The following is a 41,198-nucleotide window of genomic DNA, read 5'->3' as shown; positions in this document are numbered from 1 at the left end:
TTTAATTGACCAAATGTTTTTGAAAAAATTTTTAAATATTTTTCTCAACATCGCTAAATACCCCTCGCAACGCACCTCTTTATCCTTAGGTTTATTACTACATAAGCATTTAAGCCCCCCTCAATCAATCTTACTCCTACTCTCTCTTATCGAGGCTGCAAAAATACATATGCATAAACTTATTCTCCAAATATTTTATACCCTTTTTTTACCTATTCTATATAATCGACTGATATACAAATTGAAAAATTTTGGAATATGTTTTAGACTAAAATAATTTGGACTATACATCTATTTCACATACATGGTAGTGACTACTTTTTAAGCTTCTCTATTGTAATTTCAGTCCTATGTTATTAAAACTAAGACTGAGTATAGTTTGCCAATGATTCTTTCAATTCGCTTTTGATAATATCTACAAAAGATTTTGGTTGTAGTACTTTTACCCTTCTACCATATGATAAAATTTCTTGCCAAAAATCGTAAGTAGGAACTAGAAATACACTGATGACGGTTTCTGTATCCGTTTCCTTTTCCACTTTTTGAGAATGATGTATAGGTAGTTTTTTAATATAACTACCTTGTTGCTTATCAAAAGAAAGAATTATTTTCTCGGGAGGCATTCCATTAGGCAACACAATACCGAAGGAATCTTTATAAAGATTTTCTATGTCTATAATTTCAGGAACAAATGAGGAGGAGGATACTTCTAAATCACTTATCCTATCTAAGCCATATGCCGTAATTTCTTTGGAAGTTTTACCATCGTTATAGGCTTGTCCTAAGACATACCAACGATATCTAAATTCTTTAAGAGCGTAAGGTTTTATTTTTTTCAGTTTGGGAATTTCATCATTATTCCATAAGCTATAATGTTTAAAACTGATGATTTTGTGCTTGTTAATTGCATTTAGTAAATCTTCAAGATTTTCGGTAATACCTCTAGGTGTACGATTTTCGAAGAGCAAAATATCCGCATTCTTTTTTGAGGAGCGGTACGCATTTAACAATAACAACGATTCAAAATATTCTTCTGGTTCTTCATCAGAAATAATATAGACTTTTTTATTTTTATCATAGATAATATTTATTCCTGACAATTTTTCAATTAGTTTTTTATCTCTGAGGAAAGTACGATTGGTAAAACTTAGTTCTAAATCTTCATTAACAAAGCGCTCGGATAAGTATTCAAAAATTTCTTGGTAAGAAGCTCCTCTATTTTTTCGTCTTTTCAAAAATTCTTCTATATGCTTTAGTCTAAATATTTGCTCAATTACCATAGTTGTTTTTTACAAAAATATACTTTTACTACGACAAAATACGGCATAGTGATATTTTAATGGTGTGACGGTCATCAATTGTCTTAACGAATATTTACCTTTGCTAAAAATTATATTATGAAAAACGAAATAAAGTTTCAGCCATTTGTTGGCAAGTCTTATCATAAAAACCCGTTTAAAATTTTAGTTTTAGGAGAAAGCCACTATTTTGGCGATGAAGATTTAAAAGCGTTTAATGAAGGGAATACTTCTAAAATCGGTGGTGTAACCCAAGAGGTGGTGCAGCGATTTATAGCCTATAAAAACGGTAGTGGCTCGTTTGAAACTTGGATGAATACTTTTACTAGATTTTCTAACCTGTTATCTGGGAAGAAGCTTGATGATTTGGAGACTGTGGAAGTATGGCAAAATTTAGCGTTTTATAATTTCGTGCAGTTCCCTATGGGCGGTCCTCGTGAAGCCCCAACCACAGAAGAGTTTATAAAAAGTGAGCCTGCTTTTAAAGAGGTATTAAAGAAACTACAACCTCATCTGATTATATTCTGGGGACACCGCTTATGGAATAATTTTCCTAAAAAGGCTTACTATAAAAAAGGTAATCTCCACTTATTATCTTATGAGTACGATTATCCCATTTTTGTAGTGCCACACCCAAGTAGCCAACCTAAAAATACTAATGAAAAGTATGAGGAACTAAAGGCGTATATGAAAATGTTATAAATTATTTTTCTCAACTTCTTGGATAATATCTTCAATATTTTTACCATTGAAACTCCAATGTTGATATAAATCTAATGCTCTTTCTGCTAAGCTATTAGAATAATCGGAATGATTGATAATTTGATACTCTTCTTTTAATTGTTTAGAGTCTGAGAAGTTAATATAGTTAGAACCTTTTTCCCACTGAATAGAGCCTTTTAGGCAATCTTTACGCCAACCCTTAGTGGCATCTCGGTAGATTTGGTATTGCCTGTTTTGGTAAAACTCCACAAAGAAGGTAAATAAAATATCTTGGTTAGGCTCTCTATCTAAAGGACCTATTTTTAAATAAACATTAGACTCTTTTATTCTACATTCTATATATAGTTTGTCGCCCTGTTTTTTGTAATCAATCTTTGTAATACTATTATCGTCATTGTTAAATATAGTGTTTTTAAAATGCTCCAAAAATGACTGTTTAAAGTCTTTTTGAATTAAATAAGGGATTACTTTTTCTTCAAGAAGATTTAGCTTACTCCTAATCTGTGGTTTTATTTCTCCACCTAAGCGCTAGTTCATTGATTATATTGAAAATCTTCTGCTGGATTAGTTTTGTAACCTCCGCATCTCTGCTATTGGTTTTATCTGGTTTTGCGTGCTCTGCAATATCTATAAGATTACTGAGTATAATATCCACCGTTTCGGGCTTCGTATACAGCACAACATCTCGTGAAACTAATTTAATGAGTTCATTGAGTTCCTCCAACTCCACCGTTCTATCGTCCCATATTTCCCAAAGTTTATTGATAAAAGTGTTAAATCTTTGGGATTTTTCCTCAAAAACTTTTACATTTCTTTCTTTATGTTCTTCGGCTTGGGTTTGCCCAATAAGTAAAAAATATGTTATTAAAGCGGTTATTACACCACCAAATAACACCCCTATCGTTTGGGTGGGCAGCTCTTCTAACTTTACAAGTTTGGTAACAATTAAAAGTACAAAAAATACTATAACATTGATAATTATGGCGGAAGTGATGTTGTTTTTGGAGCTCATAGTTTAAAGTATTAAGTCTTTCCTACAAGAAATACCCTCCTTTATAGGAAAGACTATAAATTTAAAGATTTTCTTTTAAGATTCTTATCTAGGATATTTTTTATTCATAAAATTCATCAGCTAAACTTTTATATTTTAAATAATCATTTGAAACTCTCTTTTCATAAATCCATTTTAAAACATATGTATAGCACATATCAACCAATGTAATACAAACAAAAAATATGAATATAAATAAACTGTAATCTTTGATATGTTGCCAAAGAGAAAATGTATTAGAACCTGATTTAAAAGGATTTTCAAAATAGGGAATTAAATCCATCAGTATCGTGATAATAGAGCTAAACATTCCTATTCCAAACAACAGAGATAAAGAAAATATTAATCCAGCAAACCATCCAGCCGATGTTTTTTTATCAATCTTTTTCTTCAATATCATATGTTTATTTTCACTTATTTCAACACTCCACCTTTCAATAAGCCCTCCTATCAAATCCGATTTCCCTATTAGATTCTGATATCTTTCAAACTTATCAAAAAGTTTTTCCAATGAACTAAAAAACCTCTGTTTTTCCTTTTTATTTTTTTTACTCTTCAAAAACCAATCTATTACTTTTTGGAAAAAACCTGAGTTGTGTCCTTTTTGCACAATACTATATGCTATTTTTCTTGTATTAAAAGATCTGCGTGCAAGTTGTGCTCCCTTACCTGCACCAGCGGCAGTGTAAGCAATAGCGAATTCAGCTGCTGTATTTGCTAATTCTTTTGCTGCTAACTCTAAGAGTCTTTCTCCTTCTTTTCTATTATTCTGTATTGCATATTCTAACCTAGCATCCAAAAAGAAAACATAATTATGAATCATAAGATGAGCCTGTTGAAGTATTTTATTCTTCTCCTGTTCATTGACAGCAAGACTCACAGAATCTTTTATATTTTTAAACAATAGGTCAAAAGAACTATCCACAAGTGTAGGTGAACTCACATAACGAATTACCTGAAGTTGAGCATTTAATGCTGCCGACAAAGACCCTGATGCTTCTCTCTGTAAATCATAAAGAAAACTTTCCATTTCCTCTATCGTTTCTATTTCTTTAGGAAGCATAGAGTTAGAAGGCTGTACCTCCTGCCCTTCATCTTGTTTTGAAAGTAAATTATTATTCATATATGTTATATATTTTTAAATTTACAAATATTTTTAGCTAATTTTTCCTTATCCTTTTCTGGTAATTTAAACAATTCTTTATTATTTTTATAATAATTTTTTGCTTCTTTAAGAAAAGTTTTTATCTCAGATTTATTGTTCTTCATAAATAAGTTAAGTTCCTTTCCAATTTCACTTAACTTAATAACTCCATCATTTTTGTTAGCAATTATAGTTAGATTTTTATTACTTCACCTCCACAATTTCAAAGTTAACAGAAATACTGAGTCCACTGAGTGCTGTACCAGCACCATATTTGGCATTAAATGCTTCTATTACCTCTTTTTGATTGGGTTTTCTAGATGCATTACGAATGACGATTTCCACACTCATTCCCTTTGCAATTTTGTTAACATCACGCTTTGCGATAACATTCCATAAATGTGTTGACATAATTATTTTATTTTAAAAGTTGGTTTATTTATTTTTTTACAATTTCACAATTTCCAAAAACTCTTTAGGTATAGTTCCGTTTAGAGTGTTTTTACCATACTTTGCATTCAGTGCATTTCTGATATCTTCCTGCATCGGGATTTGGCTATTGTTTTGGAAGAGCAACTCTATCCACATACCCGAGGCTACGGTTCCATACTTTTTCTTTACTGTAACACGCCATAATACTGCCATAATCTTATTTTTTTATTGGTTTTGCTGAAAACAAAAAGGACACAGCACTTGCTTTTGTCCATATTATTCGGTTGGGTTCTGGTAAACCTGAGATGAAAATAGGAAAAAACAGCCTGCGTCCCTATAAAAGGGAGCAATCACGCCTTCGCCCATTATACTTCATCTTTTGTTTAAATGTACCAGATTTAACCGAATGAAATAATGGTAAGCACCTTATGCTCTATATATCGTTTTAATTATTATCTTTTCATAATTATCTTATGTTTTCACAACAAAGATAATATTTATTTTAAAACAGACCTATATACGCAGGCTAAAATCCTATATATCTGCAATATTACTACTTTATATCGTCAAAATATGTCGTTTTGTTTTTTATTTTAAGTACAAATCCTTTTTTAATCGTTCAAAAAAAGCCCGATGACCACCTCACCGAGCTCAAAAGAGTTTATCCTATTTATAAATTTAAAATTTTACTTTCTTGCAAAAAGCAACAACACTTTAGTATATACATAATAAGCTAGCACCAAGCCTATAGTATCTGCTAAAAGGTCTAGCCACTCAGCAGAACGCCCAAGTGCCATAACTTGCTGAAAAATTTCGGTAAGAATAGCGTAAGCAACAAGGATAAAATAGTAGGCATACACACTAGCTTTGGGATATGCCCAACGAAATAAAAAGCCTAACACAAAAAACATACTAAAATGAACTACTTTATCTATCCCTTGAAATAGGAACCAATAGTCCTTGTGTTCTCCCACAGGTTTGAGAAGAACATAAGTAAGTAATGCCCAATAAATGGGCATTACTATTTTTACAATATGATGGTATTTTTTAACCAATGACTTCTAGGTATTGTTCAGAAGACAATAACTCAGACTGATCTACGCCTTCTGAAATTTCTAGTTTTATAATCCAACCTTTTCCGTAAGGGTCTGTGTTTACCAATATAATATAACCTAAATGCTTTTTTCTATCAATTTGAGCATAGGAAAAAAACGTGCCATCTGAACCTGAATGTTCTGAAATTTCTTGAGTTTTATCTTGATAATTACTCCAACCTATAGAATAGTCTTTTTTGGAAGTGTGTAAGTATTGATAAGTTTCAGGAGTTAAAATATTTCTTTCCCCAGAAAGTCCCTTTATATTTAATTGTATAAACTTGGAATAATTGTGAATATTCATACTTAAATCTCCCGCAGGTTCTGCTAAACTCAAATCATAATCGACATTTGGTAAAACTTCAACTTGGTTTCCACCTTCTAACCAATGCCCTAAAGGTTGATTTTTAGCATTTCTACTAGGCCAACCCAACCGAAAATCTATCTCTAATTTTGTTTTTAACACTTCTTCTATCAGTTGTTCCCAAGACTTTCCAGAAACTTTTTCAAGCATCATTGCCGCAATACTATACCCTGCGTTTGAGTAATTGTAAGTATTTTTGTTTTCTATCGGAGAGAGCCTTAAAACATATTCTCCAAATTTGGTTCTTTTCTGTTGTTTAGTTCCTTTAAATTTAGGAAGTTTACTATACTCCTCTCCACTAGTAAAAGGCTGAACATTAGCTCTATGGCATAATAAATCTTCTAAAGTTATACTGTGATACTTGACATTTGAACTCTTTTTAAACTTTGGAAATAAATCAAAAAACTTGGTTTTCCATTTTATTTTACCTTGTTCTACCAAATATGCAGAAATAAACCCCGTAATAGCTTTAGTATTAGAACCTAGATGAAATAAATCTTCAAAGGAAGCATTGGGTTTTCCTTTCTTTTCAGTAACTCTGTGATGCCCCCTTACTTTTTGCACCAATATAGTATCTTTCGTTACAACAGCGAACGCCATTTCGGGAATATCGTATTTTGTCATAATACTATCCGCCTGTCCTTCTAAATTTTGAGCTAAAAAACTTTCAAAAAATAAAATCAGGGCAATAAATATAATTCTCCACATACTATTGATACTTTGAACAAATATAGAAAACCTTTAATTAAAAAGAAAAACCATAGCCCTAAGACTACGGTTTTATCTTCCTCAACTTTAATTATTACACTCTATATTTATCTATGCTTCGCAACTAGAACAAGTTACAAAGTTTACCATCAATTCTTTGGATACGGACGAACTTCTCTGATAGTAAAGAGTTTTAATGCCTTTCTTCCACGCCTCTATCATCAAGAAGTTAACATCTTTTACTGGCATTGTGGACGGAATTTGCAAGTTCAAAGATTGAGCTTGGTCTATATACTGCTGTCTTTGAGCCGCTTGACTGATAATTTCCATAGGAGAAATTTCTTTGAAAGTCTTGAAAACAGCTTTTTCCTCTTCCGTAAGCCCATCTAAATGTTGTACAGAACCATGATTAAGCATAATGTTTCTCCATGTTTCCTCGTTTTCTAGACCTTTCTCTTCCAGCAGTTTTTTAAGGTATTTATTTTTTCTCATAAAATTACCTTTAGCCAAACCTGCTTTATAATAATTTGATGCAAAAGGCTCTATCCCTGGAGAAGTTTGTCCTAAAATAGCCGAACTAGAAGTCGTAGGTGCGATTGCCATCAGCGTGGTATTTCTCATACCGTAACCTTTAAGCAATTCTGGTTCGCCATAAATATTAGCCAATTCTTTAGAAGCTGCTTCCGCTTGCTCTCTGATGTGTTTGAACGCTCTAGCATTGAATTGAGTTGCTTCAAAACTCTCAAAAGGAATCATATTTTTCTGCAAATATGAATGATATCCTAAAACACCTAGCCCCAAAGCCCTGTGTTTCATTGCAAAATTTCTAGCTCCTTGTAGATAATAGTTACCTTCCGTTTTTTCTATAAATTCAGACAATACTGCATCTAAGAAATAAATTGCCAACTTAACCGCATTAGTATCCTTCCACTCATCATAAAGTTCCAAATTCATAGAAGAAAGACAACATATAAATGATTCATCTTGTGTAGATGGCAACATAATTTCTGAACAAAGGTTACTCGCATTAACCAACAACCCCTTATCTTTATAAACTTGAGGTTTATTTCTGTTGACATTATCGGTAAAGAAAATATACGGCAAACCTTTCTGTTGCCTACTTTCTAAAACTTTAGCCCAAATCTTCCTCTTATCAATGTCTCCATCTATCATATCTTGCATCCAATAATCTGGTACGCAAACTCCCGTAAATAGGTTTTGAATAGGACTGCCAATGTCTTTTATCGTTAAAAACTCCTCTATATCTCCGTGGTCTATATCCAAATAAGCTGCAAAAGCCCCTCTTCTTACACCTCCTTGAGAAACCACATCCATAGCCGTATCAAACAACTTCATAAAAGAAACCGCCCCAGATGACTTACCGTTATCCGTAACCGCCGTCCCTCTATGACGAAGCTCCCCAAAATAACCAGAAGTACCACCACCTATTTTGGTTTGCATAATAACTTCTCCCATTTTGTGGGTAATCCCCTCAATACTATCTGGAATATGAACATTGAAACAAGAAATTGGAAGACCTCTCTGTGTCCCCATATTTGCCCATACAGGAGACGAAAAGCTAATCCAACCTTTTACAATCATTTCCTCAAAGGCTGGTTGCAACTCTGGCTTATAAAGTCTTTTAGCTGCGGCTGTGGTAATCCTTTTAATAGCTCCATGCACCGTTTCTCCTTTCAGAAGATAACCTCTATTGAGCATTTGTTCAGACTCCTCATTCAGCCACCATATATCTTGTAATTCTTCCATTTTGTTTTTCTTGTTTATATTTTATTTTGTTTTAGATTATAAAAACTTTTCTAAAACAAGTCATTAGCGGTAATACTCTTATCGTGTTTTGTATAGTCCACAGGTCTTTTGGCAAAGAAATCGTCTAACGAATTAGCAAAAACCTCTTCCTCAAACCATACCATTGGCTTATACTCTTCCTCTGTAATATTAAACATAGAAGCCATACCAATTCTTTTCAAACTATCGTCTATACGATATTTCATAAAACTTAAAAGTTGTTTTTTTGATAAATGGTCTAAATCTCCCATCTCAAAAATCCAATCTAATATTTCTGACTCTAGTTCCACCGAAGTTCTAACAATATTATAAATAGCCTCTATATCTTCCTCTTGAAGAAGCTCAGGCTGTTCTTCTCTTATTTTGTTGATGATATAAATCCCCGCATTGGCATGAATTTGCTCATCTACAGAAGTCCACGCAATAATGTTGGACACATTTTTCATATACCCCTTAAACCTCGTAAAGGAGAGAATAATGGCGAATTGAGAGAACAATGATACATTTTCTATTAAAATACTGAATAACAACAAAGAAGATACATATTCTTTAGGCGTTGAAGAATTTGAGTTCCTCAACACATCGGTCAGAAAATCTATCCTTTTTCTAATAGCAGGATTTTCGATTACATTAAGAAACTCATTATTATATCCTAAAACTTCAAGCAGCCTTGAATACGCTTCAGAATGTCTAAATTCACACTCCGCAAAGGTTGCTCCTAATCCGTTAAACTCAGGCTTAGGGAGATGATTATAAAGATTACCCCAAAAGGTCTTTACAGACACCTCAATCTGAGCAATTGCTAACAAAGCATTCTTAACTGCATTTTTCTCATGAGGCTCTAGCTGCGAATGAAAGTCTTGTATATCCGCCGTAAAATCTACCTCTGAATGTACCCAAAAAGACTTATTAATCGCCTCTATATACTGCATTACTTCTGGATACTCAAAAGGTTTGTAGTTTATTCTTTTCTCAAAAATCCCCATAATAATTGTTTATTCAGTTTTTTTAACTCTTAGTTATTTCTAACAAAGAATAGAATTATATAACAATCTAAAAATCAATATATTGATTACACAAAGACTTAACAAAGTCCTTTCTACAAAAATAGAAAATGAAAGCCTAAAAATGAAACGAAATATGGATAGATTATTTAATCTTTTGGATTCTAATCATATAAGTTTTCCACAATCCCTTATACTCCTATAGATGAGGATAAAATGAGTAATAAGACTGTCAAAATTAAACATCTTAAACAAAACCTTTATTAACAAAATAATTAAAACTAAACGCTCTCTAATCATCTAAACCTAAAACCAAAATACTTATCTGATTATCCCTTCCTTTTAGTAGCTCCCAAACTGCTTTACTCATTGTGTTTCCTGTGGTATATACATCATCTATAAGCAAGATATGTTTACCTTCTACTTTCTCATCTACAGAAAACATATTTTGTATTTTCTCCCTATCCAACTTTTGTTTTAGAGCCTGAGGCTTAGAATAGAAGTTTCTCTTAAGAAGATGGTGAGAATAAAATATCCCCTGTAGCTGAGATAGCGTCTTTGTAAACAAATGCAACTGATTGTAACCTCTTTCTCTTTGCTTTTTAGAATGAAGCGGTATGCTGGTTAATATATCTATCCCTTGATAAGACAAATCTATATTTTCAGAAACCCAATGGGCTAACACCTTACCCACTCGCTCCATAGAATGATATTTTAAGGAATGTATAATATCTTGAGAAAGCTCTTTTTTCTCATATTTCATCAAACTAAAAGCCTTATTTACTGGAAATTTAAGAATAACTTTTTGATAAAAACTCCCTTTCCCTCCAAAATCATTGTACGTAAAATTGATATGAGATTTACAAGCCCAGCACACGATTTCCTCAGAAGGAATAATAAGATTACACTTTAGGCATCTATTTGGTAGAAAAAAATCTAAAAACATAGTTCCTAGCTTAATACCACAAATATAATACTTACCTAAATATACTCAACAAAAAAAATCTCATAGCAATGCTATGAGATTTCACTCAGAGGTTCCGAGCGGATTCGAACCGCTGTACAAGGTTTTGCAGACCTCTGCCTAGCCGCTCGGCCACGGAACCATTTTTTATGGTGTGCAAATATAGGTATTTTTTTATATAACCAAGAAATTTATCTAAAAATTTTTTCTATTTTTTTCTTTATTAAAGACACAATATTTATGAATAATATTAAAAAACAAAAAGTAACCCAAACTGCATCTCTTAGCCCTTCTCTCTTATAAAGCCTGATTTGTTTTTCTGCAATATTGGAAAGTTTAGCGCTTTGGTTAAGGTAATTATTAGCTTCGATATAAAGGTCTTCATTTTTATTTCCCACTATATGTTGTGTAAAATAAACCATTTTTTTTCCAGAAAACGCAACCAACCAAAATTCATCTGTATCCTTCATTCCCAAATGGCACACACGATAATGCTCAGAACGAATATCTTCTAAATGCGCAATATTATACCCCTTATCCAAAACTTCCAAACTATAGAAATCTAGTGTTTGTGGATGTTTATTAACCAACTGAATAGCAATACTTCCTCCAACAGGATTAGGATAAATTTTATTAAAAATCCAGTATCCAAAAAAAAGTACTCCTACAACAGTAATTATTTTTCGATATATCTTTAACCTATTTATCCTCACCAAAGAAATCAACAACAGTATAAAAAGAACAAACGACAGTGTTTCCATCAACCAAACATTTAATAAAAATCTTTAACGGACAAATATATGAATTCTTAATTATTCCAATAAATTCCACTCGCGATAGAAAGTTTCTAAAAAGTTTAGCATAAACTGATGTCTTTTTTCTGCAATCCTTTTGCCTTCAGCAGTTTGCATTAAATCTTTTAGAAGTAATAATTTTTCATAAAAATGGTTAATTGTAGTTCCTTCCGATTTTTTATATTTCTCCTTATCAAAGATTTTTTCAGGTAATAACTCAGGGTTGTACATTAGGTTATTTTTATACCCTCCAAAATTGAACGCTCTTGCCACACCTATCGCTCCGATAGCATCTAGCCTATCTGCATCTTGCACAATTTTAAACTCTATAGGTAATTCTTTCGGCTGATTTTCTTTATTTTTAAAGGAAAGATGTTTGATAATAAATAAAACTTCATCAATGATTTCTTCCGAAACACCTTCCTTAGTTAAAAAATCTCTTGATATTTGCAGCGCTAAAGTTTCGTCTCCATTGTAGAATTTAGGGTCAGCTATATCATGCAACAAAGCCGCAAGATTTACTACCTCTTCATTCGCCTCTTTTTCGGTACTTAAAATTTTTTGGGAAAGTTTCCAAACTCTTTCTATATGAAACCAATCGTGTCCAGCCTCTGCTCCTTCTAATTTATTTTTTACAAATTCCTTTGCATTGTCAATAAGTGTACTCATTATATTATTATAAATTTATTCGTAGCTGATTTACTCATAAAGAAAACAAAAAGTTCCTCATTTTAAATAGAGGAACTTCTTTCTTTCATTTTACTTTTTACTCGTATTACCCCACGAGAAGGTTTATTGTATTAAACAACACCTTGTGCTAACATAGCTTCTGCTACTTTAACAAACCCAGCGATGTTTGCTCCTTTCACATAGTTTACATAACCATTTTCCTCTTTTCCGTAATCTCTACATACTTTATGTATACCTATCATAATTTCTTTTAATCTAGCGTCTACTTCTTCAGAAGTCCAATTAAGACGGATAGAGTTTTGAGTCATCTCTAATCCAGAAGTAGCCACACCACCAGCGTTAGACGCTTTACCTGGAGAGAAAAGAACTTTATTATCTATAAAGTGATTAATCGCATCTAATGTAGAAGGCATATTAGCTGCTTCAGTAACACAAATACAACCATTTTCTACTAATTTTTTAGCATCTTCCAAATCTAACTCGTTCTGAGTAGCAGAAGGAATAGCCACATCGCATTTCACCTCCCAAGGACGCTTACCTGCGTGGAACTCCGCCTCTGGATATTTTTTAACATAATCCTCTGCACGGTTGTTTCCGCTCGCTCTAAGTTCTAGTAAGAAATCTATTTTTTCACCAGTGATACCGTCTTTATCATAAACATATCCATCTGGACCAGAAATAGTAACCGCCTTACCTCCTAGTTGGTCAATTTTCTTAATTACTCCCCAAGCCACATTTCCAAATCCTGAAACCGTAAATGTTTTACCTTTAACTTCCTCACCTATCGTTCTTAGCATTTGCTCTGCAAAGTAAACCACTCCATACCCTGTAGCCTCTGGACGAATTAAAGAACCACCATAAGCTAATCCTTTACCAGTAAGTACTCCTGTAAATTCGTTTCTTATCTTTTTATATTGACCGAAAAGGTAACCTATCTCACGAGCTCCCACACCTATATCTCCCGCAGGAACATCGGTTTGAGGCCCAATATGTTTACAAAGCTCTGTCATAAATGCTTGGCAGAATCTCATAATTTCCATATCCGACTTCCCTTGCGGGTCAAAATCAGAACCTCCTTTACCTCCACCCATAGGAAGTGTGGTTAAAGAGTTTTTGAACACTTGTTCAAACGCTAAAAATTTAAGTACTGAAAGATTTACCGTTGGGTGAAATCTAATTCCTCCTTTATAAGGTCCGATAGCAGAATTCATTTGAATCCTAAACCCTCTATTTACCTGTATTTCTCCTTTGTCATCTACCCAAGGAACTCTAAAGATAATTGTCCTTTCTGGCTCTACCATTCTTTCCAGAAGTTTTTTACCTCTATATTCTTCTTTGGTAGCGATGAATGGGATTACAGTAACAGCCACCTCTTTCACAGCTTGTAAAAATTCTGGCTCATTAGGATTTTTAGCCTCTACATTTGCTATAAATTCTTGAATTTTTTGTTCTACATTATATTGTTCCATAGCGTTTAATTGATGCCAACAAAGATAACTTTTTTTTGATATTACACAAATCCGATTTTTATTTTTATTAAAACCTACATAAACCAAAGACATTAGCATCAAAATATCAATTAAAATCAATTTTAATTAAAAAAACGACACGATTATGCCCAAAATATCAATTTTAAAAAAGTAATTTTTCAACTAAATGACAGAATATTTCCTCCCAGAATTTGCTCTTATCAACCCCAATAATTCTAATTCTAACAAAACTGGAAACACTTTAGAAATGGGTTGATTTAATTTTTCTGACAAGTCATCTAAAGAAATATCATTACCTCCTTTAATAGCATCATAAATAGGTTTTTGAACAGGAGTTAAAGCAACATCAACTAAAGGAAAAAACTCCAAAACTTTAGAAGTATTATCCAAATCTAGGTCTTTTAGCAAACCTTTAATAGAAGATATGATTTTAGCTTTATTTTGAAAAATAAGATGATTGCAGCCTTGGCTATACTTATCAGTAAGACGCCCCGCAAGAGCATACACTTCTCTATTATACTGATTAGCAAAACTCGCCGTGCTAATAGAGCCTCCTGCATAAGCAGACTCTACCACAATCGTATTAGCCGAAAGCCCTGCCACAATACGATTTCTTTGCAAAAAATGTTCTCTATCTGGCTTTTCATCAGAGCAGAATTCAGAAAACAAAGCTCCCCCATCTCTTAATATTTCTTCGGCAAGAATTTTATGTTTAGAAGGATAAACAATGTGTAAACCGTGTGCTAAAACCGCTGAAGTTTTTATATTGTTTTTTAAAGCCTCTTGATGAGCTATTCCGTCTGTACCTAAAGCTAAACCACTAATGACTTGAATATTTTTATCTTTAAACTGAACAATTAAATCCTCCAAAAACGACTTACCGTAAGCAGTAGCATTTCTCGTCCCAACGATACTAATATTATTAGCGGTATCGTCATAATCTCCTTTTTGAAAAAGAATAGCAGGAGCATCATAACATTCACCTAAAAGACGAGGAAGCTGATTAAGATGTCGTAAGTGGATTTTTATCTCATTTTTAATGCAGAACTCAATTTCCTTTTCGGCAAGTTTTAAAAGATTCTTATCTCCAATACTTGAGGCTATTTGTTTACCTATCCCCGATATTTTTCTTAGTTCCGATTGAGACAAACTCCAAACCTCCTTAGCAGAACCAACTTCGCCCACTAAATTTGCAAATGTAACATCTCCCACCAATGGACTTCGCCGTAAAGCAATAGAATATAAAATTTCTTCTGCATTTACCATAACTATCGCCTTGCCATTTCCATCTTGTAAGCCATTAAATTGGCAATATTAGCCGCTTTGTATTTGGCTGTTTCTGCCATAGAACCTTCGTAGAGTTCATCAATAGTTTCTGTCCAAAGTTTTAACCAATGTTCAAAGTGATGTTTTTCCATAGGAACCAAATCATTGATGGGAAAGTGGGCACCCATTGGATTTCCTTTATAGGATACTTTGCTAAACAATAGTGTCTCCCAAAAGGCATACATTTTTGGCAAATGCTCGTTCCAGTTTACTTTTGCAACCTCGTTAAAGAAAAAGCCTATGGTAGCGTCTTTCTCAACCTTATCATAAAAACGATTGACCAATACTTCTATATCCTGACGATTTTCTAGTGTTTTCATAAAAGATAATCTATTTTACCCTATCTGGATTTTGTTTTATAAAACTCTCCCACCCTGAATAATTTTTACTCGTTGCCAATTTGCCTGAATTAAAATGATGACAAACCGCCACTGCTAGTCCATCAGACGCATCTAAATATTTGGTAGGAAACTCCTTAAGTTTAAGTAAATTTTGCAACATTCCTGCCACTTGTTCTTTGCTTGCGTTACCATTGCCTGTAATCGCCATTTTTATTTTTTTGGGAGAATACTCAGTAATAGGAATATCTCTATATAGACTTGCCGCCATAGCCACCCCTTGTGCCCGCCCCAACTTCAGCATACTCTGCACATTTTTCCCGTAGAAAGGAGCTTCTAGTGCCACTTCGTCTGGATGAAACTCGTCTATAAGCGATAGAGTTCTCTCAAAAATATACTTCAATTTAGTTTCGTGGTTAGGGTATTTTTTTAAAATCAACTCGTTAATGGAAACCAATTCCATCTTCTGATTTAACACAGAAATAATACCAAAACCCATTACACTAGTACCAGGGTCTATACCCAGTATAATCTTCTCCACTTTCACAGGGTAAAAATACAGATTAAAATCTATGGTTCAAAATCCAATGGTAAAAGCTCCGAAAGATTACTTCTTGCCCACCCTTCCTCAAATACAAGTTCACTAGGATTGGAATAATTACCATCTGAATAAACTTCAAAGCTAAGCCCTCTACAATCTAATATGTTATTTTTGGATACAGGCATTTCTGTTTTTTGTATTTGTTTTTTGTGCACTGTATAGAAATACTTTTTATAATTAACTCCAAGTAAATCCTTAAACTCCAAAAAAACTCTATTTTCACTATTTTTCCTAAATTTATCTGATAATATATTTCTTTCTATTATAGCAGAGTAGAACATAGGTTCTTCTTCCTTCCTTCTTGCAATATCTTCTATATGAGGAGGGTATTTATTAAATACAATGACTGAATCTTTGGAAATCTTTTTCCTAAAATCATCAATATAAGTGCGATAAACTTTCAGTTCTTCCAACGATGGATATTTTTCATTACGCTTCCTTATAATCCAATCCACAGAAAAACCCTCTTCAGATAATCTGTCTTGATAAAGAGCTCTGAAAAAATGTAAGGAACTACCATAGTAAGCATTAAGCCTTTCTGTTTGCCACTTTAATTGCTTATGAGAAGAGCCTTTCATAGGACTAAAAAAAGAAGTTCCAAGATACTTCAGACTATTATCGGAAAGGTTCAGTTCAAATTCCAACAAGTTATAATTTACAACATATCCCAATTTTTCGTTACTAATAATAAGAGGTGCTTTTGCACGAGCCTTAAGGATATGCTCCTCTCTATCGTATGCCAATTGTATATCCTTCGGGTTTTTAACATAAACCATCGCCCTATCATACCCCAAGAGAGTATTAAGAAACTTTTCGATATAACGCTTGTACGCCTTATCTGTGTATGCCAATAGTTTGACCTCCGGAATTTCCGTTTCTTTTTCTAATTTAATTTCTAATGCTTGGCTATATAATCCTTCAATCGGTATTATTTTTGAGGAAAACCCTTTTTTTTCAACGATAAGGTTTCCTGTCTTCGCCTTCACATCTGACAAGTAAAATTTCCCATCTTGATTAGATTGCGTTTTATATTGAGTTCCATCTATATAAATCACAGCCCCTGACAATGGGGTTTCTCGAAAATCCTTAATGTAACCTTTTATACTTTGAGCGTTTATTAAAGTAATTCTCAATAAAACTAACAGCAAAATTACTCTCATAGAAATAAACTTTAGATTATGGTTAATTTTATTTAATACTCTCAACATTCATCACTCGATTATCATTCTTAATGTACTTGAAAATAAAACTACTTTTAACATTATCTATTACATCTAACTTTGATATTTTTTTAAGTATAAATTCTTCGTAATGATGCAGGTCTTTCAACAAAAGTTTTACAATGGCATCATAATCTCCCGAAACAAAAGCCACTTCTGTAACTTCTTCAAAAGATAAAATCTCTGTCTTAAACTTTTCAAATATTTCTTCCTGATGTTTTATGAGTTTAATCTGTAGATAGGTAGTAAAACCATACCCCAACTTTTCGGCATCTACTATAGCAGTGTATCCTTTGATGTAGCCACTAGCCTCCATCTTTCTTATCCTATCATGCACAGGTGTTACCGACAAACTTACTTTAGCCGCTATTTCTTTCACACTTTGGCTACTATCTTTAACCAATTCCCTAAGGATACTAAAATCAACTTGATCTAACTTCATTATTTTTTTCGGTTTTATTCAGCAAATATACAAAGTAAAAGAAAAATAAACTAAAAAATATAATAAAAACAAATTTAATATCTTTTATTGAACAATAATTAGGTTTTTTATTTCGATATAATATAATTTTGCAGTGTAAATAATCAGTTACAATAATGTTATACAACACTATCAATAAAAACCATCACCTATTTCTTTTTATCATGACCATGATGAAGAGAAAACAAACGGCATTATTTGTGTGAGAAGTTTTTAGTTGATAATATTTCAGTTCCGACGGAAGGCTTTAAACACAATGTTTAAGGCCTTTTATTTTAAAGTTTTAAAAAAAAATAAAAATTATACAACTTATGAAAAGGAAACTACTAAATGCAGGAGCATTAGGTCTGTTTTTAGTGCTTGGAAATAATATACAAGCACAAGTAAAGGTAAAAGATAGCACAAAAACGAGAGCTATCGAAGAAGTGGTAATAGTAGCCTATGGTAAACAAAAAGCCAAAGCTATAGTAGGCTCTGTGTCTAGTGTAGGGAAAGATGTATTGTCCACTCAACAAACGTCTAATATTGCCACAGCGATACAAGGGAGTGTACCTGGAGTTAATATCATCGGCTCTTCTACACCTGGTTCCACACCTACTATACGAGTGAGAGGTATTGGTTCTATCAATGCAAGTTCAGACCCACTAATCATTGTAGATGGTGCTCAATATTCGGGGAGTTTATCTAACATATCTCAAGAGGAAATAGAGAGCATCAATGTACTGAAAGATGGTTCTGCAACCTCATTATATGGTTCCAGAGGTGCTAATGGTGTTATATTAGTAACTACAAAAAAAGGGAGAAAAGGAGCTCCTAGAGTTACAGTGCAATCTTCTTTAGGATACGCAGCTCCAGTTAATCAGCTTTACCCATTGATAGACAATAATAGATACCTAAATTACACTTGGGAAGCGTTAAGAAATTCTAAAGTAGCAAACGGAGTATCTGCAGATTTAGCAGGAGCTCAAGCCTCTGCTGAAGTTATCCCATTATTAAAATACAACCCATACAATGTAAAAACTCCTATAGATGCTAACGGACAGCTAGTACCAGGTGCTCAACTTTTATGGAACACCAATTGGGCTGATTATCTACTCAATCGTTCTGCAGAAAGAAGTGAAACTAGTGCTACCGTTTCTGGGGGAACAGACCAAAGCAACTATTTCCTTAGTGTAAACTACCTAAAACAAGAGGGTTCTGTTAAGACTACTGATTTTGAAAGGTTCTCAACTAGGTTGAACCTAGAAACCAAGATAAAACCGTGGTTAACAGCGGGGCTAAATACTGCCTATGTATCTCATAGAAGAAATATTCCAGATCAATCAGGGACAGGTTATGGTTCTCCTATGAATAGTATATACACCTTATCTTCGGTTTATCCAGTATACCGAAGAGATGCTAATGGTAACCTTGTATATGATAACAAAGGTAATCTTAGCTATGACTATGGTGGAGGAAGCCCACGTGTGCTTAACTCTCAAAGACCTTTTAGTAGAAATGTAAACCCTCTTGGGTATCTTTACGATAACACCTACCTTTACAGAGTAAACACCCTTACTCTAAACGGTTTTGTAAAAATAGATTTCTCCAAAGACTTATCGTTCCGTTCTAATTACTCTTTAGAACAGAACAACAACAACAACCACAATTACAGAAATAATAGATTTGGGGACTATGCCGCACAAGGAGGAGCTGTAATGGCTAGTAGAACTATTGCAAGTACTAAAAACTTCGTGAATTCCCTTAACTACAACAAGCAATTAGGAAACCACAATCTAACAGCTGACGCTATTGTAGAAACTTTTGACAGAACATACGACTATATGAGTGCTATGGGAGTAGGGTTATTCTCTGGAATAGAAACACTTAGTGGAACTACCAGTCCTAATTCGGTTTCTGGTCACCCACTTCAACAGAGATTGGTTGGGTTACTTGGAAGAGCGAACTACAATTACAAAGAAAAATATTTCGTAGAAGGGTCTTTCCGTAGAGATGGTTCTAGCGTATTTAGTAAAGAAACCAGATGGGGTAACTTCTTCTCGGTAGGTGGTGCTTATGTCGTAAGTGAAGAAAACTTCCTTAAAGGAAACAAAACCATTAGTTTCTTAAAGCTAAAATCATCTTACGGAGAGCTAGGTAATAATGATTTTACAGATTCACAAGGGGCACTAGACTATTTCCCATATCTAAACTCCTATCTTAACGGCTACTCCATAGGCTCTAATATAGGCGTAGTATTATCTTCACCTAAAGATGCCTTGATTACATGGGAAAAAACAGCATCTTTTAATGCAGGAGTAGAATTAGGATTATTCCAAAATAGAGTTAACCTTAATGTAGATTATTATGACAAGCGTTCTGTAGATTTAGTTGGTCCTCTCGTAACGGCAGGTTCTACTGGTGCAACCTCTATAACTACTAACATAGGTAAGTTAAAAAACTATGGTTGGGAATTTAGTATCAACACAAAAAATGTACGGACGGCTAACTTCAGATGGGATACTGGATTAAACTTCTCTTTTGACAGAAATAAAGTCCTTGCGTTAAGTGACGATAATAGACCTCAAACCGTAGGCACCAAAAGATGGGAAGTCGGTAGATCTCTCTACGATTTCTACATACAAGAATATGCTGGGGTAAACCCTGACAATGGTAACCCACTATGGTATAAAGATGTAACCGACGCTAACGGAAAGGTAACCAAAGTAACTACAGAAAGTTATTCCGAAGCGACACGCTATTACAATCGTAGTTCTTTACCTTTTGTAATAGGAGGTTTAAACAACTATCTCAAATACAAAAATTTTGATCTAAATGCACTCGTTAACTTCAGCTTTGGTTCTTATATCTATGATGGGGACTACGCTAGACTAATGAGTGGAAAATTTGATGGATATTCTAAGAGTGTAGATTTGGAAAGAAGATGGCAGAAACCAGGTGATGTTACAGATGTTCCTAGATTGAGCTATACCACATTACAAGAAAATCAACTATCTTCTAGATTCTTATTTAAAAATGACTATGTAAGATTAAAAGCTCTAAACATAGGTTATAATTTTAATAAAGAAGACAGCGAAAAAATAGGATTAAAGAGCTTAAGATTATTCTTACAAGCAGATAACTTATTTACGTGGCAAACCCGTAAGAATATAGACCCAGAACAAGCTCTAACTGGTCTTACTAACAACAGAACTTCTAATTTAAAAACCATATCATTCGGACTTAAACTTGAACTTTAAAAATTTAAAACAAATGAAACTAAATAAATTAAAAACTTTAGCTCTAGCTTCTCTACTACTAGGAAGCGTCTCTTGTCAGAGATATCTAGACGAACCTCAGCCTACTGATGAAGTTGCCCCAAGTCTAGTTTTTGAAAGTGCAGAAAATGCAGAAGGCAACCTTACAGGAATCACAAGCCTTCTAAGAGGAGGAGGTAGTACAAACATAGTTTATATATCCGTAGATGCTACTAACCTAGGAAGTGTTTACTTTGCACGAACGGTTAGAGGAGAGGATTTCATCGTTCCTAGCAACTGGTTTGCTTCAGATTATCAAAACATCAACAGACTAGGTACCTACTATAGAACTAAATTCACATGGGAATATTTTTACAAAATCATTCGCCAATGCAACGAATTTATGGACCGTGTTAACAGTAGTTCTAACATAACTGATGCTCAGAAAAAATCTCTTGTTGCTAGAGCAAAGGTACTCCGTGCTTTATCTTATTTTGAAGTTGTGCAAGACTTTCAGTTGGGATACAAGTATGCGAAAGACCTCCCTGCGGTTCCTATCTATAGCAGCTATAGTACAAAAGCTCAACCTCTAAGTACTACTGGAGAAGTTTATAATTTCATTACTAACGATTTAGAAACAGCTTTACCAGATCTTTCATATAGTAGAATATCCAAAGCTTTTGTAAACAAACAGGTTGCTTATGCTATCGCCGCTAGAGTGTATCAAGTAAAAGAGAACTGGCAAAAAGCAGCAGAATATGCAAAATTAGCTTATGGAGGAACCGTCAGCTCTGCACTTAATGCTGCAGAATACGCCGAAGGTTTCAAAAAATTAGACTCACAAGAATGGATACTAGGTTATGGGCAACAAGCAGGACAGTCTATCACATGGTCTCAAGCACCGCATTCTTTTACAGATTTATCTTTTGAGAATGATGGTTACAGTAATACCTATGTCAGCAAATCTCTATATGACTTGTTCTCTGATACAGATGTAAGAAAACTATTTGATGTAAATCCTTCTGTAAATAACCATACTAAATATAGTACTTATAAGTTTACTTTCAATAAAGATGCATCAGCGTGTCCTTATATCAGAACTTCAGAAATGATTTTAATAGAAGCCGAAGCAAGATACAGACTAGGACAAGAAAGCCAAGCTAAGGATTTATTATTCCAATTACAACAAAATAGAGACCCTAAAGCCGTAAAATCTGCTAATACAGGAGAAGAACTTTTTGAAGAAATTCTTATAGAAAGAAGAAAAGAACTTTATGGTGAAATAGGTGTAGAGCTCTACGATGCTAGAAGATTATCTCGTACTTTAAAGAGATCTTCATGGCACCAAGTTCCATTATCTTTTGGAGTGAATGACACTAAAATCATTTACCAATATCCTCAGCAAGAGATAGACGCTAATCCTTTCGTCCCTTCTGATATAAACAAAGACAGATAATAAGTTTTTTCATTTTCACTTCATATTAACCCGAAATAAGAGAGTCTTTATAGAAAGGCTCTCTTATTATTTTATATTAAAATTAAAAAACATCATTCTTTTAATAGCAAAAGAAAGATTTAGTCCTAAAAAAACTTTAATTTAGCAACCTCAAAATTAGCAGTATATGATTTACTCTCTACGAGGTATCGTTCAGGAGCTTAGCCCAACCCATTTAATTATAGAAACTGGTGGTGTAGGCTACTTTGTAAGCGTTAGTGTAAACACTTCTAAACACTTTTCCATTGGGAAAGAATCTTTAATCTACACACAACAAATCATTCGAGAAGACGCTCACTTGTTATACGGTTTTTCGGAGCTCAAAGAGAAAGAAATGTTTAACCTACTTATTTCTGTAAATGGTGTAGGACCAGCCTCCGCTATGATTATGCTTTCCTCACTAGAATTAAGAGAAATAGCACAAGCCATACTCTCTAGCAATAGTGCTGTATTACAAAAAGTAAAGGGTATAGGCACTAAAACTGCACAACGAATTATCATTGATTTAAAGGATAAAGTACTACATTTTGGAGCAGATGAATCTGATATTTCTACCGTTATTGATAATAAAGTGAAAGAAGAATCGTTATCTGCATTAGAAGTTTTAGGAATTCCTAAAAAAATGTCAGAAAAATTAGCAGACAAAATTTTGAAACAAAATCCAGAAATTCAAACGGAAGATTTAGTAAAACAAATTTTGAAAAATATTTAAAATAAGTGAAGCCACATCATTATAATTACACCTTACATAAATTATTATGGGTTTTAGGGTTTGTATTTTTTAGTAACCTTACCTACTCCCAAACAGAAAAAGACACTCCAAATTCTCAACCTCAACTTAGCCTTCCAAATCCTGTTCGATATGAGGCTTTTTACGATGTAAAAGAAGGCGTTTATTTCCTTTATCCTAAGATAGGAAACGTGGTTACAGGCACACCTATCGTAATGACACCTTCGGAATATGGTGCTTATGTAAAGTCTATTGGACTAAGAAATTATTACCAAGAAAAATCACTCCAATACGATTTGGCTAATAATCTAAAAGAGCCAAAAGATGCAGAGAAAAAAAGACTTCTTCCTAGCATCAACATAAAGCACAAATTATTTGAAACTATTTTTGGAGGTAACAAGATAGAACTTATCCCACAAGGATTCGCTTCTTTTGATTTAGGTGGACTTTACCAAAGAATTGACAACCCGCTTATTTTACCACAAAACAGAAAGAATTTCGCATTTAATATTCAGCAGAGAATACAGCTAGGCATACTCGGTAAGGTAGGCGAAAACTTACAACTAAAAGCCAACTACGATACCCAAAGTGGTTTCGCTTTTGAAAATAGACTTAATCTAGCCTGGCGAGCAAAAGGCACTTGGAAAGACCTACAATCCAAAACATTAGGAGAAAGCAAAAGAACAGGCGAAGATAAAATCATCAAGAATGTAGAATTTGGTAATGTTAATATGCCTCTATCTACTAGTCTTATGCGAGGTTCACAATCATTATTTGGTTTAAAAACCGAGTTTCAGCTTGGTAAAACTTACGGTACATTAGTCCTTTCTCAACAACAAGGCGAAGCAAGAACCGTAACCGCACAAGGTGGAGGTGTACTCAATACCTTTAAAATAAACGCCATAGATTACGAGGACAATCAGCACTATTATTTAGGGCAATACTTCTTCCAAAATTACGACAATGCCTTAGCGAATTATCCTCAAATCAATTCCAAAATCAATATTACGCGTATAGAAGTTTGGGTTCTTGACCAAACAGCAAGTAACCTACAAAATCAAAAAAGTATAGTAGCCGTAAGAGATTTAGGGGAAGGTTCTGCACAATATCCAAATAACACACAAAACAATCTCTACCAAAGCATTAGTGCCTTAGCTGGTATCAGAGATGCTAATACAGCCTATTCTACTATCAATCAGCAATCATTTCCCAACGCTTCAGGTACTCTTGAAACTTATACAGACGGTGAACAGTTCATTTTTAACAGAAGAGCGAGAAGGCTTAATCAAAATGAATTTACATTTCACCCGCAACTAGGGTATATATCCTTAAACCAAAGGCTTAATGACAACCAACTCTTAGCAGTTTCTTACTCTTACACCGTTAATGGTTCTAACCAAGTTTACAAAGTGGGAGAGTTTTCGGAGGAAAGTTCGGTTCTTGTAACCAAATTACTAAAGCCCAATGTTTTAGTAAAAACCACTTCTCCTATGTGGAACTTGATGATGAAAAACATCTATAGCCTTAATGCTAACGGGGTAACTTCGGATAAGTTCTTCCTCAATGTATATTATAGAGACCCTAAAAACGGGAAAGTTAACTATCTACCTAACACACCTGTACAAGATACCAACCTTTTAAAACTCCTAAATTGGGACAGGCTCAATCTCAATAATGACTTACAATCCAACGGAAGTACTTTAGGAGACGGTTTATTTGACTTTGTTAATGGCATTACCATAGACCCTGCCAATGGAAAACTTATCTTTACCAAAGCTCAGCCTTTTGGTAGTTTTATGGCAAGTACTTTAGGGAGTAACGACCCTCAATTCGTATTCTCGGAGTTGTACCAACAACAAAAGCAAGTAGCTACACAAAACCCTCTGGCGCAAAGATATACCATAGAAGGACGCTACCAAGGTGGGCAAGGGCAAGGCATTTCTCTAGGGGCGATAAATGTGCCTAAAGGCTCCGTACGAGTAACTGCCAACGGAGCTCAACTTACAGAAGGAGTAGATTATACCGTAGATTATATGCTAGGGCAAGTTACCATCATCAACGAAGCTCTTAAACAATCGGGACAAGCCATCAATATCTCTTTAGAAAACCAAATGACCTTTAATACCCAAAGACGAAGATTTTGGGGATTGAATTTGGAAAGAAAAATCAGTGATAAATTTATCATTGGGGCTACTGCAATGAATTATGCCGAAAGACCACTCACCCAAAAAGTTCAGATGGGGCAAGAAGCAGTTAATAACACAATGTTGGGTATGAATCTTATGTATAATAACGAGTTACCTTTCCTCACAAGGCTTACCGATAAGATTCCGCTCATCAATACCGAAGCACCGTCTCATCTTAATTTTAAGGCAGAAGCCGCCTATCTTATACCAGGACAAAATAAGGATATTAACGACCAAGCCTATGTAGATGATTTTGACCAAACCACCTCAAAAATATCACTGAAAGAACCTGCTCTTTGGGCTTTAGCATCTAAACCAGAGAAAAACCCTAATGATATTATTTTTAGAAACTCGGCATTAGACAATGATGTTAAAAATGGATACGGTAGAGGGCTATTATCTTGGTATTACATAGACCCTAGATTCTACGGTGTAGGAGGTAAAGCCCCTAATGGCATCACTGCTGATGCGTTGTCCAACCACGCCTCACGCCGTGTGAGAATGAACGAACTTTACAACAGTAGAGATTTCGTTGCTGGTGACCAAACCTATACCAATACCTTAGACGTTACCTACTACCCTACCGAAAGAGGTCCGTACAACTTAAACCCAGCCAACGAGTCTACTGCGGAAAGATGGGCAGGTATGATGAGACCTATCTCTGTCTCTAACTTTACCAACGCCAATATCGAGTATGTAGAATTTTGGCTAATGGACCCCTACGCCGATGGAAAAATATTGGGGAGCAGTCCTAAGCTACTACTTCATTTAGGAAATATATCAGAAGATATTCTGAAAGATGGCAAACTACAATACGAGAATGGATTGCCCACGCCTGATACTCCTACAAGAACTTCTGAAAGCAACTGGGGAACTCAGCCAGACCAGCAGCCTATACTCTATGCCTTCTCATCAGAAGGGGCTAATAGAACGGCACAAGATGTGGGTTATGATGGTTTAGATAATGTTCAGGAAGCCGCCAAATTTGGCACTACTTTCATCAATCCTGTGACTAATCTTACTGACCCTGCCGCAGACGACTTCGTATTTTACCTTTCTACACAATTTCAGGGTGCATTAGCCTCTTCGGTAGTGGAGCGTTATAGATATTTCCGAAACCCAGACGGAAACTCCAAAGCCAACTCAATGGAGGTAGCCTCTCAAATGCCAGATGCAGAAGACCTCAATGGCGATTTTAACCTAGACCAAAGCGAAAGCTACAACCAATACACCATCAGTCTAGATAAAGCCAATTTAGTTTTAGGAAAAAACTTTATCGTAGATGAAAAGGAAACCGAAGCCAAATTCCAAAACGGACAAGTAGGCAAAAACAAATGGTTTTTATTCCGTATTCCTGTGAAACAGTTTGACACCGATGCAGGAGAAGCCAGCGAAGCTATCCTAAATAATGTGAGATTTGCAAGAATGATTCTTAAAGGGTTTGACGAAACCTCAACACTAAGATTTGGTACTTTTGATTTGGTGAGGTCAGACTGGAGAAAATTCACTAAAAACATTGCGGTTATCAACGAATCAGACGAAGGCAACTACAATATAGATAATTCTAACTTTGAAGTAGGTAGTGTAAATTTGGAAGAAAACTCTAGAGGTACGCCGCCTTATGTTATCCCTCCCGGTATAGACAGACAAGTGCTAAGCGGAACCACTGGAGCTCAAAGACAAAATGAGGCTTCTCTTTACTTAAAGGCAACCCACCTTTCCAAAACGTCCCACGCTTCTAGAGGCGTGTTTAAAAACGTAGCATTGGATATGCGCCGCTATGAAAAACTGGAGCTTTTCGTACACGCCGAAGACCTTAAAGACGTTACTTCTAACAAGCTAGACCCGAACGCTAAATTCTTTATCCGTCTAGGAAGTGATGCCATAGACAACTATTACGAATACGAGTCTTCACTAAAATACACTGCCAAAAATGCAACCTCTCCACTAGACATTTGGCCTGCAGAGAATAGCATCAACTTTAATCTAAAAGAGTTCATCAATGCCAAACTAAGGAGAGAAACCGCAGGGATAAACCTAGACCAAAGGTACAAAGACCAAGAGTATGGCGATGCACATAAAGCCATCTTTACTAAAGGTCGCCCTAGTTTAGGAAACATTTCTACCATCGTGATTGGGGTAAGAAACACGGGTGCTGATTCTAAAGATTTAGTACTTTGGGTGAATGAAATTCGCCTTTCTGGGATAGAAAACAAAGGGGGCTATGCAGCTAATGCCAACCTCAACTTTAACTTAGGCGATTTTGCGAATGTAAATGCCAATGCCGCCATTTCTACCATAGGCTTTGGCTCTATAGACCAGAAACCGGTCCAAAGACAACAGACACAAAACTCCGCCTTCTCTATCAACACTACCGTGAATGTGGATAAATTCCTTCCTGAAAAAACAGGGCTGAAAATCCCAGTTAATTACTCCTACGCTCAAACCATTGAAGACCCCAAGTACAACCCTCTCAATGACGATGTACTCTTTAATGAAGACCCTAAAAAAGACCAACTTAAACAAGTGGTGAGAACTTACACCCAGCAAAGAAGTTTCGGGGTGGTAAATATGAGAAAAGAAAGAGTAAACTCCAAGAAGAAACCTAAGTTCTACGATGTAGAAAACTTAGCCCTTACAGCAGTTTATCACGACGACTATTACAGAGATATCTACACCAAGAAAAACTACCGACAAAACCTAAAGGCTTACATAGACTACAACTACAACTTTAAACCTTGGGTTCTAAAGCCGTTTAATAAACTGATAAGCGACACGGCTAAAATAGCCCCTTATGTAAAATGGGTTAAAGAGTTTAACCTCAACCCTATCCCTACTCGTTTCTCTTTCCGAACCGAATTGGATAGAGATTATAGCGAATTGGAATTTAGAAACATTGAAGCCCTACTCAATGGCAATGGCTCCCAAAACTTTGATGTCCTTAAAAACCGAAATTTCTTCTTTGGTTGGCAATATAACTTAGGATTTAATTTCACTAAATCTTTCAAAGCCGAAATATTCTCTGCCACTAGAACTCTTAACGATGATTGGATGGTGAATACGATGGACACCAAGTCTATCTTCCAAAACCCTTTTAAAGTGGGACGACCTGTACTCTACAACCACAGAATACAGTTTAATTACCGTTTGCCTTTTGAGCACTTCCCTTACCTAGATTTTGTGAATGCGGAGCTGGGCTATGGGTTGCAATACAACTGGAATGCAAGGTCTACCGTTCTCCTCAATAGTGCGAGTGGAAACTTAGGAAATGTAGCTCAAAATACCAATAATAAGGTAGCTACTGCTTCGGTAGATATTCCTTTGTTGTTGGGCAAATTCAATTACTTTAAAAAGTTAGACTCTATCCGACAAGGACGAAACAGAGAGATAGACTCGCTTAATCAGGTGTACGAAAAGGCTTTTGCCAATAAAAACAGCCGTAGAAGATTCCAGTTTAAGCCCTACCGCTTCAAGCACCGGCTATCTTTAACGCAAAAGGTAATGTCGGCTTTAACCTCTATTAAACAAGCCAACTTCAACTTTAATGAAAACAACGGTACGGTGCTGCCTGGACTACTTTCGGAACCTAACTTCTTCGGGCTGGGACGAGGCGGATTTGGAGGACCTACTAAGGGCTTCTTGCTAGGGTCTCAAGCCGATATTAGGAGGATAGCCGTAGAGAACAACTGGGTATCCCAGTCGGAGTACCTCAATGAGCCTTATACCCAAATGAGCAATAGAAACGTTACCGCTAATGTCGTTATAGAGCCTATAAAGGATTTGAGGGTAGATGTTAATTTCCTCCAAACTTACAACAAGACGCTTACCCACGGTGGCTTTAATATAGATTTGGACGGCAACCGTGCCAATGGCATACAGTTCTCTTTTGCTAACGAGATGATAAGCTACTCCAACACGGAGTTTCTGCTAGGTACTACTCTAAAAAGCAGCACAGAGATATTCAACGCCATTAAGGAGAGAGCCAGAGCATTTTCTAGGCTGAATAATGGAGCCTTGATGGCTGACGGCTTTGTAGAAGGCTATGATATTGCCAATACCTATGTTTTAGTACCAGCATTCCGTGCTGCTTTGGCAGGGAAATCGGTTTCTATGAAGAACCCTACCCGCCCGAACTTCCCACTACCCAACTGGCGAGTTACCTATTCTGGACTTAAAAATATCCCGTTTATCAGCAGCCAGTTTGAAAAGTTTGATATACAACACGCCTACACCTCTACCTATACCGCCACGGGGATACAGTCTAATATAGACTATCACAACAACCCCAACGCACGAGATGTAAGAGGCAACAGGCTCAACCCTTATGTATTTTCTCAAGCTATGTTTGTAGAGGAGTTTGCACCTTTTGTAGGGGCTGATGTTACGATGAGAAACCATATGCAGTTTAGAGCCCACTACAACAGAAACCGTATGTTCTTGCTAGGCTTAGTAAACCATACCCTAACCGAAGACTCTGGCTCCGAGTATGTACTAGGTTTTGGATACATTTTAAAAGATTTAAAACTAAAGCTAAGGTACAAAGGCAAAACTAAAGATATTAAGAGCGACCTTAACATCCGTGCCGATTTCTCGTTGAGGGACAACAAGACGTCCATCATCAATATATTAAAAGATGATGCCCAAGTAACGGGAGGGCAGCGTATGCTAGGCATTAAAGTATCGGCGGATTACAATATGTCCCAGAACCTCAACATTCGTTTCTTCTACGACCAACTGATGACGAAGTACAAAATCTCCACGGCATTCCCACTATCCACCATTAGAGCTGGGCTATCTGCCACCTTTACATTTGGAGAAAGGTAAACCGAAGCCCTCCTTTATCAAGGCTATCTAATAAAAGGGCAGTACGCCAAACGGAACCCTTACCCCTCGTCTATCGTGCGGTAGCAAAGCCAATCCATAGCCCCCTCTATTGCTAAGAATCTAGAACGCAAAAAGGGGGTTTTTAGTCCTACCAACCCACCCCTTGGCAAAAGCCTCTGGGAGCGGTCTTCACTTCCATCGGTCTCGCGTAAAATTTCCATCGGGCAGGAAATTTTACGCGAGGCTGACGGAAAAAAAATTCCTGCCCGATGGAAAAAAGTTTGTCCCAGTGCGAGATTTTTTTTAGCTTTGAGAAGCTAATCATTTTTAAAAATCAACATTATGAAGTACAAACTCGTTCAAAAAGGAAAACCAGGAGATGCCGAAGCTCCAAAGAAATGGTATGCCAACCCTGTAAAATCGGGCAGTGTAAATCAGAAAAGCCTTGCGAAAGAAATTTCGGGGCGGTCTTCCCTTACGGCAGGAGATGTTAATAATGTCATCCAAAACCTGTTGGATATCCTACCGTCCAAACTTGTAGAAGGCAACAGCGTACAGCTGGGCGATTTTGGGACCTTTAGAATTTCGTTTTCTAGCGAAGGGGCAGATACAGAGCAAGCCTTTACTACGGACAAAATCAAAGGGATTAAAGTCTTATTTACCCCTAGTACCGAGTTTAAGAAGACCCTTAGCGATATGAAATTTGAACAAGAGAAGTAAAGCCCCCTCAAACGCCACAGCCTAAAACAAAACAAAGACTTGGCGTAAAAGTAAGCCACAAAAGCCTCACCGCCACAGAGCCGTGGGGCTTTTGCGTGGGCTATACCCTAGCCTTAGTTGCGGCTTTTTCGCCAGCGATAAAACCACATCACCGATTATTTAGTATCTTTGCCCTATGATTAGAATTACTAAGATTTTCTCATTTGAAACCGCCCACGTCCTCTATAACTACGATGGTAAATGCAAGAATATGCACGGACATTCGTACAAACTCTTTGTTACCGTGAAGGGCGTCCCTATCAATGATTTAGACCACCCCAAAAACGGAATGGTAGTAGATTTTGGGGACATCAAAAAGATAGTGAAAGAAGAGATTGTAGATGTATGGGACCACGCCGTCTTGCTCAACGCCAGCTCACCGCACATCAGCCTAGGAAAAGAGTTAGAAGAAAAAGGGCACAAAGTAATATTCTGCAACTACCAGCCTACTTGCGAAAATATGCTTTACGACATTGCCACTAAAATCAAAAACAGACTTCCCAAGTCTGTGCAACTCGCCTACCTAAAGCTCCACGAAACCGAAAACTCCTACGGAGAATGGTTGGCAGAAGAAAATTAGCCTTTTAAAACAGAAGTTACCCACGCTATGACGATTACCTTAGAAGACGGAAAAAAAATCTACTTCGCCTCCGACCAGCACTTCGGCGCTCCCACTCCAGAAGCCAGTAAACTTAGGGAACAAAAGTTTGTACAATGGCTAGAAGACATTCGGCACGATGCCCAAGTGCTGTTTCTTATGGGAGATTTGTTTGATTTTTGGCACGAGTGGCAGTTTGTAGTTCCTAAAGGCTTCGTGAGGGTGCTTGGCAAACTAGCCGAACTTAAAGACCAAGGCATAGACCTCTACTTTTTTGTAGGCAACCACGACCTGTGGATGAAAGACTACTTTGAGAAAGAGCTCGGAATACCCGTTTTTTTTGAGAAAAGGTACGCCACCATCAATGGTAAAAGGTTTCTCCTTGCCCACGGCGATGGTTTAGGTCCTGGCGATAAGGGCTACAAAAGAATGAAAAAGGTCTTTACCAACCCTCTAGCCCAGTGGCTGTTCAAATGGCTTCACCCCGATATTTCAATGAGGCTTGCCCTGTACCTTTCCCAGAAAAACAAAATGATAAGTGGCGAGGAAGACAAAGAATTTTTGGGCGAAGACCGAGAGTTTTTAATACGCTATTCCAAAGAAAAACTAAAGGCAGAGCATATAGACTATTTCGTATTTGGGCATAGACACCTCCCGATGATTTTGGAGGTGGGAGCAGGAGCCTCTTATGTGAATCTAGGCGATTGGATTTCCTACTATTCTTATGGTGTTTTTGATGGGGCTCAATTTCAGCTTAAATACCTAGGCAACTTATGAGTGATTTTACCCTCACCACTTCCGATGGCTACCCTCTTGCGGTAAGCCTCTTTAAACCAGAAGTAGAGAACACTAATGGTAAATTATTACTCATCAATTCAGCAACAGGAGTAAAACAATATGTCTATTACAATTTTGCCAAATACCTAATGGCGAAAGGCTACACGGTAATTACTTACGATTATAGAGGCATCGCATCTTCTAAACCCACTAAAATGAAAGGCTTTAAAGCCAGTATGAGGCTATGGGGAACCGAAGACTATAAAACGTTGACCAACTACATCAAAACCCATTTCCCTCATTACGAGAAATATATTATGGGGCATTCCGTAGGAGCTTTGATTGCAGGAATGAACCCAGACACTAATCTTTTTAAAAAGATAATATTCATAGGAGCTCAAAACGCTTATGTAAAGCACTTAGATTCTAAAACCAGATGGGCTGCTTACTTAGGTTTTGGCATACTGCAACCTATACTTACCGAAATATTAGGGTATTTCCCTGCCTCTATTCTTGGTCTAGGAGAATCTCTTCCAAAGGGTGTAGCTTACGATTGGAGAAGGCTTATTCTCAACAAAAAATCTACTCTTAAACTACTAGAAATGTCTTATAACCATACAGAGCATCTTCATCAGGATACTTTGGTTCTCTACGCCGATGATGACAGCTGGCTCACAGAAAAAGGCGTTAAAAGTTTAATGGACACTTATCACAATCTTAAACCTGAATATCATATCATAAAAGCTGAACTTTCTCCTAAAAACAATATCGGACACATCAACTTTTTTAGAAGTTACAACACTCCACTATGGCACATTGTGGAAGATTACTTGAAATAAAAAATCCAACACTCTTATCGTGTTGGATTTTTATTTTGAAAGCATGTATTACACCTTACTTTTTAAGACTTCTGATGCCCATCTCATAAAGAGCAAAGCTCATTAAGTCGGCATTTTCGCCTATCACTTGGTCGGTAGAGCGTCCTGCTCCGTGTCCTGCATTCATTTCTATTCTAACAAGTGCTGGATTAGAGCAAGTCTGTTTTTCTTGCAGCTCCGCTCCAAACTTAAATGAGTGTGCAGGGACTACCCTATCGTCGTGGTCGCTAGTAATAATCATAGTAGAAGGGTAGCAAACGCCTTTCTTAACATTGTGTACAGGAGAGTAAGATTTTAGATATTCAAACATCGCTTTGTCGTCTTGTGCCGTACCATAATCGTACGCCCACCCTGCTCCTGCAGTAAAGGTGTGATACCTCAACATATCCAAAACGCCCACCCCAGGGAAAGCCACTTTGGCAAGGTCGGGACGCATCGTCATTGTAGCCCCCACAAGTAGCCCTCCGTTAGAACGCCCAGAAAGTGCCATAAATTCAGGAGAAGTATAACCTTTAGATTGTAAGTATTCGCCAGCCGCTATAAAATCGTTGAATACATTTTTCTTTTGCATTTTGGTTCCTGCATCGTGCCATTTTTTACCATACTCGCCCCCACCTCTAATGTTAGGCACAGCGTAGATGCCTCCGTTTTCCATCCACACCGCATTTACCACAGAGAACGAAGGCGTTAAACTGATATTAAACCCTCCATAAGAATAAAGAATGGTAGGGTTTTTACCGTCTAGCTTAAGCCCCTTCTTATAATTGATGGTCATTGGAACTTTAGTGCCATCTTTAGAAGTGTAGAACACTTGCTCCGAAACAAAATCATCTGGGTTAAACTTAACCTTTGGCTTTTGATACACCGAAGACGCTCCCGTTTCCACATTAAGTTTGTAGATGGTATTGGGTGTAATGTAGCTCGTGAAAGCATAGTACAATTCTTTTTCGGAATCTTTACCAGAGAATCCTCCTGCAGTGCCTTTACTAGGAAGAGTAATATCTCTCACTTTCTTTCCGTTGTAATCCATCTGCTGTACTAATGTTACGGCATCTTTCATATAATTAGCAAAGATATAGCCTCCTCCTGTGGATACTCTTAGTACATTTTCCGTTTCAGGAATCACATCTGTCCAAACACTAGGATTCTTAATATCAAACTTCACCAACCTCATATTAGGAGCACCTTTATCCGTAAGAGCATAGATAAAATCGCCTTTGGTATCTACCACATCTGTATTATAATCGTAGCCTTTCTGAACTGGGATAAAATCGGTGTTGTTTTTTAAATCTTTAATATAAAGCTCATTGCCATTAGTCGCATTAGCTGCAGAAAGGATAAGATAACGCTGGTCTTCGGAAACGCCAGCACTCATATATCTCCTTTTGAAATTTTCGCCCCCTATGATGAGTTGGTCTTGAGACTGCTTAGTCCCTAACTTATGGAAATACACCTTGTGCATATCGGTCTTAGCCGAAAGTACACTTCCGTCTGGTTTATCGTAACTAGAGTAGAAAAAGCCTTCGTCTCCTAGCCAAGAAATCCCACTAAATTTAACATCTACTAAAGTTTCGTCTATTGGTTTTTTAGTAATGGCATCTAGAATGATGATTTTATTCCAATCGCTACCACCTTCCGAAATTTTATACGCGACTAAGTTTCCCTTCTTATTAAAAGAAATACCCGCCAAAGAGGTAGTCCCATCTTTAGAAAACTGATTAGGGTCTAAGAAGACCTCTGTATTGCCATTCTTATCTTTTCTATACAACACCGATTGAGCTTGTAGCCCATCATTTTTATAGAAATAGGTATAATCGCCTTCTTTAAAAGGGGCTGAAATTTTTTCGTAGTTCCAGATTTCTTTCAGTTGGTCTTTAATTTCGTTACGGAAAGTGATTTGGTCTAGATAGTTCTGTGTAAAAGCCACTTGTCTCTTTACCCAATCTTTGGTATCCTCCGCACGGTCGTCCTCCAACCAACGGTAAGGGTCTTGTACTTGTGTACCAAAGTAAGTGTCGGTATGGTTTACTTTTTTAGTTTCAGGATAATTCATTTTAGCGGTTTTTTGTTGAGTGCTACAAGACGCCAACGCCACAGCAGCTACTCCTAAATACAAATGTTTAAACTTCATAACTAATAATTTAAGATTCTAATATTTGAGCCGAATGCTCCTTTGTTTTTACTTTATCTATAATCCTCGTACACACGCCATTTTCATCAAAAATAAAGGTGGTACGAACAATACCCATAAACTCCTTCCCCATAAACTTTTTAAGTTGCCATACCCCAAAAGCCTCTATGATTTGTCTTTCTTCATCGGCTAGAAGGTCATAAGGAAAGTTAAATTTATCGTGAAATTTCTTTTGTTTTTCCACAGAATCGGCACTCACACCCAAAAGAGTATAGCCTTGTTTTTGTAGAGCCTCGTAGTTCTCACTTAAATTACACGCCTCTGCTGTGCACCCTGGCGTGTTGGCTTTAGGATAAAAGAATATCACTAATTTTTTACCCTTAAAGTCTGATGCACTCACCTCTTTTCCGTCTTGATTTTTTACCGTAAAAGCAGGAAGGCTACCACCTATGTTTATCATAATGTTTATTTTTGTCCCAAATTTAGTTTAAAATGACCAAAAAACAAAGAGTCGAAATCATCATACAAGAGTTAGAACGCCTATATCCCGAGACGCCTATCCCTCTAGACCACAAAGACCCATACACCTTGCTGGTTGCCGTGGCTCTTTCGGCACAAACTACCGACAAGAAAGTGAATGAAGTAACCCCCCAACTATTTGCCGTAGCAGATACACCTTTCAAGATGAAAGAGTTGGAAGTTGATGAAATTAAAAATTTAATCAAAGAAATAGGTCTATCAAACACCAAAGCTAAAAACCTTAAAGCAATGGCGGAGCTGTTGGTAGAGCGACACCAAGGCGTAGTACCCCAATCTTTTGAAGAGTTGGAAGCCTTACCTGGTGTGGGACACAAGACGGCTTCAGTGGTGATGAGCCAAGCCTTTGGCGTTCCTGCGTTTCCTGTGGACACCCATATCCATAGGCTGATGACTCAATGGAAACTCACTTCTGGAAAAAATGTAACCGAAACTGAAAAAGACGCCAAAAAGATTTTTCCAAAAGACAAATGGAATAGCTTACATCTGCAAATTATTTTCTATGGTAGAGAATACTCTCCCGCTAGAGGTAAAGGCGATAAAGATTTTATTACCAAAATGCTTTTTGAAAAGAAGAAGGAATAATTTTTTCTTACCTCTATTCAAAACAAAAACCCCTAAAATTAGGGGCTTTCACTTTATTATATCAAGAAGTTTTGTTATAACTTCATAAAATTAAAGACTTACTCTTCTAAATCCTACGATTTCTACATCATCACCGAAAGACTTCACATATTCAGCTACTTTTTTGCTGTCATCTTTAATGAAGTTTTGGTCTAGTAACGCTTTCTCTTGGTCTAGAGTTGTGTTATCGCTGATGAATCTTTGGATTTTACCAGGAATAATTTTATCCCAAATTTGTTCAGGCTTGCCTTCTGCTTTTAGTTCTGCTTTAGCATCTTCTTCAGCTTGTTTTAGAACTTCTTCAGTAAGTTGTGCATAAGAGATGTATTTAGGTACATTCTTTAACGGCTTACCTAAACGAACTAACTCTTCGTTTTCTTTTTGTATTACAGCAATACGAGCTTCAGTTTCGCTAGCGATGTAAGCTGGATCAAAATCTTTGTAAGAAAGCGTTTCAGCTCCCATAGAAGCTACCTGCATAGATACATCTTTAGCTAAATCTGCCGCTTGGTCGAAGTTTTTAGAAAGAGCTGTAATAGCAGCGATTTTATTTCCTACGTGGATATAAGCTCCTAGATAAGCTCCTTTGATAGTTTCAAACGCTCCGATTTCAATTTTCTCTCCGATAACTCCCGTTTGCTCGATAAGTTTATCAGCTACGGTCATTCCTCCAAAGTCAGAAGCTAAAAACTCTTCTTTGCTAGAGTAGTTAATTGCTTGTTCAGCTAATTTGTGAGCGAGTGCTACGAAGTCTTCGTTTTTAGCCACGAAGTCAGTTTCACAATTAAGAGCGATGATAGCACCTGCAGTGTTGTCTGCATTTACTTTAGCAATAACAGCTCCTTCTGCAGACTCTCTGTCAGCTCTATTAGCAGCTACCTTTTGTCCTTTTTTTCTAAGGATTTCTATTGCTTTATCAAAATCTCCTTCAGCTTCTACTAAAGCCTTTTTGCAGTCCATCATTCCTGCCCCTGTAGTGTTTCTTAGTTTTGCAACATCTGCTGCAGCTGGTGAATACATAATAATAATATTTTTAGTTATTTTTTAATCCCTATATTTGGGCTTCTAAATAAACCCGTGCAAAGATAATAATTTTAACATAAACTAAAAATAGAGTTTTTGCGTAGTTTTGGATAATAAGTAAGGTGTTTAAATATAAACGAGATGAAAATAACATTTAAAGTACTAACAGTATGGGGACTGCTATTGGGTATGTGTGTTTTGGCTAAAGCACAGTCAAAATATACGCCGCAACAGGTGGAGGCTTCTGATGATATTAAGGTAATTGCTAATTTTATAAAGTATAATCCAGACCACCCCGATACCCCAAAATTTAAAGCCAAACTTTATAATATTCTCAATGGTAATACATCAAGTACTCCCAAGAATAAGACGGCATCTGCTCCAGTAGTGGAAAAAAAATCATCGTCTAAGACTAATAATAATACTAAAGGCACTTCTTCTAAGACAGAAAATGAGAAAGCTGCCGATATGATTAACCATCTTTTAGGCGATACACCTAACAAAAATGAGGCTTATTTTTCTGTAAGAAATAAGTCCAAATGTCCAATTATCCTTAAAATTAGTGATGGTAGAAGGACATTAGAACTAAATATCCCAGCTTTAGGTAGAAATGCGACTTTATTGCAAAAAGGGACTTACCAGTTTTCTTCTACAATATGCAATGCTCAATTTAACACTTCTAAAAAGGTAACTGATGATATGGAAATGATTCTAGGGAACTAGATATAAATAAAAAAGAGGTTGATAAAAACAACCTCTTTTTTGTTACCCTTTAAATCTGCCCATTGAAATAAATTTATCTTGTCTTTGAGATTCTAGCTCCTTAGCCGAGAATTTCTTAAAGGCTTTGATGTTATTTAAGATAGAGTTTTTCACATTTTGGTAAGCTACACTTGGGTCGTAGTGGGCTCCTCCTAGAGGTTCTTCTATAATACCATCTATAATTTTTTCTTTGAGAGAGTCTTGTGCTGTTAGTTTCATAGTAGAGGCTGCCTCTTCTTTATGCTCCCAGTTTCTCCACAATATAGCAGAGCAGTTTTCAGGAGAAATTACAGAGTACCAAGAGTTCTCCATCATATAAACTTTGTTACCCACACCTATACCTAAAGCCCCGCCACTAGCACCTTCGCCGATTACATAGCAGAAAATAGGGGTTTTAAGTTGACACATTTCGTAGATGTTTCTTGCAATAGCCTCGCCTTGACCTCTTTCTTCTGCTTCTAGACCAGGATAAGCCCCTGGAGTATCTATAAAAGTAACGACAGGAATATTGAATTTCTCTGCCAATTTCATTAGTCTAAGAGCTTTTCGGTAGCCTTCAGGGTTACTCATTCCGAATCTTCTGTGTTGTCTTTCTTTGGTCGTTCGTCCTTTTTGAGTGCCTATAAACATTACAGACTGTCCTTCAATTTTGGCTAAACCACCCACCATCGCGGTATCATCTGCGAAGTTTCTATCACCGTGCATTTCTACAAAGCTGCCTTCGTCTGCAATTCCTTTGATGTAGTCTAAAGTGTAAGGTCTGTTAGGGTGGCGAGATAACTGTACCCTTTGCCAAGGCGTAAGATTACCGTATATCTCTTTCTTTTTCTTGTTGATTTTATCTTCTATTTGGCTACACGCCGTTTTCATATCCACGCCACTTTCTTCGCCTACTAGAGAGCACTTTTCGTACTGCTCCATAAGTTCTTTTATAGGGGTTTCAAAATCTAAATATTCCATATTGATGAGATAATTTACCGTTCAAATTTAATAATTTTTTAATAAAAGAGATTTTACTTTAAAACCTCCAACGCCTTTTTTAATCTGTTAAGGCTTTCTTCTTTGCCAATGATTGCCATCAAATCTGGTACATCGGGACCTTTTAGCTCCCCAACGAGTGCCAAACGCAAAGGCATCATTACTTTACCCATACCTAAAGAATGTTCTGTTGCAAAATCGTGAATGGCATTTTTGATGGTTTCTGCATCGAAAGAAATAGCTTCTAGTACAGTTGTTAGAGCAGACATTACTCCGTGAGTGTCTTCCTTCCAAGCTTTTTTAACGGCTTTCTCATCAAAAGATTGAGGGGCTTCAAAAAAGAACTTTCCTTCCTCGTAGATATCCTTTACAAAAGTGGCTCTTTCTTTCATTAGAGAAACTATTTTCAGAAGTACCTCATCAGAAATTTGTTCAGAATTAACGCCTTCTATTTGTTTTAATTCTTCCAAAAGTTGGTCGTTAGATTTTTGTTGTAGATATTGATGGTTGAACCACTTCGCTTTGTCTAAACTAAATCTAGCACCTGCTTTGTGTACTTTGTAGAGGTCAAACTCCTGAACCATCTCTTCCATAGATAAAATTTCTTTATCGTCTGCTGGAGTCCAGCCGAGGAGGGCTACCATATTTATAAACGCCTCTGGGAAATAGCCAGATTCTCTGTACCCTTTCCAAACTTCTCCGCTTTCGGGGTCTTGGAAATCTAATGGGAAAACAGGGAACCCAAACTTAGCTCCATCTCTTTTACTTAGTTTACCTTTGCCTTCAGGCTTTAATATCAATGATAAATGAGCGAACTCTGGAGCGTCCCAACCCATAGCTTCATATAGGAGTACGTGCAACGCCATAGATGGCAACCATTCTTCTCCCCTAATTACGTGAGTAATTTTCATTTCGTGGTCATCAATAATATTAGCGAAATGATAGGTTGGCATTCCATCATTTTTAACTAAAACTTTGTCGTCTAGGTCGTTGGTATTTACGCTAAAGTCCCCTCTGATGATATCTTTAAGGCTTACAATTCTGTCCACAGGCATTTTAAACCTTACCACATAAGGCGTATTTTCGGCAAGTAGTTGCTCTACCTCTTCTTTAGGAAGGCTGATGCTATTTCTAAGTCTGCCACGAGTTCTGTAATTGTACGCAAAAACTTCGCCTCTGCTTTCAAACTCTTTTCGGATAGCGTCTAGCTCTTCTGGAGTATCAAAAGCGATGTAGGCATAATCTGTTTTTAGTATTTGGTTGGTATATTGGTCGTAGATGGCTCTTCGTTCCGACTGTCGGTATGGAGCATAAGGACCACCATGTTTAGGGCTTTCATCAGGGACGATGCCACACCACTCTAGTGCCTCCATAATGTACTCTTCTGCACCTTCTACATATCTAGCAGAGTCGGTATCTTCTATTCTAAGGACAAAATCGCCTCCGTGATGTTTTGCAAACAAATAGTCGTATAATGCCGTTCTTACACCTCCCAAATGTAAAGCTCCCGTAGGACTTGGTGCAAAACGAACGCGTACCTTTTCCATATTCTGATAATTCTTTTTTAAGGCAACAAATTTACAGAATGTAAACGCAAGTTTCTAATATTATTGAAGTTTTTTGGAGCTAATTATATTGTTGTGGTGATTTCGTTGCACAAATAGGTATGAGGCGTTTAATGTCTAAAAAAATTTGCATATCTAAAAAAATGCTTATACATTTGCCTCCAGTTTATGCGACACGATACCAGCTACATACAACAAAGTGAAAAAAAGTTGCAAAATTATTTGGCTATCTCAAATAATTTCGTAAACACACACACACACACACACACACACACACAGACTAGTTACCCGCGTACGCGTCGTATTATATAAAAAATTCTTTAGATTTTTATCATCAATCATAAATAATGTTCCGCCAATCTTCGTTGGGGGCATTTGGCGTTTGGCATACGCTAAGTTTTGTTTTCATAAATATCTGCTAGAAGTCCGTCTTTTTCATCAGCTGAATGGGTGGTTTGGGTTAGGGGCTTCTAGCGTACAGAGAGGATACTCTATTCTCTCTGTCTTAGCCTTTCCTCTCGTTTTGTGTGTGTTTAGAGGGGAAAGGCGTTTTCTTATTGGTTCAAT

Annotated in this window: 38 protein-coding genes and 1 tRNA gene; 12 read left to right on the top strand and 27 right to left on the bottom strand. The window is 36.3% G+C overall.

What is annotated here, in order from left to right; genetic code table 11:
* Nucleotides 1-362 precede the first annotated feature (362 nt).
* On the bottom strand, nt 363-1,280 hold the full coding sequence (locus D1003_RS07620; protein ID WP_153936332.1) for a YafY family protein: 918 nt from the start codon (nt 1,278-1,280) through the stop codon (nt 363-365).
* A gap of 117 nt (nt 1,281-1,397) precedes the next feature.
* Here D1003_RS07620 and D1003_RS07615 point away from each other — a divergent pair, with 117 nt between their 5' ends.
* Nucleotides 1,398-2,000: a uracil-DNA glycosylase family protein gene (locus D1003_RS07615; RefSeq protein ID WP_153936331.1), complete on the top strand. Its 603-nt coding sequence runs from the start codon at nt 1,398-1,400 to the stop codon at nt 1,998-2,000.
* Here D1003_RS07615 and D1003_RS11285 read toward each other — a convergent pair.
* The 10 genes from D1003_RS11285 to D1003_RS07570 form a co-directional block, all read right to left on the bottom strand.
* Nucleotides 1,995-2,447, bottom strand: coding sequence for a hypothetical protein (locus tag D1003_RS11285; RefSeq protein ID WP_260393361.1), 453 nt, complete (start codon nt 2,445-2,447; stop codon nt 1,995-1,997). The two genes, D1003_RS07615 and D1003_RS11285, sit on opposite strands and share 6 nt — an antisense overlap.
* 70 nt (nt 2,448-2,517) lie before the next feature.
* The gene (locus D1003_RS11280) at nt 2,518-3,033 is read right to left on the bottom strand and encodes a hypothetical protein (RefSeq protein ID WP_260393360.1); all 516 of its coding nucleotides are present in this window, start codon (nt 3,031-3,033) and stop codon (nt 2,518-2,520) included.
* A gap of 100 nt (nt 3,034-3,133) precedes the next feature.
* Entirely contained in the window at nt 3,134-4,195 is a 1,062-nt protein-coding gene (locus D1003_RS07605; protein WP_052911673.1) for a hypothetical protein, read from the bottom strand.
* Between the two features lie 5 nt (nt 4,196-4,200).
* Nucleotides 4,201-4,341, bottom strand: a complete 141-nt coding sequence (locus D1003_RS07600) for a hypothetical protein (protein WP_153936330.1) — start codon at nt 4,339-4,341, stop codon at nt 4,201-4,203.
* Between the two features lie 79 nt (nt 4,342-4,420).
* Nucleotides 4,421-4,627, bottom strand: a complete 207-nt coding sequence (locus D1003_RS07595) for a peptidase (protein WP_153936329.1) — start codon at nt 4,625-4,627, stop codon at nt 4,421-4,423.
* A 36-nt stretch (nt 4,628-4,663) separates the two neighbouring features.
* On the bottom strand, nt 4,664-4,861 hold the full coding sequence (locus D1003_RS07590) for a hypothetical protein (protein ID WP_004916839.1): 198 nt from the start codon (nt 4,859-4,861) through the stop codon (nt 4,664-4,666).
* A gap of 473 nt (nt 4,862-5,334) precedes the next feature.
* A complete protein-coding gene (locus tag D1003_RS07585; RefSeq protein ID WP_153936328.1) occupies nt 5,335-5,667 on the bottom strand; it encodes a VanZ family protein in 333 nt (110 codons plus the stop codon).
* A 28-nt stretch (nt 5,668-5,695) separates the two neighbouring features.
* Nucleotides 5,696-6,730: a serine hydrolase gene (locus D1003_RS07580; RefSeq protein WP_260393363.1), complete on the bottom strand. Its 1,035-nt coding sequence runs from the start codon at nt 6,728-6,730 to the stop codon at nt 5,696-5,698.
* 195 nt (nt 6,731-6,925) lie between these two features.
* Nucleotides 6,926-8,581: a ribonucleoside-diphosphate reductase subunit alpha gene (locus D1003_RS07575; RefSeq protein WP_153936326.1), complete on the bottom strand. Its 1,656-nt coding sequence runs from the start codon at nt 8,579-8,581 to the stop codon at nt 6,926-6,928.
* Nucleotides 8,582-8,631: 50 nt separating this feature from the next.
* Nucleotides 8,632-9,606 (bottom strand): ribonucleotide-diphosphate reductase subunit beta, encoded by a 975-nt coding sequence (locus D1003_RS07570; RefSeq protein WP_153936325.1) that lies wholly within the window; start codon nt 9,604-9,606, stop codon nt 8,632-8,634.
* Nucleotides 9,607-9,688: 82 nt separating this feature from the next.
* On the opposite strand from D1003_RS07570, the gene D1003_RS11095 reads away from it, so the two are divergent.
* Nucleotides 9,689-9,829, top strand: coding sequence for a hypothetical protein (locus D1003_RS11095; protein ID WP_221410923.1), 141 nt, complete (start codon nt 9,689-9,691; stop codon nt 9,827-9,829).
* 87 nt (nt 9,830-9,916) lie between these two features.
* Here the strand turns inward: D1003_RS11095 and D1003_RS07565 are convergent, their stop codons facing one another.
* The 10 genes from D1003_RS07565 to D1003_RS07520 form a co-directional block, all read right to left on the bottom strand.
* Complete coding sequence (locus tag D1003_RS07565; RefSeq protein ID WP_079206959.1) at nt 9,917-10,570, bottom strand: ComF family protein; 654 nt, start codon at nt 10,568-10,570, stop codon at nt 9,917-9,919.
* An 89-nt stretch (nt 10,571-10,659) separates the two neighbouring features.
* A tRNA-Cys gene (locus tag D1003_RS07560) sits at nt 10,660-10,730 on the bottom strand.
* A gap of 49 nt (nt 10,731-10,779) precedes the next feature.
* A complete protein-coding gene (locus D1003_RS07555; RefSeq protein ID WP_153936324.1) occupies nt 10,780-11,349 on the bottom strand; it encodes a hypothetical protein in 570 nt (189 codons plus the stop codon).
* Between the two features lie 51 nt (nt 11,350-11,400).
* Entirely contained in the window at nt 11,401-12,051 is a 651-nt protein-coding gene (locus D1003_RS07550; protein ID WP_153936323.1) for an HD domain-containing protein, read from the bottom strand.
* Nucleotides 12,052-12,182: 131 nt separating this feature from the next.
* The gene (gene gdhA, locus D1003_RS07545) at nt 12,183-13,541 is read right to left on the bottom strand and encodes an NADP-specific glutamate dehydrogenase (protein WP_014938006.1); all 1,359 of its coding nucleotides are present in this window, start codon (nt 13,539-13,541) and stop codon (nt 12,183-12,185) included.
* 183 nt (nt 13,542-13,724) lie between these two features.
* The gene (gene dprA / locus D1003_RS07540) at nt 13,725-14,828 is read right to left on the bottom strand and encodes a DNA-processing protein DprA (protein ID WP_153936322.1); all 1,104 of its coding nucleotides are present in this window, start codon (nt 14,826-14,828) and stop codon (nt 13,725-13,727) included.
* 2 nt (nt 14,829-14,830) lie between these two features.
* Nucleotides 14,831-15,208 carry a group III truncated hemoglobin gene (locus D1003_RS07535; protein ID WP_153936321.1) on the bottom strand — a complete coding sequence of 126 codons (378 nt, stop codon included), beginning with the start codon at nt 15,206-15,208 and terminating at the stop codon, nt 14,831-14,833.
* Nucleotides 15,209-15,218: 10 nt separating this feature from the next.
* Complete coding sequence (gene ruvC, locus D1003_RS07530; protein ID WP_004918088.1) at nt 15,219-15,773, bottom strand: crossover junction endodeoxyribonuclease RuvC; 555 nt, start codon at nt 15,771-15,773, stop codon at nt 15,219-15,221.
* Between the two features lie 23 nt (nt 15,774-15,796).
* Nucleotides 15,797-16,987: a carboxypeptidase-like regulatory domain-containing protein gene (locus tag D1003_RS07525; RefSeq protein WP_153936320.1), complete on the bottom strand. Its 1,191-nt coding sequence runs from the start codon at nt 16,985-16,987 to the stop codon at nt 15,797-15,799.
* A 28-nt stretch (nt 16,988-17,015) separates the two neighbouring features.
* The gene (locus D1003_RS07520) at nt 17,016-17,489 is read right to left on the bottom strand and encodes an Lrp/AsnC family transcriptional regulator (RefSeq protein ID WP_004918092.1); all 474 of its coding nucleotides are present in this window, start codon (nt 17,487-17,489) and stop codon (nt 17,016-17,018) included.
* A 350-nt stretch (nt 17,490-17,839) separates the two neighbouring features.
* On the opposite strand from D1003_RS07520, the gene D1003_RS07515 reads away from it, so the two are divergent.
* The 4 genes from D1003_RS07515 to sprA all read left to right on the top strand — a co-directional run bounded on the left by D1003_RS07515 (nt 17,840) and on the right by sprA (nt 29,999).
* Nucleotides 17,840-20,767, top strand: coding sequence for a SusC/RagA family TonB-linked outer membrane protein (locus D1003_RS07515; protein WP_153936319.1), 2,928 nt, complete (start codon nt 17,840-17,842; stop codon nt 20,765-20,767).
* Between the two features lie 13 nt (nt 20,768-20,780).
* Nucleotides 20,781-22,220, top strand: a complete 1,440-nt coding sequence (locus D1003_RS07510; protein ID WP_153936318.1) for a RagB/SusD family nutrient uptake outer membrane protein — start codon at nt 20,781-20,783, stop codon at nt 22,218-22,220.
* Between the two features lie 166 nt (nt 22,221-22,386).
* A complete protein-coding gene (ruvA, locus tag D1003_RS07505; RefSeq protein WP_014937999.1) occupies nt 22,387-22,971 on the top strand; it encodes a Holliday junction branch migration protein RuvA in 585 nt (194 codons plus the stop codon).
* A gap of 5 nt (nt 22,972-22,976) precedes the next feature.
* Nucleotides 22,977-29,999, top strand: coding sequence for a cell surface protein SprA (gene sprA, locus D1003_RS07500; RefSeq protein ID WP_311709950.1), 7,023 nt, complete (start codon nt 22,977-22,979; stop codon nt 29,997-29,999).
* Nucleotides 30,000-30,058: 59 nt separating this feature from the next.
* On the opposite strand, the gene D1003_RS07495 is transcribed toward sprA, so the two are convergent.
* Nucleotides 30,059-30,220, bottom strand: a complete 162-nt coding sequence (locus tag D1003_RS07495) for a hypothetical protein (protein ID WP_153936317.1) — start codon at nt 30,218-30,220, stop codon at nt 30,059-30,061.
* A 121-nt stretch (nt 30,221-30,341) separates the two neighbouring features.
* On the opposite strand from D1003_RS07495, the gene D1003_RS07490 reads away from it, so the two are divergent.
* From D1003_RS07490 to D1003_RS07475, 4 genes are all read left to right on the top strand, one after another.
* A complete protein-coding gene (locus tag D1003_RS07490) occupies nt 30,342-30,719 on the top strand; it encodes an HU family DNA-binding protein (RefSeq protein ID WP_014937996.1) in 378 nt (125 codons plus the stop codon).
* 175 nt (nt 30,720-30,894) lie between these two features.
* Nucleotides 30,895-31,338, top strand: coding sequence for a 6-carboxytetrahydropterin synthase (locus D1003_RS07485; RefSeq protein WP_153936316.1), 444 nt, complete (start codon nt 30,895-30,897; stop codon nt 31,336-31,338).
* A gap of 27 nt (nt 31,339-31,365) precedes the next feature.
* Entirely contained in the window at nt 31,366-32,133 is a 768-nt protein-coding gene (locus tag D1003_RS07480; RefSeq protein WP_153936315.1) for a UDP-2,3-diacylglucosamine diphosphatase, read from the top strand.
* The gene (locus D1003_RS07475) at nt 32,130-32,972 is read left to right on the top strand and encodes an alpha/beta fold hydrolase (RefSeq protein WP_153936314.1); all 843 of its coding nucleotides are present in this window, start codon (nt 32,130-32,132) and stop codon (nt 32,970-32,972) included. Before D1003_RS07480 ends, D1003_RS07475 begins: the two co-directional genes overlap by 4 nt.
* A 55-nt stretch (nt 32,973-33,027) precedes the next feature.
* On the opposite strand, the gene D1003_RS07470 is transcribed toward D1003_RS07475, so the two are convergent.
* Together D1003_RS07470 and bcp are read right to left on the bottom strand one after the other, a co-directional pair.
* Nucleotides 33,028-35,142 (bottom strand): prolyl oligopeptidase family protein, encoded by a 2,115-nt coding sequence (locus D1003_RS07470; RefSeq protein ID WP_153936313.1) that lies wholly within the window; start codon nt 35,140-35,142, stop codon nt 33,028-33,030.
* 10 nt (nt 35,143-35,152) lie between these two features.
* Nucleotides 35,153-35,602: a thioredoxin-dependent thiol peroxidase gene (bcp, locus tag D1003_RS07465; RefSeq protein WP_014937991.1), complete on the bottom strand. Its 450-nt coding sequence runs from the start codon at nt 35,600-35,602 to the stop codon at nt 35,153-35,155.
* A gap of 32 nt (nt 35,603-35,634) precedes the next feature.
* On the opposite strand from bcp, the gene nth reads away from it, so the two are divergent.
* On the top strand, nt 35,635-36,264 hold the full coding sequence (gene nth, locus D1003_RS07460) for an endonuclease III (protein ID WP_153936312.1): 630 nt from the start codon (nt 35,635-35,637) through the stop codon (nt 36,262-36,264).
* Nucleotides 36,265-36,354: 90 nt separating this feature from the next.
* Here nth and tsf read toward each other — a convergent pair whose 3' ends face one another.
* On the bottom strand, nt 36,355-37,323 hold the full coding sequence (tsf, locus tag D1003_RS07455; RefSeq protein ID WP_014937989.1) for a translation elongation factor Ts: 969 nt from the start codon (nt 37,321-37,323) through the stop codon (nt 36,355-36,357).
* Between the two features lie 144 nt (nt 37,324-37,467).
* Between tsf and D1003_RS07450 the strand changes: the two genes are divergently transcribed.
* Nucleotides 37,468-38,049: a DUF6759 domain-containing protein gene (locus D1003_RS07450; RefSeq protein WP_153936311.1), complete on the top strand. Its 582-nt coding sequence runs from the start codon at nt 37,468-37,470 to the stop codon at nt 38,047-38,049.
* A 42-nt stretch (nt 38,050-38,091) separates the two neighbouring features.
* On the opposite strand, the gene D1003_RS07445 is transcribed toward D1003_RS07450, so the two are convergent.
* Both D1003_RS07445 and gltX read right to left on the bottom strand, forming a co-directional pair.
* Nucleotides 38,092-39,048, bottom strand: coding sequence for an acetyl-CoA carboxylase carboxyltransferase subunit alpha (locus tag D1003_RS07445; RefSeq protein WP_064969922.1), 957 nt, complete (start codon nt 39,046-39,048; stop codon nt 38,092-38,094).
* A 53-nt stretch (nt 39,049-39,101) separates the two neighbouring features.
* Nucleotides 39,102-40,613 carry a glutamate--tRNA ligase gene (gene gltX / locus D1003_RS07440; RefSeq protein ID WP_153936310.1) on the bottom strand — a complete coding sequence of 504 codons (1,512 nt, stop codon included), beginning with the start codon at nt 40,611-40,613 and terminating at the stop codon, nt 39,102-39,104.
* Nucleotides 40,614-41,198 lie beyond the last annotated feature (585 nt).

It is taken from the genome of Riemerella anatipestifer (genome assembly GCF_009663465.1).
Lineage (GTDB): Bacteria > Bacteroidota > Bacteroidia > Flavobacteriales > Weeksellaceae > Riemerella > Riemerella anatipestifer_C.
The sequence above is the reverse complement of the archived record's forward strand: the minus strand, read 5'-3'. Positions and strand labels throughout refer to the sequence as shown.

Coding starts and splice junctions, on each gene's coding strand:
- D1003_RS07585 (WP_153936328.1), bottom strand. CDS start 5,667: ATGCCCATTTATTGGGCATTACTTACTTATGTTCTTCTCAAACCTGTG.
- D1003_RS07575 (WP_153936326.1), bottom strand. CDS start 8,581: ATGGAAGAATTACAAGATATATGGTGGCTGAATGAGGAGTCTGAACAA.
- D1003_RS07490 (WP_014937996.1), top strand. CDS start 30,342: ATGAAGTACAAACTCGTTCAAAAAGGAAAACCAGGAGATGCCGAAGCT.
- ruvA (WP_014937999.1), top strand. CDS start 22,387: ATGATTTACTCTCTACGAGGTATCGTTCAGGAGCTTAGCCCAACCCAT.
- D1003_RS07485 (WP_153936316.1), top strand. CDS start 30,895: ATGATTAGAATTACTAAGATTTTCTCATTTGAAACCGCCCACGTCCTC.
- D1003_RS07520 (WP_004918092.1), bottom strand. CDS start 17,489: ATGAAGTTAGATCAAGTTGATTTTAGTATCCTTAGGGAATTGGTTAAA.
- D1003_RS11280 (WP_260393360.1), bottom strand. CDS start 3,033: ATGAGCTCCAAAAACAACATCACTTCCGCCATAATTATCAATGTTATA.
- D1003_RS07480 (WP_153936315.1), top strand. CDS start 31,366: ATGACGATTACCTTAGAAGACGGAAAAAAAATCTACTTCGCCTCCGAC.
- D1003_RS07620 (WP_153936332.1), bottom strand. CDS start 1,280: ATGGTAATTGAGCAAATATTTAGACTAAAGCATATAGAAGAATTTTTG.
- D1003_RS07495 (WP_153936317.1), bottom strand. CDS start 30,220: ATGGAAATTTTACGCGAGACCGATGGAAGTGAAGACCGCTCCCAGAGG.
- bcp (WP_014937991.1), bottom strand. CDS start 35,602: ATGATAAACATAGGTGGTAGCCTTCCTGCTTTTACGGTAAAAAATCAA.
- D1003_RS07535 (WP_153936321.1), bottom strand. CDS start 15,208: ATGAAAACACTAGAAAATCGTCAGGATATAGAAGTATTGGTCAATCGT.
- gdhA (WP_014938006.1), bottom strand. CDS start 13,541: ATGGAACAATATAATGTAGAACAAAAAATTCAAGAATTTATAGCAAAT.
- D1003_RS07570 (WP_153936325.1), bottom strand. CDS start 9,606: ATGGGGATTTTTGAGAAAAGAATAAACTACAAACCTTTTGAGTATCCA.
- dprA (WP_153936322.1), bottom strand. CDS start 14,828: ATGGTAAATGCAGAAGAAATTTTATATTCTATTGCTTTACGGCGAAGT.
- tsf (WP_014937989.1), bottom strand. CDS start 37,323: ATGTATTCACCAGCTGCAGCAGATGTTGCAAAACTAAGAAACACTACA.
- D1003_RS07525 (WP_153936320.1), bottom strand. CDS start 16,987: ATGAGAGTAATTTTGCTGTTAGTTTTATTGAGAATTACTTTAATAAAC.
- D1003_RS07475 (WP_153936314.1), top strand. CDS start 32,130: ATGAGTGATTTTACCCTCACCACTTCCGATGGCTACCCTCTTGCGGTA.
- D1003_RS07615 (WP_153936331.1), top strand. CDS start 1,398: ATGAAAAACGAAATAAAGTTTCAGCCATTTGTTGGCAAGTCTTATCAT.
- D1003_RS07470 (WP_153936313.1), bottom strand. CDS start 35,142: ATGAAGTTTAAACATTTGTATTTAGGAGTAGCTGCTGTGGCGTTGGCG.
- D1003_RS07565 (WP_079206959.1), bottom strand. CDS start 10,570: ATGTTTTTAGATTTTTTTCTACCAAATAGATGCCTAAAGTGTAATCTT.
- D1003_RS07550 (WP_153936323.1), bottom strand. CDS start 12,051: ATGAGTACACTTATTGACAATGCAAAGGAATTTGTAAAAAATAAATTA.
- D1003_RS07445 (WP_064969922.1), bottom strand. CDS start 39,048: ATGGAATATTTAGATTTTGAAACCCCTATAAAAGAACTTATGGAGCAG.
- nth (WP_153936312.1), top strand. CDS start 35,635: ATGACCAAAAAACAAAGAGTCGAAATCATCATACAAGAGTTAGAACGC.
- D1003_RS07590 (WP_004916839.1), bottom strand. CDS start 4,861: ATGGCAGTATTATGGCGTGTTACAGTAAAGAAAAAGTATGGAACCGTA.
- D1003_RS07605 (WP_052911673.1), bottom strand. CDS start 4,195: ATGAATAATAATTTACTTTCAAAACAAGATGAAGGGCAGGAGGTACAG.
- D1003_RS07450 (WP_153936311.1), top strand. CDS start 37,468: ATGAAAATAACATTTAAAGTACTAACAGTATGGGGACTGCTATTGGGT.
- D1003_RS07595 (WP_153936329.1), bottom strand. CDS start 4,627: ATGTCAACACATTTATGGAATGTTATCGCAAAGCGTGATGTTAACAAA.
- D1003_RS07510 (WP_153936318.1), top strand. CDS start 20,781: ATGAAACTAAATAAATTAAAAACTTTAGCTCTAGCTTCTCTACTACTA.
- D1003_RS07580 (WP_260393363.1), bottom strand. CDS start 6,730: ATGACAAAATACGATATTCCCGAAATGGCGTTCGCTGTTGTAACGAAA.
- gltX (WP_153936310.1), bottom strand. CDS start 40,613: ATGGAAAAGGTACGCGTTCGTTTTGCACCAAGTCCTACGGGAGCTTTA.
- D1003_RS07600 (WP_153936330.1), bottom strand. CDS start 4,341: ATGAAGAACAATAAATCTGAGATAAAAACTTTTCTTAAAGAAGCAAAA.
- D1003_RS07555 (WP_153936324.1), bottom strand. CDS start 11,349: ATGGAAACACTGTCGTTTGTTCTTTTTATACTGTTGTTGATTTCTTTG.
- D1003_RS07515 (WP_153936319.1), top strand. CDS start 17,840: ATGAAAAGGAAACTACTAAATGCAGGAGCATTAGGTCTGTTTTTAGTG.